At 62.0% G+C, this 56,489-nt stretch carries 51 protein-coding genes, 1 tRNA gene and 1 other annotated feature (1 of these 53 running past the window's edge); of the genes, 18 read left to right on the top strand and 34 right to left on the bottom strand.

Features of this window, described 5'->3' with window-relative positions; translation table 11 throughout:
* From glp to B5G28_RS05440, 8 genes are all read right to left on the bottom strand, one after another.
* Positions 1-929, bottom strand: partial view of a gephyrin-like molybdotransferase Glp gene (glp, locus tag B5G28_RS05475; protein ID WP_087246713.1) — the 5' portion only. Its footprint begins 310 nt before the window's first position; only the first 929 of its 1,239 coding nucleotides appear in the window; the start codon lies at positions 927-929; its stop codon lies beyond the left edge, outside the window.
* Positions 930-1,380: 451 nt separating this feature from the next.
* Positions 1,381-2,304 (bottom strand): hypothetical protein, encoded by a 924-nt coding sequence (locus tag B5G28_RS05470; RefSeq protein ID WP_087246712.1) that lies wholly within the window; start codon positions 2,302-2,304, stop codon positions 1,381-1,383.
* Between the two features lie 30 nt (positions 2,305-2,334).
* Positions 2,335-4,503 (bottom strand): aldehyde ferredoxin oxidoreductase N-terminal domain-containing protein, encoded by a 2,169-nt coding sequence (locus B5G28_RS05465; RefSeq protein WP_087246711.1) that lies wholly within the window; start codon positions 4,501-4,503, stop codon positions 2,335-2,337.
* 12 nt (positions 4,504-4,515) lie between these two features.
* On the bottom strand, positions 4,516-5,160 hold the full coding sequence (locus B5G28_RS05460; RefSeq protein WP_087246710.1) for a ferredoxin-like protein: 645 nt from the start codon (positions 5,158-5,160) through the stop codon (positions 4,516-4,518).
* 22 nt (positions 5,161-5,182) lie between these two features.
* Positions 5,183-6,100 (bottom strand): FMN-binding protein, encoded by a 918-nt coding sequence (locus B5G28_RS05455; RefSeq protein WP_087246709.1) that lies wholly within the window; start codon positions 6,098-6,100, stop codon positions 5,183-5,185.
* Positions 6,101-6,274: 174 nt separating this feature from the next.
* Positions 6,275-7,024 (bottom strand): formate dehydrogenase accessory sulfurtransferase FdhD, encoded by a 750-nt coding sequence (locus B5G28_RS05450; RefSeq protein WP_087246708.1) that lies wholly within the window; start codon positions 7,022-7,024, stop codon positions 6,275-6,277.
* A 5-nt stretch (positions 7,025-7,029) separates the two neighbouring features.
* A complete protein-coding gene (locus tag B5G28_RS05445) occupies positions 7,030-7,257 on the bottom strand; it encodes a DUF1653 domain-containing protein (RefSeq protein WP_087246707.1) in 228 nt (75 codons plus the stop codon).
* Positions 7,258-7,457: 200 nt separating this feature from the next.
* Positions 7,458-7,544: transfer RNA gene (locus B5G28_RS05440), tRNA-Leu, on the bottom strand.
* 186 nt (positions 7,545-7,730) lie between these two features.
* Here B5G28_RS05440 and B5G28_RS05435 point away from each other — a divergent pair.
* Both B5G28_RS05435 and B5G28_RS05430 read left to right on the top strand, forming a co-directional pair.
* On the top strand, positions 7,731-8,108 hold the full coding sequence (locus B5G28_RS05435; protein WP_087246706.1) for a DUF3592 domain-containing protein: 378 nt from the start codon (positions 7,731-7,733) through the stop codon (positions 8,106-8,108).
* A 13-nt stretch (positions 8,109-8,121) separates the two neighbouring features.
* Positions 8,122-9,072, top strand: a complete 951-nt coding sequence (locus B5G28_RS05430; RefSeq protein WP_087246705.1) for an FKBP-type peptidylprolyl isomerase — start codon at positions 8,122-8,124, stop codon at positions 9,070-9,072.
* A 90-nt stretch (positions 9,073-9,162) separates the two neighbouring features.
* On the opposite strand, the gene B5G28_RS05425 is transcribed toward B5G28_RS05430, so the two are convergent.
* From B5G28_RS05425 to B5G28_RS05410, 4 genes are all read right to left on the bottom strand, one after another.
* Positions 9,163-9,705: a DUF308 domain-containing protein gene (locus tag B5G28_RS05425; protein ID WP_087246704.1), complete on the bottom strand. Its 543-nt coding sequence runs from the start codon at positions 9,703-9,705 to the stop codon at positions 9,163-9,165.
* Complete coding sequence (gene ftsH, locus B5G28_RS05420) at positions 9,702-11,528, bottom strand: ATP-dependent zinc metalloprotease FtsH (protein ID WP_087246703.1); 1,827 nt, start codon at positions 11,526-11,528, stop codon at positions 9,702-9,704. Before ftsH ends, B5G28_RS05425 begins: the two co-directional genes overlap by 4 nt.
* A gap of 162 nt (positions 11,529-11,690) precedes the next feature.
* The gene (locus B5G28_RS05415; protein WP_087246702.1) at positions 11,691-13,484 is read right to left on the bottom strand and encodes an ABC transporter ATP-binding protein; all 1,794 of its coding nucleotides are present in this window, start codon (positions 13,482-13,484) and stop codon (positions 11,691-11,693) included.
* Positions 13,481-15,235, bottom strand: a complete 1,755-nt coding sequence (locus B5G28_RS05410; protein ID WP_343215543.1) for an ABC transporter ATP-binding protein — start codon at positions 15,233-15,235, stop codon at positions 13,481-13,483. Before B5G28_RS05410 ends, B5G28_RS05415 begins: the two co-directional genes overlap by 4 nt.
* A gap of 334 nt (positions 15,236-15,569) precedes the next feature.
* On the opposite strand from B5G28_RS05410, the gene B5G28_RS05405 reads away from it, so the two are divergent.
* On the top strand, positions 15,570-16,727 hold the full coding sequence (locus B5G28_RS05405; protein WP_158099583.1) for an SseB family protein: 1,158 nt from the start codon (positions 15,570-15,572) through the stop codon (positions 16,725-16,727).
* Positions 16,728-16,831: 104 nt separating this feature from the next.
* Positions 16,832-18,652, top strand: a complete 1,821-nt coding sequence (dnaK, locus tag B5G28_RS05400) for a molecular chaperone DnaK (protein WP_087246700.1) — start codon at positions 16,832-16,834, stop codon at positions 18,650-18,652.
* 156 nt (positions 18,653-18,808) lie between these two features.
* Here dnaK and B5G28_RS05395 read toward each other — a convergent pair whose 3' ends face one another.
* From B5G28_RS05395 to B5G28_RS05350, 10 genes are all read right to left on the bottom strand, one after another.
* The gene (locus tag B5G28_RS05395) at positions 18,809-19,579 is read right to left on the bottom strand and encodes an amino acid ABC transporter ATP-binding protein (RefSeq protein WP_087246699.1); all 771 of its coding nucleotides are present in this window, start codon (positions 19,577-19,579) and stop codon (positions 18,809-18,811) included.
* The gene (locus B5G28_RS05390; protein WP_242967470.1) at positions 19,569-20,279 is read right to left on the bottom strand and encodes an amino acid ABC transporter permease; all 711 of its coding nucleotides are present in this window, start codon (positions 20,277-20,279) and stop codon (positions 19,569-19,571) included. Before B5G28_RS05390 ends, B5G28_RS05395 begins: the two co-directional genes overlap by 11 nt.
* A gap of 183 nt (positions 20,280-20,462) precedes the next feature.
* On the bottom strand, positions 20,463-21,344 hold the full coding sequence (locus B5G28_RS05385) for a transporter substrate-binding domain-containing protein (protein WP_242956764.1): 882 nt from the start codon (positions 21,342-21,344) through the stop codon (positions 20,463-20,465).
* A 297-nt stretch (positions 21,345-21,641) separates the two neighbouring features.
* A complete protein-coding gene (locus tag B5G28_RS05380) occupies positions 21,642-22,217 on the bottom strand; it encodes a nitroreductase family protein (protein WP_087246698.1) in 576 nt (191 codons plus the stop codon).
* A 30-nt stretch (positions 22,218-22,247) separates the two neighbouring features.
* On the bottom strand, positions 22,248-23,291 hold the full coding sequence (locus B5G28_RS05375) for a P1 family peptidase (protein WP_087246697.1): 1,044 nt from the start codon (positions 23,289-23,291) through the stop codon (positions 22,248-22,250).
* 69 nt (positions 23,292-23,360) lie between these two features.
* On the bottom strand, positions 23,361-24,284 hold the full coding sequence (gene metA / locus B5G28_RS05370; RefSeq protein ID WP_087246696.1) for a homoserine O-succinyltransferase: 924 nt from the start codon (positions 24,282-24,284) through the stop codon (positions 23,361-23,363).
* A 39-nt stretch (positions 24,285-24,323) separates the two neighbouring features.
* Positions 24,324-25,598: an O-acetylhomoserine aminocarboxypropyltransferase/cysteine synthase family protein gene (locus B5G28_RS05365; protein WP_087246695.1), complete on the bottom strand. Its 1,275-nt coding sequence runs from the start codon at positions 25,596-25,598 to the stop codon at positions 24,324-24,326.
* 34 nt (positions 25,599-25,632) lie between these two features.
* A complete protein-coding gene (locus B5G28_RS05360; protein ID WP_087246694.1) occupies positions 25,633-26,289 on the bottom strand; it encodes a methionine ABC transporter permease in 657 nt (218 codons plus the stop codon).
* A complete protein-coding gene (locus B5G28_RS05355) occupies positions 26,286-27,299 on the bottom strand; it encodes an ATP-binding cassette domain-containing protein (protein ID WP_087246693.1) in 1,014 nt (337 codons plus the stop codon). The genes B5G28_RS05360 and B5G28_RS05355 overlap by 4 nt, the downstream gene beginning before the upstream one ends.
* A 23-nt stretch (positions 27,300-27,322) precedes the next feature.
* Entirely contained in the window at positions 27,323-28,192 is an 870-nt protein-coding gene (locus B5G28_RS05350; protein WP_087246692.1) for a MetQ/NlpA family ABC transporter substrate-binding protein, read from the bottom strand.
* A 97-nt stretch (positions 28,193-28,289) separates the two neighbouring features.
* Positions 28,290-28,554, bottom strand: a binding site (T-box leader).
* Between the two features lie 141 nt (positions 28,555-28,695).
* On the opposite strand from B5G28_RS05350, the gene B5G28_RS05345 reads away from it, so the two are divergent.
* Positions 28,696-29,484, top strand: coding sequence for a threonine/serine exporter family protein (locus B5G28_RS05345; protein WP_087246691.1), 789 nt, complete (start codon positions 28,696-28,698; stop codon positions 29,482-29,484).
* Positions 29,481-29,969 carry a threonine/serine exporter family protein gene (locus B5G28_RS05340; RefSeq protein ID WP_087246690.1) on the top strand — a complete coding sequence of 163 codons (489 nt, stop codon included), beginning with the start codon at positions 29,481-29,483 and terminating at the stop codon, positions 29,967-29,969. The genes B5G28_RS05345 and B5G28_RS05340 overlap by 4 nt, the downstream gene beginning before the upstream one ends.
* Before the next feature lie 727 nt (positions 29,970-30,696).
* Here B5G28_RS05340 and B5G28_RS05335 read toward each other — a convergent pair.
* Genes B5G28_RS05335 through B5G28_RS05325 form a run of 3 tightly spaced genes read right to left on the bottom strand, consistent with a single transcriptional unit; the run spans position 30,697 to position 32,958 of the window.
* On the bottom strand, positions 30,697-31,281 hold the full coding sequence (locus B5G28_RS05335; protein ID WP_087246689.1) for a flavin reductase family protein: 585 nt from the start codon (positions 31,279-31,281) through the stop codon (positions 30,697-30,699).
* Complete coding sequence (locus B5G28_RS05330) at positions 31,278-32,255, bottom strand: glycosyltransferase family 2 protein (RefSeq protein WP_087246688.1); 978 nt, start codon at positions 32,253-32,255, stop codon at positions 31,278-31,280. Before B5G28_RS05330 ends, B5G28_RS05335 begins: the two co-directional genes overlap by 4 nt.
* 22 nt (positions 32,256-32,277) lie before the next feature.
* Positions 32,278-32,958, bottom strand: coding sequence for a Crp/Fnr family transcriptional regulator (locus tag B5G28_RS05325; protein ID WP_087246736.1), 681 nt, complete (start codon positions 32,956-32,958; stop codon positions 32,278-32,280).
* A gap of 246 nt (positions 32,959-33,204) precedes the next feature.
* Between B5G28_RS05325 and B5G28_RS05320 the strand changes: the two genes are divergently transcribed.
* The 3 genes from B5G28_RS05320 (at position 33,205) to B5G28_RS05310 (ending at position 35,743) form a co-directional block, all read left to right on the top strand.
* Complete coding sequence (locus B5G28_RS05320; RefSeq protein WP_087246687.1) at positions 33,205-34,266, top strand: MqnA/MqnD/SBP family protein; 1,062 nt, start codon at positions 33,205-33,207, stop codon at positions 34,264-34,266.
* Positions 34,267-34,376: 110 nt separating this feature from the next.
* Complete coding sequence (locus tag B5G28_RS05315; RefSeq protein ID WP_242956766.1) at positions 34,377-35,144, top strand: ABC transporter permease subunit; 768 nt, start codon at positions 34,377-34,379, stop codon at positions 35,142-35,144.
* A complete protein-coding gene (locus B5G28_RS05310) occupies positions 35,141-35,743 on the top strand; it encodes an ATP-binding cassette domain-containing protein (protein ID WP_087246685.1) in 603 nt (200 codons plus the stop codon). The genes B5G28_RS05315 and B5G28_RS05310 overlap by 4 nt, the downstream gene beginning before the upstream one ends.
* Here B5G28_RS05310 and hemW read toward each other — a convergent pair.
* Positions 35,740-36,813 carry a radical SAM family heme chaperone HemW gene (gene hemW, locus B5G28_RS05305; RefSeq protein WP_087246684.1) on the bottom strand — a complete coding sequence of 358 codons (1,074 nt, stop codon included), beginning with the start codon at positions 36,811-36,813 and terminating at the stop codon, positions 35,740-35,742. The two genes, B5G28_RS05310 and hemW, sit on opposite strands and share 4 nt — an antisense overlap.
* 111 nt (positions 36,814-36,924) lie before the next feature.
* On the opposite strand from hemW, the gene B5G28_RS05300 reads away from it, so the two are divergent.
* Positions 36,925-37,635, top strand: coding sequence for a Bax inhibitor-1/YccA family protein (locus B5G28_RS05300; protein WP_087246683.1), 711 nt, complete (start codon positions 36,925-36,927; stop codon positions 37,633-37,635).
* A 622-nt stretch (positions 37,636-38,257) separates the two neighbouring features.
* Here B5G28_RS05300 and uxaC read toward each other — a convergent pair.
* On the bottom strand, positions 38,258-39,691 hold the full coding sequence (uxaC, locus tag B5G28_RS05295) for a glucuronate isomerase (RefSeq protein ID WP_087246682.1): 1,434 nt from the start codon (positions 39,689-39,691) through the stop codon (positions 38,258-38,260).
* A 303-nt stretch (positions 39,692-39,994) separates the two neighbouring features.
* Here uxaC and B5G28_RS05290 point away from each other — a divergent pair, with 303 nt between their 5' ends.
* From B5G28_RS05290 to B5G28_RS05280, 3 genes are all read left to right on the top strand, one after another.
* Positions 39,995-41,509 (top strand): tagaturonate reductase, encoded by a 1,515-nt coding sequence (locus B5G28_RS05290; RefSeq protein WP_087246681.1) that lies wholly within the window; start codon positions 39,995-39,997, stop codon positions 41,507-41,509.
* A gap of 127 nt (positions 41,510-41,636) precedes the next feature.
* The gene (locus B5G28_RS05285) at positions 41,637-43,127 is read left to right on the top strand and encodes an altronate dehydratase family protein (protein WP_087246680.1); all 1,491 of its coding nucleotides are present in this window, start codon (positions 41,637-41,639) and stop codon (positions 43,125-43,127) included.
* A gap of 122 nt (positions 43,128-43,249) precedes the next feature.
* A complete protein-coding gene (locus B5G28_RS05280; protein WP_087246679.1) occupies positions 43,250-44,131 on the top strand; it encodes an aldose epimerase in 882 nt (293 codons plus the stop codon).
* A 208-nt stretch (positions 44,132-44,339) separates the two neighbouring features.
* Here B5G28_RS05280 and B5G28_RS05275 read toward each other — a convergent pair whose 3' ends face one another.
* The 7 genes from B5G28_RS05275 to B5G28_RS05245 all read right to left on the bottom strand — a co-directional run bounded on the left by B5G28_RS05275 (position 44,340) and on the right by B5G28_RS05245 (position 50,834).
* Positions 44,340-44,756, bottom strand: a complete 417-nt coding sequence (locus B5G28_RS05275) for a hypothetical protein (protein ID WP_087246678.1) — start codon at positions 44,754-44,756, stop codon at positions 44,340-44,342.
* 221 nt (positions 44,757-44,977) lie between these two features.
* Positions 44,978-45,778 (bottom strand): gluconate 5-dehydrogenase, encoded by an 801-nt coding sequence (locus tag B5G28_RS05270; RefSeq protein WP_087246677.1) that lies wholly within the window; start codon positions 45,776-45,778, stop codon positions 44,978-44,980.
* Between the two features lie 151 nt (positions 45,779-45,929).
* On the bottom strand, positions 45,930-46,778 hold the full coding sequence (gene kduI / locus B5G28_RS05265; RefSeq protein ID WP_087246676.1) for a 5-dehydro-4-deoxy-D-glucuronate isomerase: 849 nt from the start codon (positions 46,776-46,778) through the stop codon (positions 45,930-45,932).
* Positions 46,779-46,804: 26 nt separating this feature from the next.
* Positions 46,805-47,830 (bottom strand): sugar kinase, encoded by a 1,026-nt coding sequence (locus B5G28_RS05260; protein ID WP_087246675.1) that lies wholly within the window; start codon positions 47,828-47,830, stop codon positions 46,805-46,807.
* 102 nt (positions 47,831-47,932) lie between these two features.
* Positions 47,933-48,895: a bifunctional 4-hydroxy-2-oxoglutarate aldolase/2-dehydro-3-deoxy-phosphogluconate aldolase gene (gene eda / locus B5G28_RS05255; RefSeq protein ID WP_087246674.1), complete on the bottom strand. Its 963-nt coding sequence runs from the start codon at positions 48,893-48,895 to the stop codon at positions 47,933-47,935.
* A 185-nt stretch (positions 48,896-49,080) separates the two neighbouring features.
* Complete coding sequence (locus B5G28_RS05250) at positions 49,081-49,992, bottom strand: HAD family hydrolase (protein WP_087246673.1); 912 nt, start codon at positions 49,990-49,992, stop codon at positions 49,081-49,083.
* The gene (locus B5G28_RS05245) at positions 49,989-50,834 is read right to left on the bottom strand and encodes a Cof-type HAD-IIB family hydrolase (protein WP_087246672.1); all 846 of its coding nucleotides are present in this window, start codon (positions 50,832-50,834) and stop codon (positions 49,989-49,991) included. The genes B5G28_RS05250 and B5G28_RS05245 overlap by 4 nt, the downstream gene beginning before the upstream one ends.
* A gap of 251 nt (positions 50,835-51,085) precedes the next feature.
* Here B5G28_RS05245 and B5G28_RS05240 point away from each other — a divergent pair, with 251 nt between their 5' ends.
* The 5 genes from B5G28_RS05240 to B5G28_RS05220 form a co-directional block, all read left to right on the top strand.
* Complete coding sequence (locus tag B5G28_RS05240; protein WP_204228818.1) at positions 51,086-51,733, top strand: phosphatase PAP2 family protein; 648 nt, start codon at positions 51,086-51,088, stop codon at positions 51,731-51,733.
* A gap of 190 nt (positions 51,734-51,923) precedes the next feature.
* Entirely contained in the window at positions 51,924-52,598 is a 675-nt protein-coding gene (locus tag B5G28_RS05235) for a GntR family transcriptional regulator (RefSeq protein ID WP_087246671.1), read from the top strand.
* Positions 52,599-52,879: 281 nt separating this feature from the next.
* Entirely contained in the window at positions 52,880-53,974 is a 1,095-nt protein-coding gene (gene uxuA / locus B5G28_RS05230; RefSeq protein WP_087246670.1) for a mannonate dehydratase, read from the top strand.
* 39 nt (positions 53,975-54,013) lie between these two features.
* Positions 54,014-55,600: a mannitol dehydrogenase family protein gene (locus tag B5G28_RS05225; RefSeq protein WP_087246669.1), complete on the top strand. Its 1,587-nt coding sequence runs from the start codon at positions 54,014-54,016 to the stop codon at positions 55,598-55,600.
* 293 nt (positions 55,601-55,893) lie between these two features.
* Positions 55,894-56,489, top strand: a 596-nt coding sequence (locus B5G28_RS05220; protein WP_087246668.1) for an SDR family NAD(P)-dependent oxidoreductase, incomplete at its 3' end; no start/stop codon positions are given.

Raw genomic sequence — 56,489 nt, 5'->3', positions numbered from 1 at the left:
GCCGCCGCAAAGGGGTTGCCCGACAGACAGAACACCAGTTTTCCCTCCAACCGGGCTGCCAGCATGGGGCTGCCGGGTTTCTGGGCCACCCCGGCAAAGAGAATTTCAGCGTGCAGGGTTTCCAGCACCTGGGGCAGATAATCCTTCTGCCCCACCGAGACGCCGCCGCTGGTGATGACTGCATCGCAGCGGGTCAGCATCTCCTCCATCTGCCGGGCGATCTGGTCCGGGTCGTCCGAGCAGTGGCGGCGCTCCACGGCAAAACCCATCTGGCCCAGACGGGCGGCGTTCTGGATGCCGTTGGCGTCGTAAATTTTGCCGGGGGCCCAGGGCTCGCCCGGGGCCAGCAGTTCGCTGCCGGTGGCCAGCACGCCTACCCGGAAGGTCCGGCGGACCGGCACTTCGGCATAGCCCTGGCCCGCCAGCACGCCCAGATGGGCCGGGGTGAGGGCCGTTCCCTCCGGGGCAATCACAGCCCCGACGGCAATATCCTCCCCGCGGAATACCACGTTCTGGTTGGGTTTGAGGGCGGCGTAAATCTGGACGGTCTCCTCGCCGCCGTCGGTCAGTTCCTGCATCAGGATGCAGTCGGCCCCCTCGGGCAGGGGGGCGCCGGTCATGATGCGGGCCGCGCAGCCGGCAGGCAGGGCCGCGGCGGGGGCATCACCGGCGTAGAGCTTCATCACCACCGGCAGAGAAACCGGATTTTCCCGGCAGGCCCCGGCTGTGTCGGCGCTGTGCAGAGCGTAGCCGTCCAGGGGGCTGCGGTGGAAGGGAGGCTGGTCCATCCGGGCGCACAGGTCCCGGGCCGCGATCCGGCCGCAGGCTGCGTCCAGGGGAACAAGTTCCGCCTCGGGCCGGGTCAGGGCTGCCGCCGCGTCCAGGACGCAGCGCAGGGCCTCGGCGGGAGCGCAAAAAGGCTGTTTCATGAAAAAATCCTCCAAAAGGCCCGGGCGGGGCCTGCTCTGCTATGGCTCAGAGGGCCCGGCCCGGGGATATTCTGTTCAAAGGCAGGTGAAAAAAAGCGGAGACGTTTTGATTTTGAAAACCAAAACGCCTCCGCAGAATATCCGCACAATGCCCGGCAAAACAGCAGTTTGCAGCCTGCCACGCCGGTGAAGCCCCCGCCGCTGGCGGCTGCCCTTGCAGTGGCAGCGGTCCTGCGGTCAGCACAGGCTCTTGTGTGGGATGGGAGGAGTTCTTTTTTTCAAATTGCAGCGTTTCTTCTGCGGGAAGGCGGCGGGGTTTCCCCCTCCACCCTTGAATGCCGGCCCGGGGTGCCGGACCCTTGGCATTGCGGCGCGGCGTCCTGCTCCCTTCGGGGTTTAGACGCCTTTGCTCAAAGAAGCTCTTGTACCCGTATTCAGTTGTGAAAAGAGATTAGTCGCAGTAATCGTCCACGTCGCTGATGGCCTTGGCATAGCGGCGGGTGAGATACTTGGTAGAGAAAAGGAACCGCTCGTTCTGGTTGTTGGTCAGCTCCTCGATGTCGGCGTATTCCGGACGGGCCTGCATGGCCTGCCAGGTCTGCTCGACCTCCTCCTGAGACAGGTTGTAGGGCGAGCGGCGGAAATACCGCATCGGGGTGGCGCTGGGATAGATGCGGGCGTTGAACCGCACCATCTCGGACACCATGGTGCACAGATCCTTGTCCTCGATGAGCTGGGCAATCATGGCGTAATTGTCGCTCATGTTGGCGTTGGAGTAGTAGTAGATGTCCTTGGCGCCCTGGCGGGACACAATGTCCTGGCACTGGGGGTCCTCCGGCATCTGAGCCAGCAGCTCGTCGGCGTTTTCCACCTCGCTCACCAGCAGAGCATGGGGCGTGACCAGCGCGGAGGCGGAGCGGGAGCGGATATAGCCCGCCAGCTCCTGCGCGGGGGTCAGCTGGGGCAGCTCAGGGGCGGTGACGGTGGGCTGGTCCGCAAAGGGGTCGTTGGTTGCCTCCGGGGCAGCTGCCAGGAAATCCAGCAGGTCCTGCCCGGCCGGATTCTCCGCGGCGGCTTCCGGGGTGGATGCGGCCGCAGCATCGGATGCGGCGGCCTGCTTTGCAGCAAGGGCCGCGGTCTCCTTTTCCACGGCGGCGATCACGTCCTCGCCCGTCTTGGCGGCGCTGCCATCAAACACACTTCCGGTCTCCTTCAGGCGGCGGGCGGTCTCGCTGGCGGCGTCCATGTCAAAAACCTCCGATTTGGGCTTTTTCTTGGCTGCCATCTCAGCCTTCTGCAGGTCCAGAATGACCTGCTCCGGGTCCGAGCCGTCCACCGTGGTGGTGTAACCGGGTTTACGTCTGCCAAACAGCATGATTGGTTCCTCTCGTTTCTGAAGTATGGATTATTCTGCGGTGGTCTCGGCAGCAGCGGTGCTCTGGCTGTAGATGCCGCGGGCCTCCAGATCGTCGGCCATGTCGGACAGGCCGAACTTCTCCAGGGTCTCACGGGTGGGAACACCGGTGTTCAGATCCCAGCCGTAGTGGGTGTAGAACATGTCGATGGCCTTCTTCATGTCATCGCGGTCCAGCTTGGTGGTGCCTTCCTCAAAGGCCTTGAAATCAGGCTCCTTGTCGAAGACCCAGTCGCAGATGGCGTCGTGCTCCTGGCGCAGGTTGGCGCTGCCGCAGTTCAGCTGGAAGCTGATGGCGGTCATGGCGCGCAGCATCTGGGTGATCTTCTCGCCGGTCTCCTGCAGGCTGGCCTGGGTGTAGGTCTCGCCGGTGACGGCGGTCATGAAATCGGCCTGCAGATCCAGGTCGCCCTTGTAGTTGCGCTCCTTGGAGGGAGACTGGGTCATGGGCCACATCCAGTTGCACAGGGTGGCGGAGTCGTGGAAGTTCTTGTCGTTGACGCAGTAGGCGGCCAGCTTGACCTTGTTCTCGTTGATCGGAGTGTAGGCCTTGGCGCGGTCGTAGCAGCCCTCGCCGAAGAAGTCTTCCATGACCTTCTTGGTCACCTCGAAGGGTGCGCCCGAACCGGTCTCGCAGACGATCTCGTGGACCATGCAGTCACGGTTGTAAACCAGGTTGTACAGCATGCCGACCTGCCATGCCTCAGCAGGGCCGTGGTGGTTGGGATAGCCGTTGTACATCAGGTTGGAGTTGGTGGTGCCGTCGTCGCGGTCCAGCCAGCTCTTGGGCAGGCCGAACTTCTCCATCATGGCCAGGGTGCCCTTGGCGATGACGGACAGGTCGCCCTCGCCGTAAGCCATGCGGCGGATCAGCTCAACCTCCCAGCGGGGATCGCCGGCCTTGCACCACTCCCAGGGCAGGGAATCGTACTCTTCGGCGCTGACGTACTTGAGAGCCTCCTCGCGGGGCAGGTTCAGGAACCACTGCAGGTCGCGGTTCAGGTTGCCGTAGTTGTCCCAGACGCCCATGTCGTCCACAGCGTGAGCCCAGGCCAAGTTGATGACCAGCTTGGCGTCGCCCTCGTACTTGAAGTCGTGCAGGCCGTAGGGGTAGACGCGGTCACCGTACAGGACGGGCATGCAGGTGTTGGAGTTGTGGGTGGGCAGATCGTAATCGGCCAGGGGATCGATGTCGTACTCGGTGTAGCAGCGGATGGGGCAGGAAGAGCAGCCGCCGTTCTTGACGGTGTACTCAGCAGCCGGAGCGCCGAAGTCGAAGTAGCCCTTGAAGCAGCGCAGAGCGATCTTGTTGATGTCGTTGTAGGGCTGCTCTCCGGTGTCGATGGGGCCGCCGGGGGCCTTCTTCCACATACGGCCGGGAGCGCCGGACCAGCGGTTCTTGCCGGAGGTAGCGCTGTACTCAGCCCAGCTCTGGGGCTGTGCGGGAACGTTGTGGTTGTTGTTGCCGCCGATCAGGTTGCCCAGCATGTAGTTGGACAGCTCCAGAACCTTCTGGGGATCGGCAACCTTGACGCTGCCGGTGCCGCGGACGGCGATGCCCTTCAGCTTCTTGTTGCCCATGGCGGCGCCCAGGCCGGCGCCGGCGGAGTTGCCGAAGCTGGTGTTCATGGTGGAGTAGTCCACCAGGTGCTCACCGGCGGGGCCGATGGAAGCAGACTCGAACTCGCGGCCGGTCTGCTCGATCAGCCACTTGTTGGAAGCAAAGGTGCCCTTGCCCCAGATAGCGGATGCGTCCTCCAGAGAGACCTGGTCGTCCTCAATGCGCAGGTAGACGGGGGTGGAGGAGATACCGGTGATGACGATTCCGTCGTAGCCGGCATACTTCAGCATGGGGCCGATGTGGCCGCCGATGTGGCCGTCGATGATGGACTTGCCCTTGGACCAGGTGGAACGGAAGGTGACGTTCATGCGGCCGGAGCAGGGCACGCCGGAACCGGTCAGGGGGCCCACACCGAAGATGATGGGGGTCTTCTCATCGTACGGATCCAGATCCATGGGAGCCTCATCGTACATGATGCGGTAGCCCATGCCCATGCCGCCGATATATTCATGGTATTTGGTGTCGTCCTCGGTGGTGATCTCACCGGTGGTCAGGTTGACGCGCAGGATTTTACCTGCCCAGCCATAAGTTTCAGCCATTGTAGTTCCTCCTTACAGTTCCATGTAAGCAGCCTGTGCTGCGCTGGTGACGGCATCCCAGTCCACGATGGACAGAGCGCCGGACGGGCAGCCAGCCACGCAGGCACCGCAGGCGATGCACTTGGACGACTTGCCGGTCTCCGGGTTGACGGTGGGCATGTGCCAGGGGCAGGCGTCATGGCAGGCGCCGCAGCCGATGCACTTGTCGGTATCCACCACGCGGATACCCTGGGCATTGGTGGTGATAGCCTTCTCGGGGCAGGCGTTGCCGCAGGCGGGATCTTCACACTGGCGGCAGGTGTCGGGGAAGTAGACCCAGCAGTTCTCGTCGCCCGACAGCAGGCCGTTGCCGGCGCCGTCCAGGTTCAGGCGGCGCTGGATCTTGACGCGGCTGATGTAAGAGGAGCACACGCCGTCGTTGGACAGGGTGCAGTTGATCTCGCAGCGCTGGCAGCCGGTGCACAGGTCTGCATTGACCACCAGCAGGCCCTGGGGCAGAGCCCAGGTGGCCACGGCGCCGCTGTCCACCTGCTCCTGAGAGCAGCCGAAGAGGGACAGCATGGATGCAGAGAGGGTGAGCCCTGCAAGGCTCTTGCCCGAGATCTTCATGAACTGGCGGCGGGTCATGTCAGCCGTCAGAAAATCAATTTTTGCCATAGCTTCTATTCCTCCGTTGAGGTCACTCTGCGCAGAGCACCTCGGTCACATAGAAATACGAATTGTTGACGATGTCCGTTACCGCCGCAGAGGTAATGGTGGCGCCGGACAGAGCGTCCACCTCGGTGAGGTTGGCGCCCACCGCGCCGGACTCGGTCTGGGTCGTGGTCAGACCAGCCTGAGCCATGCGGTAAGCGGCCTGCTGCTCGGGGGTCTGATCGGCGAAGGGCACTGCCTGCTCCTGGCCGTCCATGGCACTCTTGCTCAGGCCGGCGGTGTACAGGTTGCGCCGTGCCACAGCCTCGGGGCTGGAGTCCAGCGGCGGAGCCAGTTCATCGCTCAGGGGCTGGCCGTTCATGGCCGAGAGGGTCAGACCGGCTGCATACATCTTGCGGGTGGCCTCTGCTTCCGCGGAAGTATCCGACACATTCCACTGGGTGGGGTCGAAGTCCTCGGCGGCAGGAGCTTCCTCCGACGCTGCGCCGGCAGCGGCATAGACTGCACCGGTGGCCGGATCGGTCACGGTGTAGGTTTTGCCTGCCAGCGTGAAGGGAGCCACGCCCTCATACTGGGACGTAAACTCCGGGTTGACGCACTGGCCGCCCAGGGTGTCGGTCTCTCCCTGAGAGAGAATCTCCACCTTGGAAACATTGCCCTCCGCGTCCATGGTCACGGCAGCCTGCACATCGCTCTGGAAGCCTTTTTTGGTACCCTCCACGCGGTAGCTGCCATCGTCGAGCTGGTACACTGCGCTGATGCCGTAGGCGGCTGCATCCGCCTCAGACACCGGCAGCAGAGTACCTGCAACCGTGGTGCGTGCGTTCTGCAAGGAGATCAGACCGACCGCCATTGCAATGGTCGCAACGCCCATGGCCGCATAGCCCGGCAGTCGTTTGCGCCACAGCGGAGCCGGGGCAAACGGGTTGGTTGCCTGCTTCATGCTATCACCTACCTGTTTTTGTCTGCATAGGGGAAAGATCCCTCCATGAAAATGACCGCTCGGCCTGCTGCAACAAGCGGAACGGTCTCTTTACTGGTATTCTATCATGGGCCTGAAAAGTAAGTCAACGCAAACTGTTAAATTTTTCCCATTTTGTAGCCATCCTTTTACATTTTATGACACAGAGCGCGGGTGCTTCCTGGCGCACAGGAGCTGCAGGCCGTATTTCCCCGCCAAATCCAGGGAGGAAAGGGTGGGCATGCTCTTGCTGACCAGGGCTCCGGCCCCGGCCCGGATGGCTTTTCGCACCATGTCTTCCGGCACACGGCCGCTGGTGTACAGGATGCACTCGGCCAGCGGCACGCCGTCCAGCAGGGCACAGCCCACCGCCTTGTCCAGGGCGTTGTGGCGGCCGATGTCCTCGCACTGGTAGAGAATCTGCCCGCGGCGCATAATCAGACAGCTGTGAACCGACCGGGTGGCCTGGTACAGAGGCAGCCCGGCGCTCATGGCGGCGGTCAGGGTGTCCACCCATTCGGGTTCCAGGGCCAGGGAAGGGGAGGGGCGCGGAGGATGCAGTTCCGCCGGCCGGGCCAGAGGCAGGTTGTCGGTGCTGCTGGCCACCTCCTGGACGGCGGCCCGGGGTGCCGCCAGCGGGTGGGTCAGCTCCACCTCGATTCGGGACCCGTCGGCACAGACCGAAATCCGGTCCGCCTCTCCGGCCGATGCGATCCAGCCCTCGGTCAGCAGACGGCCCAGCGCCATCTGGGGCAGCAGTGCCGGGGTGCACACCACCCGAAAGGCAGGCTGTCCGTTGACCAGGATGGAGGCCGCGTGTTCACAGGCCAGCACCGCCGGGGTGCCGTCCGGCAGCCGGGCCGGGCCGCAGCCGGGCCGGGACCCAAAGGCATCATAGATCTGCATAGGCCTTATTCTCCTATATAGGTAAAGCGGGGCTGCACCTTGCCGTCCCGGTCCACCTGCTCGCACCACATGGAGGCCGGACGCACCCACAGGCCGCCCTCCCCGTACAGGGGGCGGTAGACCACCATTTCTTCTTCGGTCTCGCTGTGGCGGGCCATCCCGATCACCTGGTATTCGTTTCCCTTGAAATGGCGGTAACGCCCGGGCCGGACATCGTACTGAAAAGGCTTCATAGTCATTCTCCTGTTTTGTGTGATTCTCCTGGCTGTGCGCCGATCAAAAATCGTATCCTTCGGGTATTATACCATGTTTTCCAGCCGACCGCAAAACAGGGGAGAGCCTGCTGCCCTGCAAAACAAAAAGCGGGCGCCCTGTCAGGACGCCCGCCGACTGCCGGATAAAACAAAAGACGATCTCATTTCTGAGATCGTCTTGGTGCGGATAAGAGGACTTGAACCTCCACCGAGTTGCCCCGATTAGAACCTGAATCTAACGCGTCTGCCAATTCCGCCATATCCGCATATTTTGTTTTGTTTGTGTTGTCCGGTCGCCCGGAACGTTTGCTATTATAGCGCAAAAGGCGGCGGTTGTCAACAGGCTTTTTCAAATTTTTCTGACAAATTTTCGGGCGGATTTTGCTGCATTCTGCGCGCTGCAAATATGGTACAATAAAATCCATCTTATCGCATCAAAGGAGAAGCATGGAATGAATGTTGTGATTTTTGCAGCGGGCGCGCTGCTGATGCTGGTGATGGGCCTGCGGGCCACCAAAAGCCGCCGTGCGCTGGTAACCAGAGGGGAGAAGGTCCAGGCCCAGGTGGCCGGCACCATCCAGACCCGGGAGGGGGTATCCCTGGCGCTGGAGTTTACCACGCCGGCGGGCAATACCCGCCGTCTGCCCTACCCCATGCCCCGCAAGGCCAAGGGCTTTTCCCAGGGCAGCCAGGTGACCCTCTACTATGACCCCGACCACCCCGAAAAGGTCTATGTGGAGGGGGACAAGGCGGTGCTGGGCGCCGAGGCGATTTATTATGTGCTGGCGGCGCTGCTGCTGTTGCTGGGCTTTGTGCTGATGGGAATGTAAGGGGGAGAACGCAATGCTTTTGGAACATCTCTATCAGGGCGAGCCGGGGGCCTGGAAGATCACTTTCCGGGCCGATGCAGAGGAATTGGGCCGGGCCCTGGCGGCCCAGCAGGCCGCCCACCCCGAACAGTCCAAAGAGGACCAGCTGGCCGAGGCGGTCAACGCGGCGATTCTTGCGCCGGATGGCTTTTCTCCGGTCTGGGCCCAGGCAGTGGCCCAGGCGGATCTGGTGCCGGTGACCGACCCGGACTTCAGCCTGCTGGCGGTCAACGAGGCAGAGGGATTCCGGGCGGAGGCGGAGTTTTTCGCCCTGCCGCTCCTGACTCTGGGCCGGTATACCGGTTTTGTCCAGGCCATTGAGCCCCGGCCCATCCGCCGGCTGACTCTGGAGCTGGAAATCAACCAGCGCCACGGCGCCGAGGACCGGGCCGCCGACGAGGCCGGCAAAGCCGCCCTGCGCCAGCGGGTGACGGCGGAGATTTACGCCAGGCGGTGCCAGCAGGCCCGGCTTTTGGCCGAGCGGAAACTGGTGTCCCAGCTGGGCGACCAGGTCACCGGCCCCCTGCCCAAACAGCTGGTAGCGGGGAATTACTTTGCCGAACAGCGCCGCTTCAACCTGAGTCTGCAGGCCCAGCGGGTCAACTTTGACCAGTACCTGCAGGTCCGGGGCCAGACGGTGGAGGAATTCCGGGCCGAGCTCCACGCCGAGGCCGAGCGGAACCTCCGCAGCCGTCTGGGCCTGCTGATGGTGGCGGACAGGGAGGGCTTCTGGCCCACCCAGGATGAGGTCCAGACGCAGCTGGAAGCCTGGGACCCCCGCCGGGACGGGGAAAAGACCTTCCCCGCCAACGACGCCCGGAAGGTCCGCCAGAAGCTGGCCGCCCAGCGGGCCGCCGCCTACATTGTGGCCCACTCCACCCTGCTGGACCCTCCGGCAGAACCCACCGTGGTGGACACCCTGTAAAAATGACCAGAAAAAACGCCCCTGCTTCCCGAAAGGGAGGCAGGGGTGTTTTGGCAGGAAGGCCCATGAAATGGGCCGGGGAATGGCAATTTACCAGCGGGAGCCCATGTCGGTGAAGGCCATCAGGATGCAGTCAATCCCGAAGGCGATGAGCAGGAACGCCACCAGATACCCCACCGTAAACAGGGCCAGGAAGGGCTGGAACAGCATCATAAAGCCCAGAATCAGCCCCAGGATGTTTACAATCAGGGAGAAATAGTAGTAGAAGGAGCCGCCCAGCAGCCGGATGATGCCCACATGGGTCAAGCGGCTGATGCAGTGGGTGATGAACCACAGGGGGAACAGGAGGGAGACAATGCCCTCCGCGATGCCGGGGTAGGCCAGCAGGGCGATGCCGGTCATGATGCTCAGAATGCCGGACACCAGCGAGATGACCGGCCCAAAGCCGGTGAACCGCTCCTCCTTGATGTAGATGATGATGTCACAGATGCCGGTGACCACGGCGGCGATGCCGTAGAGGACCGCAATGCCGGTGAACATGCTGCGGGGCCGTATAAAGGTGAAGGCACCCAGCAGAATCAGACAGATTCCCATCAGGAACTGGCTCCAGCCAAAACCGGAACGACCTCTCATTGCTGTGCGCCCCCTTCCGCCAGAAGCTGCATGAATTCCTCGCCGGTGATGGTCTCTTTTTCGTACAGGTGCCGGGCCAGACGGTCCAGGGCCTCCCGGTTGTCCGCCAGAATCTTGCGGGCTTTGGCGTGCTGCTGCTTGACCAGGGCCACCACCTTCTGGTCGATGGCCTGCTGGGTCTCGGCGGAACAGGCCAGAGAGGTGTCTCCGCCCAGATACTGGTTGTTCACCGTCTCAAAGGCCACCATATCGAATTCGTCGTTCATGCCGTAGCGGGTGATCATGGCCCGGGCCAGCTTGGTGGCCTGCTCGATGTCGTTGGAAGCGCCGGTGGTGATCTGGCCAAAGACCTCTTCCTCGGCGGCCCGGCCGCCGGTCAGGGTGGCGATCTTGTCCTCCAGCTCCTCCTTGGTCAGCAGGTTCTTGTCGTTCTGCTCCACCTGCATGGTATAGCCCAGCGCACCCGAGGTGCGGGGGATGATGGTGATTTTCTGCACCGGCGCCGAGTGGGACTGTTTGGCCGCCACCAGGGCGTGGCCGATCTCGTGGTAGGCCACCACCTTTTTCTCCTGGTCCGAGAGGATGGCGTTTTTCTTCTGGTAGCCTGCGATGACCACCTCGATGCTCTCCTCCAGGTCGGCCTGGCATACGGTGGTGCGGCCGGCCCGCACCGCCCGCAGGGCGGCTTCGTTGATGATGTTGGCCAGCTCGGCGCCTGAGGTGCCGGCGGCCATCCGGGCGATGGTGTGGAAGTCCACATCCGGCTCGGTCTTGATCTTGCGGGCGTGGACTTTCAGGATGGCTTCGCGGCCGGCCAGGTCGGGCAGCTCCACCGGCACCCGGCGGTCAAACCGGCCGGGCCGGGTCAGGGCGGGGTCCAGGGATTCGGGACGGTTGGTGGCCGCCAGAATGATGACGCCGTTGTTCCCCTCAAAGCCGTCCATCTCGGTCAGCAGCTGGTTGAGGGTCTGCTCCCGCTCGTCGTTGGAACTCAGCTGGCCGTCGCGCTTTTTGCCGATGGCGTCGATCTCGTCGATGAATACAATGCAGGGGGCTTTTTCCTTGGCCTGCTTGAACAGGTCGCGCACCTTGGATGCGCCCATGCCCACAAACATCTCCACGAACTCCGAGCCGGAGATGGAGAAGAAGGGGACCCCGGCCTCGCCGGCTACAGCCTTGGCCAGCATGGTCTTGCCGGTGCCCGGAGGGCCCACCAGCAGGACGCCTTTGGGCATCGAAGCGCCCACGTCGGTGTATTTCTTGGGGTTGTGGAGATAGTCCACGATCTCGGCCAGGTTTTCCTTGGCCTCATCCTCGCCGGCCACATCCGCGAACCGGATGCCGTCCGAGGACTGGACATAGACCCGGGCGTTGCTCTTGCCCATGCCGAAGGACATGGCGTTTTTGCCGCCCATCTGCTCCATCATCTTTTTGCTCATGTACTGCCCCAGGCCGATGAAAATCACCAGCGGCAGCACAAAGGAGAGCAGGAAGCTCAGGATGGGGGAACCCTCGTCCCCCACATCGCTGGCAAAGGTTGCGCCGGACTCGTGGAGCCGTTCGGTGAGGCCCGGGTCGTACATGACGCCGGTCTGATAGATCTTGGAGTCGTCTTTGTTGGTAAAGGTGATCTCGTTGTCGGTGATCTCTACCCGGCCAATGTCCTGCTCCTCGATCATGTCCATGAAGGTGCCGTAATCGACGGTCTCGATCTGCGGCGCCATCAGGAAGGTCGGCACAATCATATTGAACAGAAACAGGATGGCAAGCACCAGCACATAGTAGTAGATCAGAGGCTTTTTGGGACTTTTGACTTCTTTCATACTGCAGTCTCCTCCTCTGGGTGGATTGTACGCTACCGTACAATTTTCTTGACATGCTAAGTGTAGCCCTGTTATGCGGCACAGGCATGTATAAAGTGTTAAAAAAGTGAAAACAAAAGCGCCCCCGCGCCCGGAGGGCGCAGGAGCGCGAAAAAACAGGGATCAGGAGGCGCTGTCGGCCTGGTCCACCCCTTCAAACTGGCTGTTGTACAGCTTGGCATAAAAGCCGTCCTGGGCCAGCAGGGTGTCGTGGGTGCCCTGCTCGATGATCTTGCCGTCCCGCATCACCAGGATGACGTCGGCCTCCCGGATGGTGGACAGCCGGTGGGCCACAATAAAGCTGGTGCGGCCCTGCATCATTTTGGCGAAGGCCTTCTGGATGCGGACCTCGGTGCGGGTGTCGATGGAGCTGGTGGCCTCGTCCAGAATCAGCATGGGGGGCAGGCAGAGCATAACGCGGGCAATGCACAGCAGCTGCTTCTGGCCCTGGCTGATGTTGCCGCCGTTCTCGGCCAGAACGGTGTCGTAGCCCTCGGGCAGGCGGCAGATGAAGCTGTGGGCGTGGGCGGCCTTGGCGGCGGCGATGATTTCCTCGTCGGTGGCGTCGGGCTTGCCGTAGGCGATGTTCTCCCGGACGGTGCCGGCCCGCAGCCAGGTGTCCTGCAGGACCATGCCGTAGCTGCCCCGCAGGGAGGCCCGGGTGGACTGGCGGATGTCGGTGCCGGCCACCGAGATGCTGCCGCCGTCCACGTCATAGAACCGCATCAGCAGGTTGATGAGGGTGGTTTTGCCGCAGCCGGTGGGGCCCACAATGGCGATCCGCTGACCGGGCTGGACGTCCAGGGTGAAATGCTCGATCAGGGGCCGGTCGGGCAGATAGCGGAAGGAGACGTCCTGCAGCTGGACGTGGCCGTCGGGGGTCAGGGTGACGGCGTCTGCCGCCTCGGGGATCTGGTCCTGAGCGTCCAGCAGGTCAAACACCCGGGCCGCACAGGCCAGGGCGTTCTGCAGCTCGGTGACCACGCCCGAAATCTCGTTGAAGGGCTTGGCGTACTGGTTGGCGTAGCTGAGGAAGACGCTCAGCTGGCCGATGGTGATGCCTCCCGCCACGGCGTAGAAGGCGCCCACCAGACCCACGCCGGCATAGACGATGTTGTTGACAAAGCGGGTGGCGGGGTTGGTCAGGCTGGAGAAGAAGGTGGCTTTCAGGCTGACGTCCTGCAGCCGCTGGTTCACCTCGTCAAAGGCGGCCATGCTCTCGTCCTCATGGCCAAAGGCCTGGACCACCTTCTGGCCCTCGATCATCTCGTTGACCAGGGCGGTCTGCTCGCCCCGGACGGCGCTCTGCTGGTGGAAATAGCCGTAGGAGTGCCGGGCGATGAAGCCCGCCACCACCAGGCTCAGGGGGGTAATCAGCACCACCACCAGGGAAATCAGCACATTCTCCCGGAACATGAACAGCAGGGTGCCCAGGATGGTCAGCACGCCGGTGAACAGCTGGGTGAAGCCCATCAGCAGGCCGTCGGCAAAGGTATCCACGTCGGCCACCATCCGGCTGACGATGTCGCCGGAGGGATGGCTGTCCAGATAGGACAGGGGCAGGGACTGGATTTTGTGAATGGCGTCGTTGCGCAGGTCCCGGGTCACCGAGAAGGTGATCTTGTTGTTGCAGACGCTCAGCAGCCACTGGGCCAGGGCGGCCAGCACCATCACCACCAGAATTTGCAGGATGATGCCCCACACCCCCGAGCGGTCCACCTGGCCGGGACCAATCATCAGGTCGATGGCGTCGCCGCACAGCAGAGGAATATACAGCTGGGCCGCCACGCTGACGGCGGCCACCAGCAGGCTGCCCGCCACAAAGAAGCGGTAGGGGCGGATATAGGCCAGCACCCGGCGCATGGCCTCCTGGCTCTCGGCCGAGGACAGAGGACTCTTTTTCTTGGGATTACTCATGCCGGGGCACCCCCTTTCAGCAGTTCGGACGGCTTCTTGAACTGGCTCTCATAGATTTCCTGATAGACAGGGCAGCGCTCCAGCAGTTCGCTGTGGGTGCCGCAGCCCACCATGTGGCCGTCGTCCAGCACCAGAATCCGGTCGGCGTGCTGGAGGCTGGCGGCCCGCTGGCTGACGATAAAGACGGTCATGCTGCCGGGCAGGGCGGCGATGGCCTTCCGGAGGGCGGCGTCGGTGGCAAAATCCAGGGCGCTGGCGCTGTCGTCCAGAATCAGGATGTCGGGTTTGGACACCAGAGCCCGGGCGATGGTCAGGCGCTGGCGCTGGCCGCCCGAGAAGTTCCGGCCGCCCTGCTCCACCGGCTCGTCCAGGCCCAGAGGCTTGGACCGGACGAATTCAGCGGCCTGGGCGGTTTCCAGAGCGGCCCACAGGTCGGCGTCGGTGGCGCTGCGGTTGCCCCAAAGCAGGTTGGAACGGATGGTGCCGGTGAACAGCTGGGCTTTCTGCATGACGATGCCCACCCGGCTGCGGAGCATCTCCCGGGGCCAGGCCGAGGCCGGCCGGCCGAACAGTTCCACTGCGCCGTCGGTGGCGTCGTAAAAGCGGGGGATCAGGTTCACCAGACTGGACTTGCCGGCGCCGGTACCGCCGATGACGCCGATGGTCTCCCCCCGGCGGGCGGTGAAGGTGATGCCGGTGAGGCTGGGTGCGCCGGCTCCGGCGTAGGTCAGGCCCACATGGTCAAAGCGGACGGCGTCCCCGTCGCGGGCGGGAGCCTTGCCGGTGATGACCTGGGGGAAGGCCATGCCGGGTTTGGTGTTCAGGATGGCCTGGACACGGCCCGCGCTGGCCACCGCCTTGCTGATCTGTACAATCAGGTTGGCCAGCTTGACCAGCTCCACCAGGATCTGGTTCATATAGTTCACCAGGGCGATCAGGTCGCCCGAGGCCATCCGGCCCACGTTAATCTCGATGGCGCCGGTGTAGAGCAGGGCCACAATGGCCAGGTTGATGAGCACATAGGTCAGGGGATTGGTCAGGGCGGACAGATGGCCCACCTTGAGCTGGAGGGTGGTCAGGCCGCCGTTGGTCTCCTCAAAGCGCTGGGTCTCGCTGGCCTCCTTGCCAAAGGCACGGATCACCCGGACGCCGGTGAGATTTTCCCGGGTGAGGCCCAGAACCTTGTCCAGCTTGCCCTGTACCTTTTTGTACAGGGGATGGGTGACGGCCATGATGCTGAACACCACCACCGACAGCGCCGGAATGGTCACCACAAAGATCAAGGCCGCCTGGACGTTGACGGTGAAGGCGCAGACCATGGCGCCGATCACCACAAAGGGACTGCGCAAAAACAGGCGCAGGAACATATTCAGGCCGCTCTGCACCAGGTTGATGTCGCTGGTCATCCGGGTGATGAGGGTGCTGGTGCCGATGGTGTCCATCTCGGAGAAGCCCAGAGACTGGATGTGGGCGAACAGGGCGTGACGCAGGGCGGTGGCATAGCCCACCGCCGCCTTGGCGGAGAAATACTGGGCGGTGACGCTGCAGGCCAGGCCCACCAGAGCCAGCAACAGCAGCAGTCCGCACCGCGTCAGGATGTAGCGGGAATCGCCTGCGGCAATGCCCACGTTGACGATGTCGGCCATCACCAGAGGAACCAGCAGGTCAAAGCAGGCCTCCAGCATCTTGAACAGGGGGGCGATGAAGCTCTCCTTTTTGTAGCCGTTCAGATAGACAAGCATCTGTTTCAAATGAATAACGCTCCTTTCCCGGCGCTTTGTCACTGTAATGTGATTGGTTTTGATTTCATTATACCGCTCGGCGGGCGAAATTACCAGATATAAGTCCTGATTTTCGGCAAAAGAGCCAAGACCGCGTTTCAGCTCCCCGGGAACTGGTTGTCGAAAGGGAAAAATCCTGCTATACTAAAGCAAATACAGAAAAAAGCCTTAAACGCCGTCCTTCATGGGCAGAAAAACTGCTCGGGACGGCCCCGGGAAACGCCGGAAGGACGCGGCTCCGCCGCGGGCGTTCCCGGAGGGCGTGCCATCTGCGGCGCGCCGATGGAGAGGCAGGAGGTCACCCATGGCAAGCGGGAAGAAACAGATCCGGTACCGGCCGGTCAAAAACCGGAGAAAAGAGCCTGCGCCGCTGCGGTACAGCCCGGTGTTCACCGGGTGCCCGGCGGTGGAACTGGCCATCCAGCGGCTGTATCAGGCGGGGGACGCCGAGCGGGAAAACCGCTTCTGGGCCCTCATCAAGGGGCTGAACTATGCCCTGCAGATGCAGACCCAGGTGCTGGTGCCGGTTCAGTTGTCCCCCGGCGGGCAGCGGAGCCAGTTCAGCTGGGCGGGCAGTCCCATCCCGGCCCAGCGGGCGGAAGGACTGCCCTTTTGGGTGCTCACCACCCCCAAGGGCCAGAAGATGCTGCCGGTGTTCACCAAGCCGGAGGAGGCGGACGGCAACCCCGCCACGTTGGGCCTGCCGGTGGTGCAGCTGCCCTTCCAGCAGGTGCTGGAGGATGCTCTGGGCCGGGAGGACTGGACCGGCCTGGTGGTGAATCCCTGGGGCAGGTCGGCCGCGCTGGACAAGAGCATCATGCGGGGGCTGGTGTATGCCCGGGGCGGTGAGGATACCCCCGGTGAGGCCGAAACCCGCCGCGGGCAGGAACTGGCCGGCCAGGGCAAATGGGAGGAGGCGGAGCCCCTCTTCGCCACGGCGGCGGCCCTGGATTATCCCGAGGGCATCCGGCGTCTGGCCGAATGCTATGACCGGGGCCTGGGCATCCCCAAAGACCGCCGCAAGGCCCTGAGCCTGTGGAAAAAGGCCGCCGCCCGGGGGGATGTGCTGGCCCAGGTGGCTCTGGGGGACCGGTACGGCGCAGGCACCGCCCGGACCCCGGGGGACCCCGGCAAGGCCCTGATGGCCTACCGCAAGGCCCGGTCCATGGCCGAGATGGATATGGATATCACCAGCTGGCCGGTGGTGTGCCTGCGGCTGGCCCAGACCGAGGCCAGCAGCACCGACACCGACCGGATGGTCCGGCTTCTGGCCGAGGCCATCCACGGGCTGAATCTGCTGTCCCGGGAGGAGAAGGACGAGGCGGTGGAGCGGGAACTGCGCACCGCCGTCCGGGAGATGCAGGCCTATATCCGCAAGACCTACGCCGGCACTGCGGGGCTTCCCGAGCGGATGAAGGAGCTGGAAGCCCAGGTGAACATAGAATCTTTACATTTAAGCTGAAAAACAGCCATATTCACACGCTACAATAAAGGGGAAACAAAGACTGAAATCGGGACGCGCGTTTTGTCCCGACATAGGCATAGAAGGAAAAGAGGATTTCACATATGGGCAAAGTGATCGGGATTGACCTGGGCACCACCAATTCCTGTGTGGCGGTGGTAGAGGGCGGCAAGCCGGTGGTCATCACCAACGCCGAGGGCGAGCGCACCACCCCGTCGGTGGTGGCATTTACCAAGGACGGAGAGCGTCTGGTGGGCGGTGCGGCCAAGCGCCAGCTGGCCACCAACGCAGGCCGGACGGTGTCCAGCATCAAGCGCCGGATGGGCAGTGACTACCGGGTGCATATCGACGGCAAGGACCTGACTCCCCAGGAGATCAGCGCCATGATTCTGTCCAAGCTGCGCCGGGACGCCGAGAGCTATCTGGGCGAGAAGGTCACCGAGGCGGTCATCACGGTGCCGGCCTACTTTGACGACAGCCAGCGCAAGGCCACCCAGGATGCCGGCCGCATTGCGGGCCTCAACGTCCTGCGGATCATCAACGAGCCCACCGCTGCCGCAGTGGCCTATGGCCTGGACAACGAGGCCCCCCAGAAGATTCTGGTCTATGACCTGGGCGGCGGCACCTTCGACGTGTCCATCATTGAGATTGAAGACGGCACCTTCACGGTGCTGGCCACCGGCGGCGATACCCGGCTGGGCGGCGACGACTTTGACGCCCGGATCGTGGACTGGCTGGTGCAGGAGTTCAAAAAGACCGACCGCATCGACCTGACCCGGGACCCCGCCGCCATGGGCCGCCTGAAAGAGGAGGCCGAAAAGGCCAAGAAGGAGCTGTCCAGCGCCCCCTCGGCCCAGATCAATCTGCCCTTTATCGCGGTGGGCAAGGATGGTCCCCATCACATCGACGCCACCCTGACCCGCCCCCAGTTTGAGATGATGACCAGCGACCTGCTGGCCCGCACCATCGAGCCGGTGAACAACGCCCTGCGGGATGCAGGACTGTCGGCCTCCGATCTGGGCCGGGTCCTGCTGGTGGGCGGCAGCACCCGGATGCCGGCGGTGACCCGCCAGGTGAAGGAGCTGCTGGGGATGGAGCCCAGCCATACCCTCAACCCCGACGAGTGCGTGGCCATGGGCGCCGCCATTCAGGGCGGCCTGCTGCAGGGCGGCGGCAAGCTGGCCGGCGCCACCGGTGCGGCAGCGCAGGGCCTGGTCCTGATGGACGTCACCCCCCTGACCCTATCCATTGAGACCCTGGGCGGCATCGCCACCCCCCTCATCACCCGCAACAGCATGATTCCCACCCGCAAGAGCCAGATTTTCACCACCGCCCGTCCCATGCAGACCTCGGTGGAAATCAACGTCCTGCAGGGAGAGCGCCGCTTTGCCAAGGACAACAAGTCTCTGGGCAAGTTCAAGCTGGGCGGCATCCGGGCCGGGTTCTCCTCCAAGCCCCAGATCGAGGTGACCTTTGACATCGACGTCAACGGCGTGGTGAAGGTCTCGGCCAAGGATCTGGGCACCGGCCGGGAACAGAACATCACCATCACCGGTTCCACCAACCTGTCCGAGAGCGAAATCCAGCGGGCCATGGCGGACGCCGCCGCCTATGAGGCGGAGGACAGCCGCCGGAAGGGCCGTCTGGAGCTCCACAACCAGGCCGAGATTCTGGCCTATAAGGTGGACGAGGCCCTCTCCAAGTGCAAAAAGGAGATCGACAAAGAGGAAAAGAACCGGATCAAGGCGGATCTGGCCGCCCTGCGCAAGAGCATCCGCAAGGATCACCCCGAGAAGATGAACGACGCCGAGGAGGCCGCCCTCCGCCAGGCCAAGGAAACCCTGGAGGCCAGCGCCAGCCATCTGATGATCCTCTACACCCAGGAGACCGGCGCAGACGCCGGCTCGGAAAACAGCAACCTGTAATGTTTCACCCTTCCCCGGCAGCCTGTGGAAAACATGGGCTGCCGGTTTTTTGCTGGATGGGAAGGGGAGAACCTTTCAAGTATCTTCGTCAGAAATAACCCAACAAAAAAACGGCAGGCAGTGCACGGGGCACCGTCTGCCGGGTTTTTATTGCAATCAGAGCATTTTGGACAGGAATGCTTTCAGCCGGGGGTTCTTGGGGTTGGAGAACAGCTCCTCAGGGGGCTCGTCCTCCTGGATGGTTCCCTCGTCAATGAAGATCACCCGGTTGGACACCTCACGGGCAAAGCCCATCTCGTGGGTGACCACCAGCATGGTGATGCCGGTGTGGGCCAGCTCCTTCATCAGGGCCAGAACCTCGCCCACCATCTCGGGGTCCAGGGCCGAGGTGGGCTCGTCGAACAGGATCACGTCGGGGTCCATGGCCAGGGCCCGGGCGATGGCGATGCGCTGCTGCTGGCCGCCGGACAGGCTGGCGGGGTAGACGTCGGCTTTGTCCGACAGGCCCACGCGGGCCAGCAGTTCCTCCGCCTTTTGGGCGGCTTCCTCCCTGGACTTCAGCTTCAGGAGGGTGGGGGCCATGCAGAGGTTTTCCTTCACCGTCATGTGGGGGAACAGGTTGAAGTGCTGGAACACCATCCCCATCTTCTGGCGCAGCTTGTCGATATGGTCCTCGTTGACCTCGATGCCCTCAAACTTGATGACGCCGCCGGTGGGCTTTTCCAGCCGGTTCAGGCACCGCAGAAAGGTGGATTTGCCGCAGCCCGAGGGGCCGATCAGGCAGACCACGTCGCCGCGGTAGATGTCAATGTCAATCCCTTTCAGGACGTCCAGGGTGGGGGTCAGGCCCTTGTAACCCCGCTTTTTCTCGCCGCCGTAGGTCTTTTTCAGCCCGCGGACTTCGATGATTTTTTCTTTAGCGGTCACTGCGTGCCAGCCTCCCTTCCATATAATTCAGCAGTTTCTCCAGGCAGAGCACCAGCACCAGATAGATCACAGCCACCGAGATATAGGGGAAGAAGGCGCTGTAGGTGCGGCTGCGGACGATGTCGCCGGCCTTGGTCAAGTCCTGCAGGGCGATGTAGCCGCTGATGGAGGTCTCCTTCAGCAGGACGATGACCTCGTTGCCCAGGGCGGGCAGGACGTTCTTGACCGCCTGGGGCAGGATGATTTTCCAGGTGGCCTGGGTGTAGTTCAGGCCCAGGCTGCGGGCGGCCTCCATCTGTCCCGGAGGGATGCTCATGATGCCGCTGCGGAAAATCTCGGCCACATAGGCGCCGCTGTTGATGCCGAAGGCCAGGATGGCCACCGGCATCTTGTCGATCTTCACCGAGCCGAAGATGACAAAGTACATGATCAGCAGCTGGATCATGGTGGGGGTGCCGCGGATGACGGTCAGATAGACCTTGGCCAGGGCGTTCAGGATCCGCAGATGACCGGTCTGGTCATAGGTGGTGCGGATGTAGGCCAGAATGAAACCCAGCACAACGCCCAGAGCCGCCGCCGCAAAGGCGACAATCAGGGTGGTTTTCAAACCGTTCAGAAACAGCAGATAACGCTGCTCTGTGATAAAAGTGGCGGTAAACTCGCTGACAAGCTCCGCCCACAGGTTTTGGAACATGGACATGGAATCCTCCTTGCAGGGCAGACGGGGTGGAACAAATATGCACAGATTTTGAATTTTTATGCATATATACATAAAGAGAAGGGACAGAGCCAGGATTCGCGCCCGGGCTCTGTCCTCCGCATCTCTTATAAAACCACAAAAATTGCAGTTTGTAAAGAGTTTTTCTCTTTTTTTAGAGATCGCTTACTTCAGCACGATGATGGCCTGTGCAGCGGTGCAGTAGGTATCGGTGAAGTCGATCTGCTCCTGGCGCTCCTCGGTGATGGTCATGCCGGCCATGCCGAAGTCAGCCTTGCCGCTGTTGACGGCAGCGATGATGGAGTCGAACTCCATGTCCTCGATCTGCAGCTCGTAGCCCAGCTTGTCGCACAGAGCCTTGCCGAACTCAGCGTCGATGCCCACAATCTCGCCGTTCTCGATGTACTCATAGGGCTCGAAGGCGGCGTTGGTAGCCATGACCAGGGTGCCGTTGGGGTACTCGGTGCCTTCGGGAGTGGTGTAGCCCTCGGCGCCCTCCACCTTGGCGATGTACTTGTCCAGGATGGCGTCCAGAGTGCCGTCCTCCTTCAGCTCAGCGATGGCGGTGTTGAAAGCCTCGGTCAGGTCGGGGTTCTCCTTGCTGACGGCGATGGCGTAGCTCTCCTCAGCGAAAGCGGTGTCCAGGGTGGTCAGCTGATCGGGGTTGGCCTCGACGAAGTTCTTGGCCACCTGGTCGTCGATGCAGACGGCGTCGATCTTGTTGGTCAGCAGAGCCTGCACAGCGTCAGCGCCCTTGTTGTACTGCTCGACGCTGGCGATGCCCAGCTTGTCCTCGCCCTCGCCCACTTCTTCGCTCATCAGCAGGTCGCCGGTGGTGCCCAGCTGGACGCCCACGACCTTGCCGGCCAGGTCGTCCAGGGTCTGGATGGCCTGGGTGGAGGAAGCAGCAGAGTCAGCGGCGGAAGCAGCGCTGCTGGCGGTGCTGGAAGCGGCGGTGGAAGAGCTGGAGCTGGAGCAGGCGGTCAGAGCCATAGCGGCGGAAATACCGGCAGCCACCAGGAAGCTGCGGCGAGAAATCTTCTTCATATTCATACACTCCTCTTATCTTGCAAAAAACAAATTCAGGCAGGGGCGGGCGACCCGCCCATAGGCCGCAAACACACGATGCGGCGTTTAGTCGGGAATCCTCCCGACGACAACCAGTAGTATAGTTTGTACAAATTGAAAAGTCAAGCCTTGTGCAGAAAACACGAGTGATTTGAAACCAATTTGAGATAACTTATACGCAAATCGACCTGAATCGTCGTATATATGCAAATTACTTCGGGGCCCCTTCCAGCAAAAAGCCCCCGCCTGAAAAGGCGGAGGCCAAAACCAGGGGGTTTACAGATAGCGGGCGATTTCCTCGGCGCTGCGCTTGGGGACGCAGTAGTCCCGGTTGTCGTCCAGGTAATATTTGACGCCGGTGGCCACCGTCAGGGGAACGACCCGGGCGTCGTGGGTGGGATAGCCCAGGGCCACCATGGTGTGGAGCTTTTCAGTCTCAGACAGGCCCAGCAGCTGGGTCAGGCGGGGACGGTCGATGGCCCCCATGATGCAGCTGCCCACCCCCTTGGCCCAGGCGGCCAGGGTCAGGTTGGCCAGAGCGATGCCGGTGTCGGTGTCCAGGTCCCCGGGAATGGTGGTGTCCTGCACCACCGCCACAAACAGGGTGGGCAGCTCCTCCGGCTTGGGGGTGCCCTGCTCGGGAGGCAGATAGGCGGCCCACTTCACCAGGGGCTGGATGCGGGCCACGTCCTCGGGCTTGGCGGCGATGACCAGCCGGACAGCCTGCCGGTTGGCCCCGCAGGAGGACAGGCGCACCGCCTCAATCATGTCGGCGATGACGTCGGCCGGCACCGGCTTTTGGGCAAAACGGCGGTAGGTGCGGCGGGTGGCGAGAAGTTCCATGATGTCCATTTCAGCGTTCTCCTTTCCGGATGATGGGGGTTAGTCGGGCCGGCCCTGCAGCAGGTCGGCCAGGCTGCGGACGGTGAGGCCGTTCCGGCCGGTGACGGTTTCGGCGTGGAGCAGAGAGGACAGGACGCTCTCCTCCACGCACTCGGCGGCGGCGCGGAACAGGAGATCCATTTTGTTTTCTGCCGCTGCCCGCAGAGGCACCAGGTCGCTCTGGGGGTAGTGGGAAATGCGGTTGCCGGTGGAGAAGGCGATGACAATTTCGCCGCTGCCGTTGCCGCAGTAGGAGCCGGTGCGGCTCAGGCCCACAATGGCACGGCGGGCGATCCGGCCCAGCTGCCGCTCGGACAGGGGAACGTCGGTGGCCAGCACCGTGATGATGGAGCCCTTGTCCTCGTGGGGCGGCACCTGGGCGGCCTGTTCCAGACGCTGGGCCACCGGCACCCCTGCCACTATCAGGTCGTCGAACTTGGCGTGGTTGGACAGCACCAGCGCGCCCATGTGGTAGGTCTGGCCGTCCAGTTCCACCGCCCGGGAGGAGGAGCCGATGCCTCCTTTCAGGCCGTGGCACCGCATCCCGCGGCCGGCGCCCACGGCGCCCTCGGCAAAGTCGGCGCGGCAGTCGGCCAGGGCCGCAAGGGCGTCCGCCTCGGTGACGTGAAGGCCCCGGATGTCGTTCAGGCCGCTGTCGTTGCACTCGCACACCACCGGGTTGATGCTGCCGGTGGTCTCGCAGATGTCGGGGCAGCGGTCCAGCATGTACTTCACCAGGGCGGTGGCGGCGGTGCCCACGCTCAGGGTGTTGGTGAACAGGATAGGGGTTTCCAGGGTGCCCAGCTCGTCAATCTGCACCAGGCCGATGGTCTTGCCGAAGCCGTTGATGACATGGGACGCCGCCAGGACCTTTTCGTGGAAGGTGTCCCCGGGATGGGGCAGCAGGGCGGTAACGCCGGTCTGGACGTCGCCCCGGGCCAGGGTGCAGTGGCCCACCGTCACCCCGGGCACGTCGCTGATTTTGTTGAGGGGGCCGTGGGGCAGACTGCCCACCCGGAACCCCCAGCGGAATTCGATACCCATAGAGAAAACCTCCTGAAAAAACAGGGCCCTGTCGTGGGGCGGTCTGCCTCGACGGGGCCCTGTGAAAGATCAGACGCTGTCCAGCTTGTCCAGGTCGTAGGGTGTGTTCTGATAGACGTAGTAGTTCAGCCAGTTGGAATAGAGCAGGTGCGCATGGGCCCGCCAGCGGAAGATGGGGGGCTGGCTGGGGTCGTCGTTGGGATAGTAGTTCTTGGGGGGCGCAATGGGCAGCCCCTTGGCTACATCCCGGCGGTACTCGGCGTCCAGGGTCAGCTGGTCGTACTCGGGGTGGCCGGTGACAAAAATCTGACGGCCGTTCTCGGTGCTCAACAGGAAGGGCCCTGCCTCGTCGCTGGAGGCCAGCACCCGGAGGGCCGGGCAGCTCTTTACGTCCTCCACGCAGATGCCGGTGTGACGGCTGTGGGGGGCGTAGAACACCTCGTCAAAGCCCCGCACCAGCGGGTTTGCTGGCCGGGTGACCCGGTGGGGGAAGATGCCGAACATCTTGGCGGGCAGCAGCTCCTTGCGGACGCCGTAGTGGTAGTACAGACCGGCCTGGGCGCCCCAGCAGACATGGAGGGTGGAGTAGACGTTGGTCTTGGAGTACTCCATGATCTCGCACAGCTCGGGCCAGTAGTCCACCTCCTCAAAGGGAATGGTCTCCACCGGCGCGCCGGTGATGATCATGCCGTCGAAGCGGCGGTTCCGCACCTCGTCGAAGGTTTTGTAAAAGGCCTCCAGATGGGCGGCCGACACGTGGGTGGCGGCGTGGCTGGCGGTCTGCAGCAGGGTCATGTGGACCTGCAGAGGGCTGTTGGCCAGCAGCCGGGCGATCTGGGTCTCGGTGGCGATCTTGGTGGGCATCAGGTTGAGGATCGCGATTTCCAGAGGCCGGATGTGCTGGGAGAGGGCCCGTTCCCGGTGCATGACAAAGATATTCTCAGCGTACAGGGCATCGTAGGCTGGCAGAGTCTTGGGGATAATCAGCGGCATGGGGGCGGGCCTCCTTCAAACAATTTCATGGAATAGGGTTCAGACCTGGTCCAGGGCCTGGGCGATGTCGGCGATCAGGTCCTCGCTGGACTCCAGACCGCAGCTCATGCGCACCAGCTCGGCGGGAACGCCGGCGGCCTTCAGCTGTTCGTCGTTCATCTGACGGTGGGTGCTGGAGGCGGGGTTCAGGCAGCAGGTGCGGGCGTCGGCCACGTGGGTCTCGATGGCGGCCAGCTTCAGGGACTTCATGAAGGTGCTGGCTGCCTCACGGCCGCCGGCCAGACCGAAGGACACCACGCCGCAGCTGCCGTTGGGCAGGTACTTCTGGGCCAGAGCGTGGTAGGGGCTGGATTCCAGACCGCAGTAATCCACATAGGCCACCTTGGGGTGCTTCTCCAGGAACTGGGCCACCGCCAGCGCGTTGGCGCAGTGGCGGGCCATCCGGACATGGAGGCTCTCCAGGCCCAGGTTCAGGATGAAAGCGGACTGGGGAGACTGGCAGCAGCCAAAGTCACGCATCAGCTGTGCGGTGGCCTTGGTGATGAAGGCGCCTTCCTTGCCGAAGCGCTCGGCATAGGTGATGCCGTGGTAGCTGTCGTCGGGGGTGCACAGGCCGGGGAACTTGTCGGCGTGGGCCATCCAGTCAAACTTGCCGCTGTCCACGATGGCGCCGCCGATGCAGGCGCCGTGGCCGTCCATATACTTGGTGGTGGAGTGGGTGACGATGTCGGCGCCCCACTCGATGGGCCGGCAGTTGACGGGGGTGGGGAAGGTGTTGTCCACAATCAGGGGTACGCCGTGGGCGTGGGCGGCCTTGGCGAACTTCTCAATGTCCAGAACCGTCAGGGCGGGGTTGGCGATGGTCTCGCCGAACACAGCCTTGGTGTTGGGCCGGAACGCAGCGTTCAGCTCTTCCTCGGTGCAGGTGGGCTCCACGAAGGTGACCTCCACGCCCATCTTGGCCATGGTGACCGAGATCAGGTTGAAGGTGCCGCCGTAGATGGTGGAGGAGGAGACGATGTGGTCGCCGCACTGGCAGATGTTGAACAGGGCGAAGAAGTTGGCCGCCTGGCCGCTGGAAGTCAGCATGGCGGCGGTGCCCCCCTCCAGAGCCGCAATCTTGCGGGCGACGGCGTCGCAGGTGGGGTTCTGCAGGCGGGAATAGAAGTAGCCGTCGGCCTCCAGGTCGAACAGCTTGCCCATGTCCTCGCTGGTGGAGTATTTAAAGGTGGTGGACTGGATGATGGGAATCTGGCGGGGTTCGCCGTTGCCGGGGGTGTAGCCTCCCTGGACGCAGATGGTGTCGCGATTCATGGCAGAAAACTCCTTTCATACATGACAGGATGGTTTATTTGCGCAGGCGTTTGTCGCTGTGGTTGGACAGGGCGGTGCCCACGGTCTGGAACAGCTGAACGAGAACGATCAGCAGGACCACGGCTATCAGCATGATGTTGGCCTGATAGCGGTAGTAGCCGTAGGAAATGGCGATCTTGCCCAGGCCGCCGCCGCCGATGGCGCCGGACATGGCCGAATAGCCCAGAATGGTGGTGAGGGCGGTGGTCATGCTGGAAATCAGGCTGGGCAGGCTCTCGGGGATCATGACCTTGGTGATGATCTGGAAGGGGGTGGCGCCCATGCTCTGGGCGGCCTCAATGACGCCGGCGTCCAGCTCCCGCAGACTGGTCTCCACCAGACGGGCCACAAAGGGGAAGGAGGCCACCACCAGGGGCACGATGGTGGCGTTGGTGCCCACCGTGGTGCCGATGATGAAGCGGGACAGGGGGAACACGCAGATCATCAGGATCAGGAAGGGGATGCTGCGCAGGATGTTGATGACCACGTTGAGGGCGTGCATCAGCCAGCCGGGCAGGGGGAGCACCCCGTCCTTGTCGCCGGCCACCAGCAGGACGCCCAGAGGCAGACCCAGCACCAGGGCGAAGGCGGTGGACAGCACCGTAATATAAAAGGTCTCCCAGACCGCAAATGCAAAATCTTGTACCGTCACAGGCCGGTCACCTCCTCTACTGTTACGCCGGGCTGAACCTTGATGTAGTCCACGGCCCGGCGGGCCTCGGACACATCCCGGGGCAGGCGCAGCATCATGCTGCCAAAGCACTGGTCGTTGAGATCACGGGTATCGGCGCTGAGGACGCTGACCAGGATGCCGGTCTCGGCCGCCAGACTGGCCACCAGGGGCTTGGAGGTGGAGGAGCCGTTGAAGGTCAGGCGGATGACGTGGTCATCGGGGGCGAAGGAGGCCAGCTCGCGGGAGGCCTTGCCGCCGCCGGGAGCCACCAGACGGCGGGCTGCCGCGGTCTTGGGCCGGGCAAAGATCTCCTGCACAGCGCCTTCCTCCACCACGCGGCCTCCGTCCAGAATGGCCACCCGGTCGCAGATGGCCTCCACCACGCTCATCTGGTGGGTGATGACCACCACGGTGATGCCCAGTTTCTGGTTGATCTCCCGGATCAGGGAGAGGATGGAGCGGGTGGTGTCGGGGTCCAGGGCGCTGGTGGCCTCGTCGCACAGCAGAACCTTGGGGTTGGTGGCCAGGGCGCGGGCGATGGCCACACGCTGGCGCTGGCCGCCCGACAGCTGGGCCGGGTAGGCCTCGGCCTTGTCGGGCAGGCCCACCGTCTGCATCAGTTCCCGGGCGCGCTTTTCGGCGTCGGCCTTTTTGACGCCGGCCAGCTCCATGGGGAAGCAGACGTTTTTCAGGCAGCTGCGCTGCATCAGCAGGTTGAACTGCTGGAAGATCATGGTGATCTCCCGGCGGCGGGCCCGCAGATCGGCGGGGGAGAGGGTCTCCATGGCGGTGCCGTCAATGACCACCGAGCCGGAGGTGGGCCGTTCCAGCAGGTTGATGCACCGCACCAGGGTGCTCTTGCCTGCGCCCGACATGCCGATGATGCCGTAGATCATCCCGTCGGGGATGGTTAAGTTGATGTCCTGCAGGGCCTCGACGGCGCCGTCCTTCATCTGGAAGGTCTTGGACAGATGTTTGATCTCAATCACAGCGGATGCTCCTTTTGCGCGTGTCAGGCCTGGATGGCGTCGAGGCTGGTCTGCTTGCCGCCGTAGATGCCCATGGGCTCCACGTGGATGCCGGCCACGGTCACCAGGTGGGTGCCGTTCTGCTCATTGAAGTCGTCCAGGTAGGGCTGATGCTGGAAGTAGTTGGTGTCGACGGTGCCATCCTCCACGATGTTGTTGGGGATGATGTAGTCGTCGTACTCCTGGATGTCCAGGGTGATGCCCTTGGCCTCCAGAATGGGGACGCAGACCTCCAGCACCTCGCAGTGGGGAGCGGGGGTGGCGGCGCAGCTGACGGTCTGGCCGTTCAGAGCGTCGTAGTCCACGGTGGGGTCATAGCCATCGGTGGGGTTCTCCACCACCGACACCACGGCGCCGCCGTACTGCTCCAGCATGAAGTCCTTGACCTGCTGGCTCTCCAGGGCAGCGGCCAGAGCCTTGATGAGGGGGTTCTCCTCGTTGCCTTCCTTGCAGACCAGCACGTTGACGTAGTCGGAAGTGCCGTCCTCCATGGCCAGAGCCTGGGTCATGGGGTCCAGACCGGCGGCGATGGCGTAGTTGGAGTTGATGACGGCGTAGTCCTCATCCTGCAGGACGTTGGGAACCTGGGCGGCCTCCACCTCGTCGATGACGATGTTGTGGGGGTTCTCGGCGATGTCGTTCTTGGTGGCGGTGATGCCGGCGCCCTCTTTCAGGGTGAAGAAGCCATTCTTCTCCAGCAGCTGCAGGGCGCGGGCCTCATTGGTGGTGTCGTTGGGCACAGCCACATGGAGCTGGGCCGAGCTGCCATTGCCGGAGGAGCAGGCGGCCAGGGCGGCGGCTGCGGCGGCAGCACCGGTGACTTTCAGGAAATTGCGGCGCGAAATCTTCAGCATAATCAAAACCTCTCTTACTATCCCACATAAAATGCTTCTTGCGTTCGTGTTTTGCGACGGAAAAATAAAAACTCCCGTCCGTACAGGCCTCCATGCCTGCAAGGACGAGAGCAGAATGCTTCCGTGGTACCACCTTGTTTTGCCGGTCCCTTGCGGGGCGCGGCCTCGATGCTGCGGCAGAAATTTTTCTGCGTACAGCCGGACGCTGTAACGGGCGCACCCGTCGCAGGCTTGGTGCTCTTGCTCCTCGCCCGCGCAGCTCCGAGACCATTTTCAGCTCCCTGTTCCCCGCCTGCTTCCACCGTCCAGGCTCTCTGGAAGGGGTCAATGCGAGAGCTTACTCTTCTCTTCACAGCCAATTTTGTGATATTGTTTTTATTGTATCCACCGCAGGACAATTTGTCAACAGGCAAAGTGAATCTTTTTTTGCTTGTGCAGTGCGGGCCTTCGTGGTAAAGTATTAGGGTGAACAAGGGGCCCCGCCCCCATAACAGGAGGAGAGTATGGCGGAGAACATCCAGCTTTACCCCGACGGCGAGGAACGCCGCCGTATTATGGATTTCATCATGGCAGCAGGGCAGACCCTGCTGGAAAACGGAGCCGAGGTGTTCCGGGCGGAGCAGACCATGCAGATCATGGCCCGCAGCCTGCACCTGCGGGAATTTCACGTATATGTGCTGACCAACGGCATTTTTGCCAGCGCCGGCACCGCGGAAATCAGCGAAGTGCGGAACGTGCCGGTGCGCACGATCCATCTGGGCCGTGTGGCGGCGGTGAACGAGCTGTCGCGGGAAATTGCAGCGGGCCAGGTGAACCTGGAACAGGCCGAGCTGCAGCTGGTGGCCGCCCGGCGGATTCCCTTCCCCGGGGGACTGACCCAGGTGCTGAGCGGGGCCATCGGGTCGGCGGCCTTCGCCATGATGTTTGGGGGCGGCATTTGGGAGGCGGTGGCCGCCGCGGCCGCCGGAGGCACCGTCAACCTGTATCTGTGGCTGTGCCGGCGCCTGCCTGCCCTGATTCAGAAAATCACCGGCGCGGCCCTCATCACCCTGGTGTGCATCCTGGTGTGCGGGGCCCTGGGGGCCAGCGTCAACCACGCCGTCATCGGCGCACTGATGATCCTGACCCCCGGCGTGGCCTTTACCATGTCCATCCGGGATTTTGTGAAAGGGGACTATCTGTCCGGCACCATCCGGCTGATCGACGCGATCCTGGTGGCCGCCTGCCTGGCCTGCGGCACCGGCCTTGTGCTGCGGGCCCATACCCTTCTGACGGGGGTGACGGTGGCATGACGAGCGCACAAATCTTTGAGCTGCTGCGGCAGTTTATCTTTGGCGGGGTGGGCACCCTCTGCTTCGGAATGCTGTTCGGCATTCCCCGCAAGTGCTACCTGGCCTGCGCCACCACCGGCGCCGTGGGCTGGCTCGCTTATGAGCTGGCGGTGATGCTGGGGGTGGGGGCTGTCACCGCCAACCTGCTGGCCGCAATCCCGCTGACGTTGCTGGCCCGCATCTTTGCGGTAACCCTCAAGGCCCCGGTGACGGTCTTTCTCCTGAGCGGCATTTTCCCCCTGGTGCCCGGCGCCGGCATTTACTATACCGCCTACTATTTTATCCAGAATGATAACGTCCAGATGGCCGCCAGCGCCGCCGATACCGTCAAAATCGCGGCAGCTCTGGCTATCAGCATCTCGCTGGTGCTGGGCCTGCCTTTCCCCAAATCCAAACAGTATAAGCAAGCCACTCAGCCCTCCGCTGAAGATAAAAAGCAAAAATAATTTTATAAAAATATTTTTATTGTTTTCGTGCCAAACGCCTGTGAAAACAGGCGCTTTTTTGTTTTCCCCAGCCCTGCGGATGAACCCCCTTGCGGCGTGACGCACAGCGGATTGGGAATGTACGGCAGCAGACTTGATTTGACGGCACGAAGCCTCCCCCAATTAAAAAATCCCCGTTTCCCTTTGCGGGAACGAGGATTTGTGATCTTATAGGAGCTTTTCAGCGCGTTGGAAAATTAAGTTATGCCGGACCTTGCATCGTATTCGGCCGCAGGCCGGGAGCCTCATAAAGAGGCTGGAACTTTGCCGCCGGCTGGGCCTTGTGAAGATTACAGCAGTCGGCGGTACCAGGTGAAGCCCTCTTACGCTTAGCCAATTTTCTCTGCGGGCATGAATGCCCTTGTGAAAATTGGAGCGCTGCTCCGGGTTGTGGTGCCCTGCTTTTGCTTCGAGCGTCGCCGCGCTCTCGCAAAAGGCAGACCACGGCCCCAACTTCGGCTCGGCTGTTTCTGCCGCGGGCAGCACCTCGCCTACGTTGCCAGCGGCGGCTCCCTGTTTCATCCACTGGATGCGGTCGCTGTGTTTGCGTACCGTGCCGCAGGCACAAACGTAACGAGCGAGCCGGAGCGTAAAGGACCCGCGGAACCTTGGGAGCCCCGGAAAGTGTATGGTACCCAGTAAAGCTTTTTGCCAAGCTTTTTCTCGAAAAAGCGGGAGAAGCGGGAGGTTAGCGGCGTTTTTTGGAGGTGGATTTTTTGCGGACCGAATAGCCGAAGGTTCCCAGACGGCGGCCCAGGGCATGGTATTCGCCGTGGCTGTAGGCAATGAGCCGGGCTTTGTCCAGATGGAGCTTGCCCTCGCTGTCCAGAAGATCCTCGTCCACACAACAGCCGACCACTTCGGCCAGGAACATGTCGTGGCTGCCCAGAGGAATGACCTGGGTGACCCGGCACTCCAGATTGACCGGACTCTCCTCCAGAATGGGACAGTCAGGCAGGGCGGAGCCCGGCGCGGCATGAAGCCCCATGGCCTGGAACTTGTCCACGTCCCGGCCGCTCTTGACTCCGCACCAGTCCACCGCCCGGACCAGGGCCTCGGTGGGGAGATTGATGGCAAACTTCCCGCTCTCTTTGATCAGATTGTAGCTGTAGCGCTCGGGCCGGATGCTGATGGACACCATGGAAGGCTTGGTGCAGATGGTGCCGGCCCAGCCGATGGTGATGAGGTTGGGTTTTTCCAGACTGCCGCAGGAGACAAGGACCGGCGGCACCGGGCTCAAAAGGGTGGAACCTCTCCAGTTCTGTTTGCTCATCCGTGATACTTCCTTTCGTAGGGCTCCCAGGTCCGCTCGCTGATGATGTAGCGGGGCCGGGCTTTGGTTTCCATATAAATCTTGCCGATGTATTCCCCGATGACGCCCAGACAGATCAGCTGGATGCCGCCCATCAGACAGACAATGCAGACGGTGCTGGCCCAGCCGGCCACGGTGCTGCCCATCAGCCCCATCACCACGGCCCAGATCACCCCGATGAAGCTGACAATGCTGAACAGCATTCCCACGCCGGTGATCAGCCGGATGGGCTTGTTGGACAGGCTGGTGATGCCGTCAAAGGCAAGACTCAGCATTTTGGACAGGGGATAGTGGCTTTCGCCCGCCAGACGCTCGTGGCGCTCATAGGCCACGGTGGTGCTGGGAAAGCCCACCAGAGGCACCATGCCCCGCAGGAAAATATTCACCTCGTGGTAGTCGGCAAAGTTCTCCAGCACCCGGGCGCTGATGAGGCGATAGTCGGCGTGGTTAAAGACAATGTCCGCCCCCAGCAGGTTCATCAGGTGATAGAACCCCTCAGCGGTGAACCGCTTGAAAAAGGTGTCGGTGTCCCGGCGGCTCCGCACGCCGTACACCACCTCGGCCCCGTCCAGGTACTTCTGCACCATCTCGTCCATGGCGTTGATGTCGTCCTGGCCGTCGCAGTCGATGGAAATGGTGATGTCGCACTTGTCCCGGGCCTCCATCAGGCCCGCCAGGACAGCGTTCTGATGGCCCCGGTTGCGGCTCTGGCTGATGCCGATGAAATGCTCGTCCTGCCGGGCAAACTGGCAGATCAGCTCCCAGGTGCGGTCCCGGGACCCGTCGTTCACAAAACAGACCCGGCTGCGGTCGCTGATGAGGCCCGCCCCGGCCAGGTCCAGCACCTTCTGCAAAAACTGGGGCGCCGTGATGGGCAGCACTTCTTCTTCGTTGTAGCAGGGGATGATGATCCAGAGAATCGGTTTTCCGCTCATGATGAGAAGCTCCTTTGGCGTTTTATTGGGACAGCCTGCGCAGGGCGTCGGGGTCCCGCAGTTTAAAGCTGCTGCGGTAGGTGTCCAGCAGACCCTCCCGCTGCATCCGGCCCAGCTCCCGGCTGAGGGCGCTGCGGTCACAGTTGAGATAATCGGCCAGCTGGGCCCGGGTAAAGGGAATGCGGAAGGTCAGCTGCCCGGCCCGGTCGGCCTCGCTGAGCAGATAGGCGGACACCTTGGCCCGCAGACTGCGCAGAAGCAGCAAATCTACCCGCCGCGCCAGCAGAAAATATTTGTCGCTGATGGTGCGCACCAGATTTTGAAGCACCTGCTGCCCGGCGGCGGTGCCGTCGGGGCAGAGAAGCCGCTCGTAGGGAATCAGCAGGACTTCGCAGGGGGTGACGGCGGTGACGGTCACCGGGCTGTACAGGCTGGAGCCCCCCAGCACGTCCCCGAAGATGCCTCCGGGCCCCATCCGGGTGATGGGCAGGGGGCTGCCGTCGGGAGCCCGGCGGACCGCCTCGATCCGGCCCGACAGGATGACCCCCACGCTGTGGCTGGGAGCTCCTGCCTGAACCAGCACCGCGCCCCGGTTGTAGCTGCGGCGGGCGGCGCCGATCCGGGCCAGAAGGCCGTTCAGGTCCTCCTCGCTCAGACCGCTGAACAGGGCGGTGGATTGTAAGAGTGTAACATCGTTTTGCATGGATTGGTTCCGATGGCGCGGCCGGCCCGGGCGGGCCGAGGCGCCGGCAATGATGGTGTGTTCCAGAGGCCTGCGGGCCGGAAAGGGTGCGGGGCAGTCGGGCCCCGCCGCCGGGACCGGCAGGCGTTCTGTTGCATATGCAACGGTATTTTCCTTTTCATTATAGTAGAATGATGCCTGCAAAGCAAATGGTTTTGTGCAATTTTTGGAAATTGTAAAAATTGGAAAGTGAGAAGGAACGAAACAATGAAGAAATGGATTTCTCTGCTGCTCTCGGCAGCCATGCTTTTGTCCCTGGCAGCCTGCGGGAGCTCGGCCTCCGGCAGCACGGCGGCTTCCAGCGAAGCAGCCTCCAGCCAGGCGGCCTCCAGTGAGGCCGCATCCTCGGAAGAGGCCGCCGAGCCCCTGTCCACCACCGATCCCGTTCGGATTGCCGGCCTGAAGGGCCCCACCACCATGGGCCTGGTCAACCTGCTGCCCATACAGGAGGAGGGCACCGCATCCCTCAGCTATGACCTGCAGCTCTACGGCGCTGCCGACGAGATTGTCCCCCTGCTGACCAAGGGCGAGCTGGACATGGCCGCGATTCCGGCCAACCTGGCCGCCACCCTCTACCAGAAAACCCAGGGCGGCATCCAGGTGATGGCCGTCAACACCCTGGGCGTCCTGTATGTGGTGGAGAAAGGTGACACCGTCCAGTCGGTGGCCGACCTGAAGGGCCGCACCATCCTGTCCACCGGCAAGGGCACCACCCCCGAGTACGTCCTGCGTTACATTCTGGAGCAGAACGGCATTGATCCCGACCAGGATGTGACCATTGAGTTCTACAGCGAGGCCACCGAGGTCACCGCCCAGATGGCGGTGGCAGAGGACGCCATCGCGGTGCTGCCCCAGCCCTATGTGACCTCCGCCTCCATGCAGGATGACACCCTGCGGGTGGCTCTGGATCTGACCGAGGAGTGGGACAAGATCTGCGACACCCAGCTGATCACCGGCGTGACGGTGGTCCGCACCGAGTACGCCCAGGAGCACCCCGACGTGGTGGCCGCTTTCCTGGAGGACTACACCGCCAGCGTGGACGCCGCCAACAATGACCTGGACGGCACTGCCGCCCTCTGCGAGGAGCAGGGCGTGGTGGCCAAGGCAGCCATCGCCAAGGCAGCTCTGCCCAACTGCAACATCGTCTGCACCACCGGCGAGGATATGAAGGCCGACGTGGCAGGTTATCTGCAGGTGCTGTATGATGCCGACCCCGCCGCTGTGGGCGGCTCGATGCCGGACGACGGCTTCTACTGGCTGGGCGAATGAGAAGGCCCCGGCCCGCTCAAAAATCACCCGAAAACGGAAAAAGGGCGCCCCTTGCGGGGCGTCCCTTTTTGGTTTATACTTTTCTGGAACAAAGCAAAAGGAGGTGTGCTGTGAAATCCAAGAAAAAGTCCTGGCCCGCCCGTCTGGCGGCGGTGGCGTTCTGGCTGGCCCTGTGGCAATGGGCCGCCGTGGCCGTGGGTCAGGAGGTGTTTCTGGTGTCCCCCATCCGGGCGGCCGGGACCCTGCTGCAGCTGCTGCCCACCGGGGATTTCTGGGCCCGGGTGGCTTTTTCCAGCGGGCGGATTCTGCTGGGGTTTGGCCTGGGCGCACTGTGCAGCGTGGCTCTGGCGGTGGGGGCGCGGCTGTCCCGGACGGTGGAGCTGCTGCTGGACCCGGTGATGCAGCTGGTGAAGGCCACGCCGGTGGCCAGCTTTGTGATTCTGGCCCTGGTGTGGGTCCGCGGGAAGGATTTGAGCATCCTCATCAGCTTCCTGATGGCGGTGCCGGTGCTGTACAGCGCCGTCCGCACCGGCATCCAGAGCACCGACGTCCAGCTGCTGGAAATGGCCAGGGTGTTCCGCCTGCCGGCGGGACGGCGTCTGCGGGCCATCTGGCTGCCGGCAGTGCTGCCGGCTTTCCGGGAGGGGTGCCGCACCGCCCTGGGTTTGTGCTGGAAGAGCGGCGTGGCCGCCGAGGTCATCGGCCTGCCCGACGGCAGCATCGGCGACGCCCTCTACCGGGCCAAAATCACCCTCTCCACCGGGGACCTGTTTGCCTGGACCTTTGTCATCATCTGCCTGTCCGCCCTGTTTGAGAGGGCCTTTTTGGCCCTGCTGGGGCTGGCGGTGCGGCGCGTCTGCGGGGAGGGAGAGCCATGACGCTGCAAGTGGAACATCTGACCAAGCGCTTTGGGGAACACCTGCTGTTTGAGGATTTAACCTTCTCGGCGGCGGCCCCGGCGGTGCTGTGGGCTCCCAGCGGCTGGGGCAAGACCACCCTGCTGCGGATTCTGCTGGGCCTGGACAAACCCGACAGCGGTTCGGTCGCCGGGGTGGGCCGGGCGGCGGCGGTCTTTCAGGAGGACCGGCTTTGCCCCCAGCTGTCGGCGGTGGACAATGTGCTGCTGGTCCTGCCCGACGGCAAAGCCTGCCGCTCTGCGGTAGAGAAAGACTTTGCCCTGCTGGGCATGACCGGCGAGGCCCTGACCCTGCCGGCGGCCCGGCTGTCGGGGGGACAGAAGCGGCGGACCGCCCTGCTGCGGGCGGTGTGGGCCAAAGCCGACACCCGCCTGCTGGACGAGCCCTTCACCGGTCTGGACCCTGTGTCCATGGAAAAAGCGGCGGCTCTGCTGAACCGCCGCTGTGCCGGAGGGCCTGTGCTGCTGGCCACCCATGACCGGGCCGCCATTGAGGCCCTGGGGTGGCCGGTGCTCCGGCTGGATGAACTGAAAGGGGGGACCGGCCGTCCCCTGCCTTAAATCAGTTCCTCCAAAATGCTGTTCTGTACGATCATCCCCAGGGGGGTGAGGGCAATGTGGTCCGGGGTCAGGGTCAGGTAACCGGCCCGGGCGCAGTGCTCCAGAAAGGCCTGCTGGTGAGCGGTGAATTCCGCCCCGCCCCGGCGGCGGTATTCGGCCAGATCCAGCCCGTCGGCCAGCCGCAGCTGGAGGATCAGGTAGTCCTCAGCCCCGCAGACCCCGTCGGGCACCGGGTCAGACCCGGCGATGAAAGCGGCGGTGTCGGGGGAATAATAAAACCGCCTGTTTCCCATGCAGCTGTGGGCGGCAGGGCCCAGACCCAGATAGTCCCCGCAGTCCCAGTAGATGCGGTTGTGCTGTCCCTCAAAGCCGGGCCGGGCAAAGCTGGAAATCTCATACTGCCGGTAGCCGGCCCGGGCCAGCTGTTCCACGGCGTAGAGGTAAAAGTCGGCGGCCTGGTCGGGGTCGGGCAGACCCTCGGGGGGACGACGGCCAAAGGCCGACCCCGGCTCGATCTTGAGCAGGTAGGCGGAGATGTGCTGTGCGCCGCCTTCCTGGATCAGAGCCAGCGTCTGGTCGAACTCAGCCCGGGTGTAGTGGGGCAGGGCCAGCATGATGTCGCCGCTGATGTTGGCAAAACCGGCCTGCCGGGCGGCGGCAAAGGCAGCCCGGGCCTGGGCGGCATTGTGGGGCCGGCCCAGGGTCCGCAGCTGGGTGTCGCTGGCCGACTGAACCCCCAGCGACAGCCGGTTGACGCCGGCTTCCCGGAAGCCCCTGAGCCGTTCTTCATTCACGGTTTCGGGGTTGGCTTCCAGGGTGATTTCGGCCCCCGGCCGGGGCGCTGCCGCCTGAATCAGGCGCCGGGCCTGAGCCGGGGTGAGGAGGCTGGGGGTGCCGCCTCCAAAGTAGACGGTATCCGGCGCACCGGGCAGAGGATGCCGGTGCAATTCTCGCAGCAGGGCGTCAATGTAGGCGTCGGGGACGCCCCGCTGGCCCCCGGCGGCGTAGAAATCACAGTACCGACAGCGGGAAAAACAATAGGGAATATGGTAGTACAATCCGAAAGACAAAATCAGTCACAGCCTTTTCATGAAACGTTCATTTCTCTATAGTATACTGTAACCATCAGAGCGGGGCAAGAGCCCATGACACCCCCGCCCGTGGAAAAAGGAGTGTCTTATATGAATTATTACAACAACGATTACGACCGCGGCTACACCGAAGCTACGATGTCCGCTGCCGATTATATGGCCCGGACCTACCGCTGGATGGCCTGCGGCCTGGTGGTAACTTTTGCCGTGGCGTTCCTGACGGTCACGACGCCTCTGTTTTATCTGGTGAACTCGCTGTATCTGGTGCTGACCATTGCCGAGCTGGCTCTGGTGTTTACCCTGAGCGCACGGCTGCAGCGGATGTCGGTGGGCGCCGCCCGGGGCGTGTTCCTGGCTTATTCGGCCCTCAACGGCATGGTCCTGAGCTATTATTTCCTTCTGTTCTCGGTGAACACCCTGGTGATGGCCTTCCTGAGTACCGCCATTTATTTTGGGCTCATGGCGTTCTATGGCCACACCACCAACAAGGATCTGACCAGCTGGGGTCCCAAGCTGATGATGGGTCTGATGGCCATGATGGTTACCGGTCTGGTGGGCACCCTGTTCGGATTCGGCATTGGCGCATCCCTGCTGTACAGCGGCATCGGCCTGGTGGTCTTTATGCTGCTGACCGCCTACGACACCCAGAAGCTGCATCAGATGTACGCCTACTATGCAGCCGACAGCGAACTGGCTGAGAAGGCCAGCGTCTACGGCGCTCTGACCCTGTATCTGGACTTCATCAACATCTTCCTGTTTGTCCTGCGTCTGCTGGGCATGGGCAACCGCAGCCGCGACTAACCCGCCAGCGGCGGGGGCACTTCCCCCCGGTCTGCGGCCGCGCCCCGAAGGGGCTCGCTGCATGGAGTGCTCTTTTACCGGAGTACAACATCATCCTTTATAACAAAAATACTCCCTCATCCGCAAAGCCTGCCCGGGCTGAACGGATGAGGGAGTTTTTCTTTTGCCAAAAAGGGGCGGAAAAGATGGCCGGGACGGCGAAAAGAACACGCATTACAAGTGACTGAATGATTTTCAAATTCAAAAACAGGCAGCAAAAAATCCCCGCCCCGGAAAGGAGCGGAGATTCTGATTTTTATGGAACTTTTCTGTGTGTCGAGGTTGCCGGCCCCCTGGAACGATCCTGGACGGTCAACCTCAGGCTATGTTGAGGTTTGCATCGTACCGCGCCGCAGGCGCAAACGCAACGAGCGAGCCGGAACATAACGGTTCCGCGGAACTATCGGAGACCCGCAAACTGTATGGTACACAGTGAGTCCTCTTGCGCTTAGCCGTTTTTTGCGGCGCGCCACGGCGGGCGCTTGCAAAAAACGGAGCGCGGCGCCAACGGCGGCTCCCTGTTTCGTCCACTGGACGCGGTCGCCGCCGTTGCCTTTGCCTACTTTTCTTCCAGAAAAGTAGGTTACAGGCAGAAGTAGCGCTTGGCGTTGTCGAAGCAGATGCCGCGGACGATCTTCTCCAGAGACTTCTCGTCGTTGGGATACTCGCCGTCCTCAACCCACTGGCCGATCAGGTTGCACATGATGCGGCGGAAGTAGTCGTGACGGGTGTAGCTCAGGAAGCTGCGGCTGTCGGTCAGCATGCCGACGAAGTTGCCCAGCAGGCCCAGGTTGGCCAGAGACTTCATCTGGTTCTCCATGCCCACCTTCTGGTCGCAGAACCACCAGGCGGAACCGGCCTGAATCTTGCCGGGGATCTCGTCGTCCTGGAAGCAGCCCAGAATGGTGCCGATCTGCTCGTTGTCCACCGGGTTCAGGCTGTAGATGATGGTCTTGGGGCACTCGGCGGTGTCGGTCAGAGCGCTCAGCAGAGCAGCAATGTTGCCGCCGCAGGTGTTCTGGTTGATCATGTCAAAGCCGGTGTCGGGTCCCAGCAGGGCGTTCATCTTGCGGTTGACGCCGCGCAGGCAGGAGTAGTGCAGCTGCATTACCACGTTGTGCTTGTGGTAGAGCTTGCCCATGTGGATCAGCAGGGCGGTCTGGTACTTCTCGGCCTCCTCCACGGTGACGGCTTCGCCGGCCATGGCCTTCTTGTAGATGGCGTCCACTTCCTCGATGGAAGCCTCACGGTAGGGCACGTAGTCCAGGCCGTGGTCCGCTGCGCGGCAGCCCATCTTGACGAAGAACTCCAGCCGCTCAGTCAGAGCGTCCATGACGCAGTGGATGCAGGCCAGCTTCTCCTTGCCGACGCTGGCAGCCAGCTTGCCCATATACTCCACAAAGCCGGGCTTGTTGATGTTGACGGCCTTGTCGGGACGGAAGGAAGGAGCCACGGTGAACTTGATGGTGGGATCGTTCTTGATCTTCTCGTGCCACTCCAGGCTGTCGATGGGATCGTCGGTGGTGCCGATGAAGGCCACGTTGGACTGCTCGATTAGGCCGCGGACGGTCAGCTTGGGATCGTTCTGCAGCTTCTCGTTGCACAGGTTCCAGACTTCCTCGGCGGTGTCGCCGTTCAGGACGCCCTCATAGCCGAAGTATTTCCGCAGCTCCAGGTTGGTCCAGTGATACATGGGGTTGCCGATGGCCATGGGCAGGGCCTCGGCGAACTTCTGGAAGCGCTCACGGTCCGACTTGGAACCGGTAATGTACTCCTCGGGCACGCCGTTGGAACGCATCACGCGCCACTTGTAGTGGTCGCCGGCCAGGCTGCCATCGGGCTGCCGGCCGCCCAGCCAAACCTGGGTGATGTTCTCAAACTTGCGGTTCTCATAAATTTCCCGGGGGGAAATGTGGCAGTGATAGTCGCAGATGGGCATATCCGCCGCATAGGTGTGGTACAGGTGCTGTGCGGTGGGAGACTGAAGCATGAAGTCTTTATCCATAAATGCTTTCATGGTTTTATTACTCCTTTTTTCGCTAGGTTCCAGCGTGTTCAATGGATCGTCTGCGCCAGGGCAGAGTTTCACTTAGTTATAGTATACCTTAAATGGGGCATTGTATACAACTGAAAAACTGCTGAATTTTGATAGAATTCCTTGTGTAAACCGCTGGAATTTGTGGATGGGGCCTGTTTTGGCCGGAAAACCCAAAAGAAACACTTGACTTCTTTGTATACAAGATCTTAAAATAGAAGAAGAAATCCGGCGGGAGCGGTCCTGCCGGCGCTGGAAGAGTGAACGTGTAAAGGAGAGCATGAGATGGAAACTTTGAATTATAAGGTTCTGGCCCAGACTGGCTACAATGGGTACATCCTGAAGGATGCCCCCATCAAGGTGATGCAGTTCGGCGAGGGCAATTTCCTGCGGGCTTTTGTGGATTATTTCTTTGACGTGGCCAATGAGAAGGCCGGCTGGAACGGCAAGGTGAGCCTGGTGCAGCCCATCGGCAACTTCCCCCAGATGGCCGACTGGATCAACGAGCAGGAGGGCCTGTATACCCTGTACCTGCGCGGCAGCGAGAAGGGCCAGAAGGTGGACGACAAGCGGGTGATTTCCTGCGTGGCCAACTGCGTGTGCCCCTACAGCGAGGGCAAGTGGGCCGAGGTTCTGGCTCTGGCCGCCAGCCCCGATCTGGAGATCATTGCATCCAACACCACCGAGGCCGGCATCGCCTACACCAAGGGCGACAGCGAGTTTGACCAGGTGCCTCCCAACAGCTTCCCCGCCAAGCTGACCCGCGTGCTGTACGAGCGCTACAAGGCCTTTAACGGCGCCGCCGACAAGGGCCTGATCATCCTCTCCTGCGAGCTGATCGACAACAACGGCAAGGAGCTGCAGAAGTGCTGCAACAACTACGCCGCCGACTGGGGCCTGGATCAGGCCTTCATCGACTGGATGAACACCGCCAACACCTTCTGCTCCACCCTGGTGGACCGCATCGTCCCGGGCCGCATCCGCGATCCTCAGGAGATGGCTGCCATCGAGGAGGCCAACGGCTACCACGATCAGGTTCTGGACGTGGGCGAAGTGTTCGGCGTCTGGGTCATCGAGGGTCCGGCCTGGCTGGAGGGCAAGCTGCCGTTCAAGAAGGCCGGCGTCAACGTCATGGTGGTGCCTGACGTCACCCCCTACAAGAAGCGCAAGGTCCGCATCCTGAACGGCGCCCACACCGGCTTTGTTCTGGGCGCATATCTGGCCGGCTACGACATCGTCCGCGACTGCATGCACAACGACACCATCCGCGAGTTCATGAACAAGATGCTGTATGAGGAAGTTATCCCCACTCTGCCTCTGGACAAGGACGACCTGATGGCCTTTGCCGCCGCCGTGCAGGACCGCTTCAACAACCCCTTCATCAACCACGAGCTGATGAGCATCTCTCTGAACTCTACCTCCAAGTGGAAGGCCCGCAACATGCCTTCCTTCCTGGAGTACATCAAGGAGAAGAACGAGCTGCCCAAGTGCCTGACCATGAGCCTGGCCGCTTACATTGCCTTCTACTCCAGCGACATCCAGGAGCGCACCGCCGACGGCCTGATCTGCAAGCGCCCCGCCGGCAACACCTACAAGATCCAGGATGACGCCTGGGCTCTGGACTTCTACTACGCACACAAGGACGACTCCGCCGCCGATCTGGTCCATGCTGTTCTGACCAACACCCAGATGTGGGATCAGGACCTGACCGCCATCCCCGGCGTGGAGGCCGCTGTCCTGGCCGATCTGGAACTGATCCGCAGCCAGGGCGCCGAGGCCGCTTACAAGAGCTGCCTGTAAGACCCGATTCAGGGTGTCTGTGACAGACCCGACGCCTCTCCTGTGAGGCGCGCCGGCACACCCGACCCATCCGCCGGCGGGGGAATGCCCCGCCGGCTTTTTTGATAAGACAAGGAGAACTGCAACTATGGCGCAGGTTATTCATATCAGCCCCATCGACAACGTGGTGGTGGCGCTGCATCCCATCGCCAAGGGCCAGACGGTGGAAGCCGACGGCCTGTCGGTGACCGCTCTGGAGGACATTCCCCAGGGCCACAAGATGGCAGTGAAGCCCATCCGGGCAGGTGAGGACGTCATCAAGTACGGTTTCCCCATCGGCCACGCCACCGAGGACGCCCAGCCCGGCCGCTGGATGCACACCCATAATGTCAAGACCAACCTGTCGGGCGAGGTGGAGTACAGCTACAACCCCGCCTGCGACCTGGCCCCGCTGCCCCATGTGGAGCCCGAGACCTTTATGGGATTCCGCCGCAAGGACGGCCGCGCCGCCATCCGCAATGAAATCTGGATCATCCCGGTGGTGGGCTGCGTCAACGAAAACGCCAAGAAGATGGTGCAGGACAACCAGGATCTGGTCACCGGCAGCATCGAGGGCCTGTACACCTTCCCGCATCCCTTCGGCTGCAGCCAGACCGGCCACGACCACGCCCAGACCCGCAAGCTGCTGGCCGCTCTGGTGCGCCATCCCAACGCCGCCGGCGTGCTGGTGCTGCACCTGGGCTGTGAGAACATCCAGCCCGACCAGTTCAAGGCCGAGCTGGGCGAGTACGACCCCGACCGCGTCAAGTTCCTGGTCTGCCAGGACGTGGAGGACGAGTTCGCCGCCGCCCGCAAGCTGCTGGAAGAGCTGGCCGACTACGCCCGCCAGTTTGAGCGCCAGCCCATCCCGGTGTCGGAGCTGGTGGTGGGCATGAAGTGCGGCGGCTCGGACGGCCTGTCCGGCATCACCGCCAACCCCACCATTGGCCGGTTCTCGGATATGCTGGGCCAGCGTGGCGGTTCCACCGTCCTGACCGAGGTGCCCGAGATGTTCGGCGCTGAGGGCTTCCTGATGAACCGCTGCATCAACCGCGACGTCTTTGTCAAGGCCGAGCAGATGCTCAACGGCTTCAAGAATTACTTCATCAGCCACAACGAGGTGGTCTACGACAACCCCTCTCCGGGCAACAAGCAGGGCGGCATCACCACCCTGGAGGACAAGAGCTGCGGCTGTGTCCAGAAGGGCGGCACCGCCCCCATTATGGACGTCATCGGCTACGGCGACCCCGTGGTCACCAAGGGCCTGAACATGCTGTACGGCCCCGGCAATGACCTGGTGTCGGCCACCGCCATGACCGCCGCCGGCGCGCATATGATTCTGTTCTCCACCGGCCGCGGCACCCCCTTCTCGGCGCCGGCTCCCACCCTGAAGCTGTCCACCAACACCCCGTTGGCAGAGAAAAAGCCGGGCTGGATCGATTTCAACGCCGGCGTCATCGCCGACGGCAAAAAGACCATCGACGAGACCGCTCAGGACCTGCTGCAGCTGGTGATTGATACCGCCAGCGGCAAGCAGACCAAGGCCGAAATCAACGGGTTCCGGGATATCTCCATCTTCAAGGACGGCGTCGTCCTGTAAAAGCACAGAAAAGGGCCATGCTGAAAAAATCGGCATGGCCCTTTGGCGCAAAATCTGGTACAATAAAGGCAACACAGACCGGCGGGCAGACCGCCCGCAGCACTTGACAGGAGGTATATGCTATGAATCAGATTACCACCCGCTACATCACCGAAGGGGACGCCTGCTACGAGCAGTATGTCATCACCGATTCGGCTGCCAAGACCGAGCTGGTCATCACCCCGGAGCGGGGCGGCATGATCACCGGGTTCTCCCTGGAGGGGGACGAATACATCTGGATTCGTCGGCCCAATTTCAGCGAGTGCAACCGGCCCCGTTTTGCGGTGCCCATCCTGTTCCCCAGCTGCTCCAACCCGGACAACGGCGTCCACATTTTTGACGGCAAGGCCTATCCCATGGAGACCCACGGCCTGGCCGACCTGTGCCCCTGGCAGGTGGACAGCGTAGGCCCCGACGGCGTCACCCTGATGCTGCAGTCCAGCCCGCTGACCAAGTTCCTGTATCCCTTTGACTTCACCCTGATGGTGACCTACAATCTGGACGGCAACACCGCTTCCATCGACCTGACCGTCATCAACGACGGCGAGCAGCCCATGCCTTTCAGCTTTGGCTATCATCCCTATTTTGTGGCCAGCGCTCTGGAAAACGTGGACTTTGACATCCGCTGCGCCACCTGTTCTGAGGATGCCAAGGGCGAGCAGCCCGCCGCACCCGAGAAGATCTCCCTGACCCGGAAGCCCGGCGCCGACAACAGCATCCGGCTGCTGACCGGCGTGGAGTTCCCCATGTCCTTCACCGACAAGGGCAACGGACACAAGGTGACGGTGGATGCCGACGAGAGCTTTACCAACGGTGTGCTGTGGCAGCAGGATGCTGAGAACTTTGTCTGCATGGAGCCCTGGAACGGCTGGGCCAACAGCGTCAACGAGGAGGGCAAGCACGAAGTGCTGGAGCCCGACGAGGCCATGACCAGCACCTGGACCATCACCATCGAAAAGGTCTAACTTCCCGCTTTTTCGAGAAAAAGCTTGGCAGCGGCGGCGACCGCATCCAGTGGATGAAACAGGGAGCCGCCGCTGGCGCAGCGCTCCAATTTTCACAAGGGCATTCATGCCCGCAGAGAAAATTGGCTAAGCGCAAGAGGGCTTTACCTGGTACCGCAAACTGCTGTAGTCTTCCCAAGGCCCAGCCGGCGGCAAGGTTTCAGCCGCTTTAGAAGGTTCCCGGCCTGCGGCCCGCTTCGATTACGGGCTGCTTAAAAGGGAGATTGCATGAAAGGTTTGAGGAAAGCTTGCAGCAAGCAGGCTTTAATCCCATTTTGACTGGTATCGGGCGGCTCATCATCGGTTTTCCGTCGATGCGCTCAGCAAACCCATAAAATACGACAACCCCCGCCTCATGTAAGGCGAGGGTTGTTGTTTTATACAGGGGAACAGTCGGATAAAGTAAAATCGAATGATACCGGAATGCAGCATGGTGCAAAGGCTGAAGCCCGGCGCTCTGCCAACAGGAGAGAGAAAAAATCCTTTGGCCGGACTGTGCCAACATACACCCATACACCAAAGCCCTGGAAATAACCTGCAAATAAAAAATCCCTGCCCCAAACAGGAGCAGGGATTTGGTGTTCATGGCGCTTTTCTGTGTACCGGAACCATGGACTCTAATGTTAGGCTTTGGCCGCACCAGATCGTCAAAATCAGGCTATGCCGGAACTTTGCATCGTACCGGGCCGCAGGCCCAAGCGCCGGGAGCGAGCCAAAGCGTAAAGGCCCCGTGGAACCGCCGGAGACCCGGAAACTGTATGGTACACAGTAAAAGTCTTTTGCTTACTTTTCTTCCAGAAAAGTAAGTTAGCCGGGCTGACGGCCGAGGTAGGCGAGGATGCCGCCGTCGGCGTAGAGGATCTGGCCGTTGACGAAGTCGGAGGCGTGGGAGGCCAGGAATACACAGGGACCTACCATGTCCTCGGCTTCGCCCCAGCGTCCGGCCGGGGTCTTGGACAGGATGAACTGGTCAAAGGGATGACGGCTGCCGTCCGGCTGACGCTCGCGCAGGGGCGCGGTCTGGGGAGTAGCAATGTAGCCGGGTCCCATGCCGTTGCACTGGATGTTGTACTCGCCAAACTCCGAGGCAATGTTCTTGGTCAGCATCTTCAGACCGCCCTTGGCTGCCGCATAACCCGACACCGTCTCACGGCCCAGCTCGCTCATCATGGAGCAGATGTTGATGATCTTGCCGGCACGCTTTTCGATCATGTCCGGCAGCACCGCCTTGGAACAGTTGAAGGCGCCCACCACATGGACGTTCAGCACCTTCTGGAAATCCTCGGTGCTGGTTTCCAGCATGGGCTTGCGCTGGATGATGCCGGCGTTGTTCACCAGAATGTCCACCGGGCCCACATCCTGCTTGATCTGGGCTACCATGGCCTGGACGGCCTCCCAGTCGGTGACGTCCGCAACATAGCCGTGGGCGTCGATGCCGGCCTCTTTGTAGGCCGCCATGCCCTTTTCATAGCTGGACTGGGACGAGCAGTTGAAGCAGACCGTGGCCCCGCAGCGGGCCATCCCTTCGGCGATCGAAAAGCCGATGCCATGGGCGCCGCCCGTGATCAGCGCCACTTTGCCGCTCAGGTCAAATGCAGAAAGTTCCATGGGGAAAAGCTCCTTTCTTTCCAGAGGTGCGTTGTATCCTTCGATGTATACTAGGCAAAAATTTAACAAGAAAGACCCCGTACCCGGCGTGCACCGGATACGGGGCCTTGTGGCATAACGTTACAAGCCCGGTCTGCCCGGAGCTGGCAGTTTAGCGCAGGTCGGTGGTGGCGATGTTGTCCATGTCGTCAAACTCCATGTTCTCGCCGCCCATCGCCCAGATGAAGGTGTAGTTGGAGGTGCCCACGCCGCTGTGGATGCTCCACGACGGGCTGATGACCGCATCCTCATTGTGCATGACGATGTGGCGGGTCTGGGTGGGCTCACCGCACATGTGGAAGACCACCTGTCCCTCGGGCAGCTCGAAATAGGTGTAGATCTCCATCCGGCGCTCGTGGGTGTGGCTGGGCATGGTGTTCCAGTTGGACCCCGGCTCAAGCTCGGTCATGCCCATGCTGAGCTGGCAGGTCTTGAGGACGTCGGGGTGGATGAACTGGTTGATGGTCCGCTTGTTGCAGGTCTCCACGCTGCCCAGAGGCCGATGGTTGGCATCGGCCATCTTGATCAGGCGGGTCTCATAGGCGCAGTGGGCCGGGGCCGACACCATATAGAACTTGGCGGGGCAGGAGGGATCAGCCGAAGCGAAGGTGACCTCCTTGGTGCCCTGGGTGATATACAGGCAGTCCTTGTAGCCCAGCTCGTACCGGACGCCGTCGGCGACGACGATGCCGGTGGAACCCTTGCCGATGTTGAACATGCCGATCTCACGCCGCTCCAGGAAATAGTGGGTGCCGAAGTTGGCCCAGATGTCGATGCCCTTGTCGATGGACACCACTTCATGAACCGGCATGCAGCCTAGGGTGACCATGCGGTCCACATGGCTGTAGACGGCCACCACTTCATCGGCCTTGTACAGGCCGGTGATGAGCATTTCGTCCCGCATTTCCTCGGTGGTGTAGCGCTTGAAATCTTTCTGGTTGCAGGAATAACGGATATCCATGTGACAGCCTCCCGTGCAGCCGCTTTTTAGCGCTGGATACGGCCCGAGCCGTCGCCGCCGGCCAGCTTCTCCACCTCGGAGACGGTGACCATGTTGTAGTCGCCCTCGATGGAGTGCTTCAGAGCGGAAGCAGCCACGGCGAACTCAACAGCGTCCTGGGTGCTCTTGCCGTTCAGCAGGGCGTAGATCAGGCCGCCGCCGAAGGAGTCGCCGCCGCCGACGCGGTCGATGATGCGCAGCTCGTACTTCTTGGAGAAGCAGTACTCGTTGGAAGCAGCGTCGTACAGCATGGCGCTCCAGCCGTTGTCGGAAGCGCTGTGGCTCTCACGCAGGGTGATGGCGACCTTCTCGAAGTGGAACTTGTCAGCCAGCTGCTTGGCAACGCTCTTGTAGCCCTCGTGGTTCAGGGTGCCGCCGTAGATGTCGGTAGCCTCAGCCTCGATGCCGAAGACGTCCTTTGCGTCCTCCTCGTTGGAGATGCAGACGTCCACGTACTGGCACAGGTCGGTCATGGCGGCGCGGGCCTGCTCACGGGTCCACAGCTTGCCGCGGTAGTTCAGGTCGCAGCTGATCTTGACGCCGGCAGCCTTGGCAGCCTTGCAGGCCTGACGGCAGATCTCGACGACGTTCTCGCCCAGAGCCGGGGTGATACCGGTGAAGTGGAACCAATCCACGCCCTGGAAGATCTTCTCCCAGTCGAAGTCGGAGGGCTGAGCCAGCTGGATTGCGCTGTTGGCGCGGTCGTAGATGCAGACCGAGCCGCGCTGGGAAGCGCCCTTCTCATTGTAGTAGATGCCCACACGGTCGCCGCCGCGGACGATCATGCTGGTGTCAACGCCGTAACGGCGCAGGCTGTTGACGGCGCACTGGCCGATGGCGTGTGCGGGCAGCTTGGTGACGAAAGCGGCGTCCACGCCGTAGTTGGCCAGCGAGACGGCAACGTTTGCCTCACCGCCGCCGAACGTGAACTCCAGGTTGCTGGCCTGGACAAAGCGCTCGTAGTTGAACGGCTGCAGACGGACCATCAGTTCGCCAAAGGTAACAACTTTCATTGTGATATTCTCCTTCAATGTTATGATTCAGTGTGGGTAGACTTCAAACAACCCGCCGCAGGGCGGATGTCCCGCGGCGGGGTATGGCATGGAAAAAATGGATCAGGCCTTGACCAGGTGGATGGCGAAGCCGCCGATCTCGTCTGCCATGTAGCAGGACATGGTCTTGCCGTCCTTGACGCCCTTGGACTCCAGGTCAAACTTGACGCCGCGGCGGCTCAAGTGATAGATGGCGCGATCGACGTTGTTGCAGCCGATGGCGATGTGGCCGTTCTTGCCGCGGCCGGGCTTCTTCATGATCTCGAACTCCTTGTTGCCCACGAAGATGCTGGAGTTGCCCGGGGTGACCTTCATGTTCAGCAGGGAAGCCAGAGCGTTGGCGGTAGCCTTGGCCTCGTCCTCGTTCTCGGTGTTGATGCCGATGTGGACCAGACGCAGGCCCAGCATGGTGTCAACGGCCTCCTTGCACATGGCGGTGATCTTGTCCCAATCCTTGGCCTTGATCACGTCGTTCTTGCACATCCAGGTGCCGCCCACGGCGATGATCTGATCGTAGTTCAGATAATCGTTGACGTTCTTGGCGTTGACGCCGCCGGTGCACATCCACTTGGCGCTCTTGAGGGCTGCGCCGATGTTCTTCAGCATGGCGACGCCGCCGTTGGCCTCAGCGGGGAAGAACTTGATGGCCTCGCAGCCCAGGTTCATGGCCTGCTGCATCTCGCCGGCGGTGGAGGTGCCGGGCATAGCCACGCAGCCGCGCTCGATGACGTGCTTGGTGACAGCGGGATCAAAGCCGGGGGCAACCACGAAGGAAGCGCCGGCGTCGATGGCGCGGTCAGCCTGATCGATGGTCAGGACGGTGCCGGCGCCCAGCAGCATCTCGGGCATCTCCTTGTGGATCAGCTTGATGCACTCCTCAGCGCAGGCGGTGCGGAAGGTAACTTCAGCTGCGGGCAGGCCGCCGTCGGCCAGGGCCTTGCACAGAGGCAGGGCTTCGTCCACGCTGTTGAAGGCGATAACGGGCACAATGCCTATTTCATAAATTTTCTCAGCAATAGGATTCATAAACGCATTCTCCTTTACTTTCAGGCTTTGCGCAGTATGACCATGGCCACAGACAAAGCTTGTCCAGGCACACTGTTGTATAATACTAGTATAAACCAAGCGGGGCCGTTTGGTAATACTCACAAAGCACAATGTTTGCAGGGGTAACTTGTATACATTGCATAAAACCGACCAGAAACAGGCTCTCAGGCGCCGGTCAGGCCCAGCCGATCCAGCAGTTCGGCCACGCCGTCGTGGTTGCAGTCCTGTTCCGAGACGATGTCTGCCAGGGCTTGGATGGAGGGCATCCCGTTGGCCATGACGGCGGCGACGCCGGCGGCTTCCAGCATCCGGCGGTCGTTTTCGCTGTCGCCGATGGCCAGCACGCCCTCCCGGGGGATCCCCAGATGGGCGGCCAGCGCCAGCAGGGCCGAGCCCTTGTTGACGCCGGCGGCGGTGGCCTCGATGTTGTCGGGGGAGCCCTGGGTGGCTTCTACGCCGGGAATGGCGGCCAGAAGGGGCAGGGCGGCCTCGGCTTCCTCGCGGGAGGAGAAGAACATGCAGAACTTCTCGATATCTCCGGCGTGGGCTTCAAAATAGGGGTGAAGGTCGGGCAGGACGGTGAACCGTCCGTCGTCGGCCTGTTTGGCCTCGGTGGAGAGGAGCCGGGCGATCCGGGCTTTGGACCAGGCGATGCCGGCGGGGGTCTTGAGGCTCCGTCCGTCGGCAAAGAGGGTCAGGTCCCCGTCGAACCGGTCCAGCAGCTGAAAGACAGCCCGGGCGGTGTCTGCGGGCAGGGGATTGTAGATCAGACGGGTCGGCTGGGTCACCGGCTCGGGGCCGGGCTCGCCGTACCGGCTGCGGACGGCCGCCAGAGGCTGGTCCCCCAGATCCCAGACGGCGGCGCCGTTGGAGGTGATGGCGTACCGCACCCCGGGGATGGAGGCCACCACCCGCGGCAGGGAGGACAATCCCCGGCCGGTGGCGGGCAGAACCGCCACGCCCCGGTTCATGGCCTGCTGCAGGGCCTCCAAAGTGCGGGGAGAGACCTGGCTGGCGCGGTTCAGCAGGGTGCCGTCCAGGTCCAGCGCTGCCATTTGAATGGATGGTTTGTTCATAGAGTTTTGGTGTTGTCCTCCAGTACAAAGGTTTCGATGGCCAGAGCTGCGCCGTCTTCGTTGTTGGAGGCGGTGATGTGGTTGGCGGCGGCCTTCACGTCGGGGAAGGCGTTGCCCATGGCCACGCCCAGGCCGGCAGCCCGGATCATGCCGATGTCGTTGCCGCCGTCTCCCATGGCCATCAGGGAGGAGACCGGCAGTTTCAGCAGCTCCGCCAGGGCCATCAGTCCGGTTCCCTTGTCCACCCCGGCGGCGTTGATCTCCATGTTCAGGGGCAGGCTGGACACCACGTTGACCCCCAGAGCCTCCACGGCGGCCCAGGCCTTCTGGCGCTCCGCATCATCCACAAAGAAGATGGTGAGCTTTTCCAGGCCCCGCTCCTGCTGGGTGATAAAGGCCCGCAGGTCGGGCAGGGTCTTGCGGGTGTTCAGGACGTAGGCCCGCAGGTTGTCGGGGACAAAGCGAACCGCCGCGGCCCGGTTGGCCTCGGTGGTGTAGCCCTGGCCGTCCTGGAACAGATCCACCAGGCAGTCGTACTGCATCAGCACGTCGTAGGCCGCCAGGGCCTTGTCTCTGGGGATGTACAGCTCCTGGATGGGCTGGCCGGTGGCCAGGTCCATGGTCCGGGCGCCGTTGGCGGTGATGGCATAGTGCACCCCCTTGATGGCCAGGAGGTCGGCGGGCAGACCCGCCACGGTGCGGCCGGTGGCCGGCACAATCTCCACGCCCCGGTCCGAAGCGGCTTCCAGGGCCGCCCGGGTGCGGGGCGTCATCTCTTTCTGATCGTTCAGGAGGGTGCCGTCCAGATCGACCGTAATCAGGCGAATGGGTGAAGTATACATTACAGAACCTCAAACTGTCAAGCATGCAATCGGGGCCGGGGGCCGGAAGGGCCCGCCCGGCCGGTTTCCTGTGGGAACGACGTAAAAAGACACGTTCCATTCTTATTTTACTGTACTTTGTCTATTTGCGCAAGGGCAGGGGATGTGTTACAATAACAAAGTATGGCATCCGGCGGGTCAAGTTTGGGCCCGCCGTAAAATGTCCGTAAAAAGCAAGAAAAGTGAACGGTTGTAAGGAGAATATACAAATCATGCTGAACGTTTTAAGGCTGCGGCCTCATCTCTGGTTCCAGCTGTATTGGGTGATTTACCTGGTCTGGTTTTTCGCCCTGGACTGGACCATCACCGACCCCACCTACATCATCCACAGCCCCATCGATGATATGATCCCCTTTTGTGAGTGGTTTATCTTTCCCTATTGCAGCTGGTTCGGACTGCTGGTAGGGGTCACCGCCCTGCTGTGGTGGTACGATACCCCGGCCTACGACAAACTCTGCCTGATGATGTTTTCGGGGATGACCTTCTGTCTGATCCTCTACATGATCCTGCCCAACGGGGTGGACCTGCGGCCCACCTTGGAGCAGGTGGGCCGGGACAACATCGCCATGGACATCATGCAGCTGATCTGGAAGGCCGACGCCTCCAACAATGTCTGCCCCTCCATCCACTGCCAGAGCTCGGCCTGCATGGCGCTGGCCTTTTCCAAGAGCAAACTGGCGCAGAATCACCCCGGGCGCAAGGTGATCGCCTTCGGCTGGGCGGCATTGATCTGCCTGTCCACCATGTTCACCAAACAGCACTCCATCATCGACGTGGTCTGCGGTCTGGCGGTGGCGGCGGTGTGGTACTGGCCCCTGTACCGGCGGGGAAACCGCACGCAGCACAAAGCGCTTTCCTGAGGCGGAGGTTTTGGGTTTTTTGTAACCCTCTTGTAAAATTAATTTGATAAAGTTTGAACAAATGGTGCATTGACGCGGATGCAGCTTCCGTCTACAATGGTACTGGGATTTTAAAGAGGAAAGACAAGAAACGCAAGATCATGAAAACAAAAACGTCGAAGGACGAAAGGCAGGAAAGGAGGTGCGCCGTATGGCAGCATCCAGCGCACGAGAAGCAGCGTACCAGACGCTGTGGGGCAGGATCGTCACCATGGAGCTCAAGCCCGGCGACCCGCTCAACGATCGACAACTGGCTGAGGAAATGGGGATCAGCCGCACACCGGTGCGGGAAGCCCTCATTATGCTGAACATCGCGCACATGGTCACCATTAAACCCCAGAGCGGCACCTATGTGGCCCCCATCGACCTCAAGCTGATGCGGCTGGAACAGTTCGCCCGCTTCACCCTGGAAAAAGAGATGCTGTTCCACGTGTACAAGCACTGCAAACCGGAACACATCGCGGCCTACCGCGCCAGCATCCAGGAATACGAACAGGCCGCCGCGGCCCCCGACAGCCCTCTGAAGAACAGCCATATGCTGGAGATTGACAACAAGTTCCACCGGTTGTCCTTTGAGTTCTGCGGGATGGAGGAGCACTTCGACCACATGCTCTCCACCTTCAAGCACATTGAACGGCTGCGCCTGTTCAGCCTGATGCTGGGGGAGAACGCCTCGGTGCCCATCCAGCACGGCCGGATCGTGGACGCCCTGGAAAACGGCACCCCTGAGGCCCTGGAACAGGCCCTGCGGGATCATCTGCAGCGGTACAAGGCCTCGGTGGAGGAGGCCCGCCGCAGCCATCCGGACTATTTCATCGAGGGCTGAGAGGCCCTGAAAACCAAAAAAGACGCCGCCGCAAAAAAGAAAGTTTTTCCTTTCTTGGATGACGTTTTTACAACAAAATAGTAAAATAAACCGTGAGAAACGTAAAATTTTTCTCACGGTTTTTTGTATTTGGGAACAATTCACAAAAAGCCCTCCAAAAGAATGGAGGGTTTACCACTTGCCAAAACACGATTGATATACTAGAATGGAAACAACAAGATGCCGCGCTGCGCCCTGCGCAGGGCTGCTGCGCATCAATCCAGCAAAAAGGAGAGAAGACTATGCCAATGCAAATGGGTTTCCGTTGGTACGGCGAAGGCAACGATAAGATCAAGCTGTCCGACATCAAGCAGATTCCCGGTGTGACCAGCATCGTGTGGGCCCTCCACAACAAGATGCCCGGTGAAGTGTGGGAAGTGGAAGAAATCGCCGAGGTGCACAAGCAGCTCGAGCCCTATGGCTTCAACATGGACGTGGTGGAGTCGGTCAACGTTCACGACGACATCAAGATCGGCCTGCCCACCCGTGACGGCTATATCGCCAACTATATCCAGACCATCCGCAATCTGTCCAAATTCGGCGTGAAGGTGATCTGCTACAACTTCATGCCCATCTTTGACTGGACCCGCACCGACCTGTTCCACCCGGTGGGCGACGGCTCCACCGCCCTGTACTATCAGAAGGACATGATCCAGAGCGATTACAAGGCGATGGCCGACTATATCATGAGCTTCACCGAGAAGTACAACATGACCTTCCCCGGCTGGGAGCCGGAGCGGATGGCCAAGCTGGACGAGCTGTTCAAGGCCTACGCCCCCGTCACCAAGGAGAAGCTGTGGGAGAACCTGAAGTACTTCCTGGAGGCCCTGATGCCGGTCTGCCACGAGTGCGACATCAAGATGGCTATCCACATGGACGATCCCCCCTGGGATATCTTCGGTCTGCCCCGCCTGCTGACCAGCGCCGAGAACATCGACCGGTTCCTGTCCATGGTGGATGATCCCTACAACTGCCTGACCCTGTGCTCGGGCAGCCTGAACGCCGACCCCAACAACAACGTGGCCGACGTCATCCGCAAGCACTGCGACCGCATCGCCTTTGCCCACATCCGCAACGTCAAGCACTTCGAGAACGGCGACTTCTCGGAGGCCAGCCACCGCGACTGTGACGGCGACACCCATATTCTGGAGATCCTGAAGGCCTACCACGACTGCCACTACGAGGGCTACATCCGCCCCGACCACGGCCGTCACCTGTGGGGCGAGGGTCCCGGCAATGTCCGTCCCGGCTATGGTCTGTATGACCGCGCCCTGGGCATCATGTATATGTGGGGCGTCTGGGATATGCTGGACAAGCTGGACGCCGAGAACAAGTAAGTTCCGCCGGTCCTGAACTATGAAAGGGAGCATGGATTCATGAAATTAACCGATATTGAGCACGGCCCCGTAAGCTCCGCCTGGGCGGAGAAGGGCTATCAGCTGCCCAAGTTTGACCGCGAGGCCGTCAAGGCCAAGACCGCTGCCGAGCCCACCTGGGTTCACTTCGGCGCAGGCAACATCTTCCGGGCCTTCCCAGCTGCCATCCTGCAGCAGGTGCTGGACTCCGGCAAGTATGACCGCGGCGTCATCGTGGCCGAGAGCTTCGACTATGAGATCATCGACAAGGCATACCGCCCCTACGACAACCTGAGCCTGCTGGTCTGCCTGCAGTCCACCGGCACCATCGAGAAGAAGGTCGTGGGCGCTGTCACCGAGAGCCTGAAGGCCGATCCTCAGTTCACCGAGGACTGGGCCCGCCTGGTGGAGATCTTCACCGCACCCAGCCTGCAGATGGTGTCCTTCACCATCACCGAGAAGGGCTACGGCTTCTCGCCCGCCGACCTGGAGAAGGGCATGAACGCACAGTTCGCCATGGGCAAGGTCACCGCTCTGCTGTATGAGCGCTACAAGGCCGGCGCCCTGCCTGTCACCCTCCAGAGCATGGACAACTGCTCGCACAACGGCGACAAGGTCAAGGCCGGCGTCATGGCTTACGCTGAGAAGTGGGCCGAGATGGGCCTGGTTCCCGCCGGCTTCGTGGAGTACGTCAAGGATGAGAGCAAGGTCTCCTATCCCTGGAGCATGATCGACAAGATCACCCCGCGCCCCGACGCCAAGGTCCAGAAGATGCTGGAAGACGACGGCTTCGAGGACAACTACACCATCGTCACCGAGCGCCACACCTTCACCGCTCCCTTTGTCAACGCAGAGGAGACCGAGTACCTGGTCATCGAGGACAAGTACACCAACGGCCGTCCCCCGCTGGAGCTGGGCGGCGTCATGTACGCTGACCGCGAGACCGTGGACAAGGTCGAGAAGATGAAGGTCTGCACCTGCCTGAACCCGCTGCACACCGCCATGTCCATCTATGGCTGCCTGCTGGGCTATACCCTCATCAGCGCCGAGATGGCCGACGAGGATATCCGCGGTCTCATCACCAAGATGGGCTACATCGAGGCTATGCCGGTGGTTGTGGACCCGGGTGTCCTGAAGCCCACCGACTTCATCGACGCAGTTCTGAACCGCCGTCTGCCCAACCCCTTCATGCCCGACGCACCCCAGCGCATCGCCACCGATACCTCCCAGAAGCTGTCCATCCGCTTCGGTGAGACCATCAAGGCCTATCAGGCCCGCGGCCTCGATATGAACAACCTGGTCCTGGTCCCGCTGGTTCTGGCTGGCTATGCCCGCTACATCCGCGGCATCGACGACGAGGGCAAGGCCTTTGAGCCGTCTCCCGATCCGCTGCTGGCTGAGCTGAGCGCCATCGTGGCTGACCTGGAGGTCAAGGAAGGTCCCCAGGACTTCAGCTGCCTGAAGGCTCTCTACAGCCGCAAGGACGTCTTTGGCGTCGACCTGTACGAGGCCGGCCTGGGCGAGAAGATCGAGGGCATGGTGGCCGAGCTGTACGCTGGCCCCGGCGCTGTCCGCAAGACCCTGCACAAGTACGTTTCGGCCCGCTGATTCGTACCCGCTTTCAAAATACCGCACCCGGCGGCCCGGTCTGAGATAGACGGGCCCTGACCCCGGGCAAGCTGGCTATTTCCGCCCCGCGCTGCGTTTGCTTTGCCGCAGTGCGGGGCTTTTTGTACCTTCTTGTCTTTTTTATAGGATTTTATGTACTTGGGATACAACATGGCCTCCGCGCCTTGACATCCCACCAAGTGGGCGGTATCATAAAGAAAAGGGCGGCGCACCCAGCACCGCCTACACAGACGGTGCAGGCGGCTCCTGCACCGTGACAGGAGGTTATAAAAATGTCTGTCTGTACTGCAAAATCCTTTGACCTGACCGGCAAAGTGGCTCTGATCACCGGCGCATCCTACGGCATCGGTTTCGCCATCGCTACCGCTATGGCCAACTGCGGCGCCACCATCGTGTTCAACGACATCAAGCAGGAGCTGGTGGACAAGGGCCTGGCTTCCTACAAGGAGGCCGGCATCAACGCTCACGGCTACGTCTGCGACGTCACCAATGAGAACGCCGTCAACGAGATGGTGAAGAAGATCACCGAGGAAGTGGGCCACATCAACATTCTGGTGAACAACGCCGGCATCATCAAGCGCATCCCCATGTGCGACATGACCGCTGAGCAGTTCCGCCAGGTCATCGACGTGGACCTGAACGCTCCCTTCATCGTGTCCAAGGCTGTGATCCCCGACATGATCGCTCAGGGCGGCGGCAAGATCATCAACATCTGCTCCATGATGAGCGAGCTGGGCCGCGAGACCGTCTCGGCCTACGCAGCAGCCAAGGGCGGCCTGAAGATGCTGACCAAGAACATTGCCTCCGAGTACGGCGCTTACAACATCCAGTGCAACGGCATCGGACCCGGCTACATCGCCACTCCGCA

Source organism: Faecalibacterium sp. An77 (genome assembly GCF_002161315.1).
GTDB lineage: Bacteria > Bacillota > Clostridia > Oscillospirales > Ruminococcaceae > Faecalibacterium.
Note: the sequence above shows the minus strand (reverse complement) of the source record. Positions and strands in the feature narration are given on the sequence as shown.

Excerpts from the sequence above, each read along its gene's own strand:
- B5G28_RS05470 (WP_087246712.1), bottom strand. The coding sequence starts at position 2,304 with ATGCTGTTTGGCAGACGTAAACCCGGTTACACCACCACGGTGGACGGC.
- B5G28_RS05465 (WP_087246711.1), bottom strand. The coding sequence starts at position 4,503 with ATGGCTGAAACTTATGGCTGGGCAGGTAAAATCCTGCGCGTCAACCTG.
- B5G28_RS05460 (WP_087246710.1), bottom strand. The coding sequence starts at position 5,160 with ATGGCAAAAATTGATTTTCTGACGGCTGACATGACCCGCCGCCAGTTC.
- B5G28_RS05455 (WP_087246709.1), bottom strand. The coding sequence starts at position 6,100 with ATGAAGCAGGCAACCAACCCGTTTGCCCCGGCTCCGCTGTGGCGCAAA.
- B5G28_RS05450 (WP_087246708.1), bottom strand. The coding sequence starts at position 7,024 with ATGCAGATCTATGATGCCTTTGGGTCCCGGCCCGGCTGCGGCCCGGCC.
- B5G28_RS05445 (WP_087246707.1), bottom strand. The coding sequence starts at position 7,257 with ATGAAGCCTTTTCAGTACGATGTCCGGCCCGGGCGTTACCGCCATTTC.
- B5G28_RS05435 (WP_087246706.1), top strand. The coding sequence starts at position 7,731 with ATGAATGTTGTGATTTTTGCAGCGGGCGCGCTGCTGATGCTGGTGATG.
- B5G28_RS05430 (WP_087246705.1), top strand. The coding sequence starts at position 8,122 with ATGCTTTTGGAACATCTCTATCAGGGCGAGCCGGGGGCCTGGAAGATC.
- B5G28_RS05425 (WP_087246704.1), bottom strand. The coding sequence starts at position 9,705 with ATGAGAGGTCGTTCCGGTTTTGGCTGGAGCCAGTTCCTGATGGGAATC.
- ftsH (WP_087246703.1), bottom strand. The coding sequence starts at position 11,528 with ATGAAAGAAGTCAAAAGTCCCAAAAAGCCTCTGATCTACTACTATGTG.
- B5G28_RS05415 (WP_087246702.1), bottom strand. The coding sequence starts at position 13,484 with ATGAGTAATCCCAAGAAAAAGAGTCCTCTGTCCTCGGCCGAGAGCCAG.
- B5G28_RS05405 (WP_158099583.1), top strand. The coding sequence starts at position 15,570 with ATGGCAAGCGGGAAGAAACAGATCCGGTACCGGCCGGTCAAAAACCGG.
- dnaK (WP_087246700.1), top strand. The coding sequence starts at position 16,832 with ATGGGCAAAGTGATCGGGATTGACCTGGGCACCACCAATTCCTGTGTG.
- B5G28_RS05390 (WP_242967470.1), bottom strand. The coding sequence starts at position 20,279 with ATGTCCATGTTCCAAAACCTGTGGGCGGAGCTTGTCAGCGAGTTTACC.
- B5G28_RS05385 (WP_242956764.1), bottom strand. The coding sequence starts at position 21,344 with ATGAAGAAGATTTCTCGCCGCAGCTTCCTGGTGGCTGCCGGTATTTCC.
- B5G28_RS05380 (WP_087246698.1), bottom strand. The coding sequence starts at position 22,217 with ATGGACATCATGGAACTTCTCGCCACCCGCCGCACCTACCGCCGTTTT.
- B5G28_RS05375 (WP_087246697.1), bottom strand. The coding sequence starts at position 23,291 with ATGGGTATCGAATTCCGCTGGGGGTTCCGGGTGGGCAGTCTGCCCCAC.
- metA (WP_087246696.1), bottom strand. The coding sequence starts at position 24,284 with ATGCCGCTGATTATCCCCAAGACTCTGCCAGCCTACGATGCCCTGTAC.
- B5G28_RS05365 (WP_087246695.1), bottom strand. The coding sequence starts at position 25,598 with ATGAATCGCGACACCATCTGCGTCCAGGGAGGCTACACCCCCGGCAAC.
- B5G28_RS05350 (WP_087246692.1), bottom strand. The coding sequence starts at position 28,192 with ATGCTGAAGATTTCGCGCCGCAATTTCCTGAAAGTCACCGGTGCTGCC.
- B5G28_RS05345 (WP_087246691.1), top strand. The coding sequence starts at position 28,696 with ATGGCGGAGAACATCCAGCTTTACCCCGACGGCGAGGAACGCCGCCGT.
- B5G28_RS05340 (WP_087246690.1), top strand. The coding sequence starts at position 29,481 with ATGACGAGCGCACAAATCTTTGAGCTGCTGCGGCAGTTTATCTTTGGC.
- B5G28_RS05335 (WP_087246689.1), bottom strand. The coding sequence starts at position 31,281 with ATGAGCAAACAGAACTGGAGAGGTTCCACCCTTTTGAGCCCGGTGCCG.
- B5G28_RS05330 (WP_087246688.1), bottom strand. The coding sequence starts at position 32,255 with ATGAGCGGAAAACCGATTCTCTGGATCATCATCCCCTGCTACAACGAA.
- B5G28_RS05325 (WP_087246736.1), bottom strand. The coding sequence starts at position 32,958 with ATGCAAAACGATGTTACACTCTTACAATCCACCGCCCTGTTCAGCGGT.
- B5G28_RS05320 (WP_087246687.1), top strand. The coding sequence starts at position 33,205 with ATGAAGAAATGGATTTCTCTGCTGCTCTCGGCAGCCATGCTTTTGTCC.
- B5G28_RS05310 (WP_087246685.1), top strand. The coding sequence starts at position 35,141 with ATGACGCTGCAAGTGGAACATCTGACCAAGCGCTTTGGGGAACACCTG.
- B5G28_RS05300 (WP_087246683.1), top strand. The coding sequence starts at position 36,925 with ATGAATTATTACAACAACGATTACGACCGCGGCTACACCGAAGCTACG.
- uxaC (WP_087246682.1), bottom strand. The coding sequence starts at position 39,691 with ATGAAAGCATTTATGGATAAAGACTTCATGCTTCAGTCTCCCACCGCA.
- B5G28_RS05290 (WP_087246681.1), top strand. The coding sequence starts at position 39,995 with ATGGAAACTTTGAATTATAAGGTTCTGGCCCAGACTGGCTACAATGGG.
- B5G28_RS05285 (WP_087246680.1), top strand. The coding sequence starts at position 41,637 with ATGGCGCAGGTTATTCATATCAGCCCCATCGACAACGTGGTGGTGGCG.
- B5G28_RS05280 (WP_087246679.1), top strand. The coding sequence starts at position 43,250 with ATGAATCAGATTACCACCCGCTACATCACCGAAGGGGACGCCTGCTAC.
- B5G28_RS05275 (WP_087246678.1), bottom strand. The coding sequence starts at position 44,756 with ATGAACACCAAATCCCTGCTCCTGTTTGGGGCAGGGATTTTTTATTTG.
- B5G28_RS05270 (WP_087246677.1), bottom strand. The coding sequence starts at position 45,778 with ATGGAACTTTCTGCATTTGACCTGAGCGGCAAAGTGGCGCTGATCACG.
- kduI (WP_087246676.1), bottom strand. The coding sequence starts at position 46,778 with ATGGATATCCGTTATTCCTGCAACCAGAAAGATTTCAAGCGCTACACC.
- B5G28_RS05260 (WP_087246675.1), bottom strand. The coding sequence starts at position 47,830 with ATGAAAGTTGTTACCTTTGGCGAACTGATGGTCCGTCTGCAGCCGTTC.
- eda (WP_087246674.1), bottom strand. The coding sequence starts at position 48,895 with ATGAATCCTATTGCTGAGAAAATTTATGAAATAGGCATTGTGCCCGTT.
- B5G28_RS05250 (WP_087246673.1), bottom strand. The coding sequence starts at position 49,992 with ATGAACAAACCATCCATTCAAATGGCAGCGCTGGACCTGGACGGCACC.
- B5G28_RS05245 (WP_087246672.1), bottom strand. The coding sequence starts at position 50,834 with ATGTATACTTCACCCATTCGCCTGATTACGGTCGATCTGGACGGCACC.
- B5G28_RS05240 (WP_204228818.1), top strand. The coding sequence starts at position 51,086 with ATGCTGAACGTTTTAAGGCTGCGGCCTCATCTCTGGTTCCAGCTGTAT.
- B5G28_RS05235 (WP_087246671.1), top strand. The coding sequence starts at position 51,924 with ATGGCAGCATCCAGCGCACGAGAAGCAGCGTACCAGACGCTGTGGGGC.
- uxuA (WP_087246670.1), top strand. The coding sequence starts at position 52,880 with ATGCCAATGCAAATGGGTTTCCGTTGGTACGGCGAAGGCAACGATAAG.
- B5G28_RS05225 (WP_087246669.1), top strand. The coding sequence starts at position 54,014 with ATGAAATTAACCGATATTGAGCACGGCCCCGTAAGCTCCGCCTGGGCG.